Genomic DNA, 54,810 nt, shown 5'->3' on the forward strand with positions numbered 1-54,810 from the left:
GCGGCTCCTGGAACCGGAGGCGGACGCGGTCAGCGTCGGCCCCGAGTCCACCGGCTGGCTGGCCAACGTGTCGTTCCTGGTCGACCGGGAACAGGCCGAGACCTTCCTGGCGGCCGTGGAACGCGCCCGCCGGGACCTGCCGCACCTGGAGGTGCGGATCAACGGCCCGCTGCCGCCGTACAGCTTCGTGGAGCCCGGCCCCGCCGAGCCCGCGGGCACCGCGGCGGGCGGCGGGGCCGACACCGGAGCGGAGTGAGGGAAATGGGCCTGATCTCAGAGGTGCTGCTGCTGCCGTTCGCCCCGGTGCGCGGCAGCGCCTGGGCCGTCAGACAGGTACTCCAGGAGGCCGAGCGGATCTACTACGACCCGGCCACCGTACGGGCCGAACTGTCCCGGCTGGAGGAGCGGTTGGAGGCCGGCGAGATCACGGAGGAGGAGTTCGACGTCCAGGAGGACGCCCTCCTGGACCGGCTTGAGGAAGCTTCGCGCCACAGCGCGGGAACGGGCAACGGGACGACACCATGAATCGAGTGGGACTCGGCCTAGCGGTAGGGGCCGGCTATTTCCTGGGCCGCACCAAGAAACTGAAACTGGCGATCGCCGTGGGGACGGCGGTGGCCGGCAAGCGGATGAACCTCACCCCGCGCGGCATCGCCGACCTGGTCTCCACCCAGCTGCAGAACAACCCGCAGTTCAAGGAGATAGGCGACCAGCTCCGGCAGGACCTGCGCGGAGTGGGCAAGGCGGCCACGGGAGCCATGGTCGAGCGGCAGCTCGACGGTCTCGCCAGCCGGCTGCAGGACCGGACCTCCCAGGTCCGCGACCAGCTCTCGGGGGCCGCCTCCCGGGTGCCGGGCACCGGCGAGGACGACCGGGACGACCGGGACGACCGCGACGGGTACGACGAGGACGCGTCCGACGACGCGGACGACGACCGGGACGACCGGGACGAGCCCGAGCGGGACGCCGCCCCGCGCCGCGCCCGTACGGCGAAGAAGGCGCCGGCGAAGAAGGCCCCGGCCGGCGAGGGCGCGGCAGGGAAGACGGCCGCCAGGAAGACCGCCGCGAAGAAGACCGCCGGCAAGAAGGCGGCGCCCGCCCGCAAGACGGCGGAGAAGACGACGCAGGCGGCCCGGCGGACGGCCCGCGGCGGATCGCCGAAGGGAGGCGGTGAGCGATGAGCGACACCCTGGGTTCGGCGGCCTCCAAGGCGGGTGGCGCGGCCAAGCACAACCCGCTCGCCGACGTGGCCCGCAGCGAGGCCGCCGACCGGCTCAAGGAAGAGGTGCAGCAGTACCTCGCCGCCCAGGCCCAGCGCATGCTGGTCGGCGTCGGCCGCAAGCTCGGCGAGACCACGGTCAAGCTGAACGACATCGCCGACGGCAACAGCCCCGGCTTCGCCAAGCTCGCCCTGGAGGGCGGCCGCAAGATCGCCGAGGGCAAGGGCCCGATGCGCACCGCGGTGGAACTGGGCGCCGGCCGGCTGAAGGACAACGTGGTCGGCGCCTTCAAGAACCTCGGTGGCGGCAAGGGGCGGCGCAAGGGCGGCTCGGGCCAGAAGCCGACCGTCATCATCGAGTACGCCGACGTCGGCGTGCCCTTGCGCACCGCCTACGACCAGTGGACGCAGTACCAGGACTTCAGCACCTTCGCCAAGGGCGTCAAGAGCGCGAACCGCGCCGACGACACCAGCTCCGACTGGCAGCTGAAGGTCTTCTGGTCCAACCGCAGCTGGAAGGCGAAGACCACCGAACAGGTGCCGGACGACCGGATCTCCTGGACCTCGGAGGGCGCCAAGGGCACCACCAAGGGCGTCGTCTCCTTCCACGAGCTGGCGCCGAGCCTGACCCGGGTCATCGTGGTCGTCGAGTACTACCCCAAGGGCCTGTTCGAGAAGACCGGCAACATCTGGCGCGCCCAGGGCCGCCGGCTGCGGCTCGACCTCAAGAACTACGTCCGTTTCATCACCCTCAAGGGCGAGGCGGACGACGGCTGGCGCGGGGAGATCCGCGACGGTGAGGTCGTCCGCAGCCACGAGGACGCGGTCGCGGAGGAAGAGGCCGCGGAGTCGGAGACGGACACGGACGCCGAGCCGGACGGCCGGGAGCAGGAGGACGACCGGCAGGAGGACGACGGGACCGAGGACGCCGACGCGGAGGTCTACGACGAGGAGGAAGCGGAGGAGGACGGCTACGAGGAGGAGCCCCGGGAGGAGTACGACGAGGAGACCGGGGCCGAGGCGGAGGAGGAGCCCGAGGACGAGCCCGAGGACGCGTACGAAGAGGACGTGCCCGAGGACGAGTACGACACCGAGGCCGAGGACGAGGACGAGGTGGCCGAGGGCAAGGGCGACGGGGACGACGCGTACCGTGCGGAGGACGACGAGTACGCCGAGCACGGGGGCCGTCGATGACGACTGCCAGCCGTATGCCCGAACCCTTCGGCCAGGGGCAGGGCGCCAACCTCGCCGACATCCTGGAGCGGGTGCTGGACAAGGGCGTCGTCATCGCCGGCGACATCCGCATCAACCTGCTCGACATCGAGCTGCTCACCATCAAGCTGCGGCTCATCGTCGCCTCCGTCGACAAGCGAAAGAAATGGGCATCGACTGGTGGGAGAGCGACCCCGCGCTCTCCTCGAAACGCCAAGCACAAGGAACTCGCCCGGGAGAACCGGGAGCTGCGCGAGCGGCTGGCAGAGCTGGAATCGGCCCGCACCCCGCTGGAGCGGGGTGCGGGCCGCGCCCGGAGGGAGGACGAGTCGCCATGACCGGACTGCGGTACGTCTACGCCGTCTGCCGTCCCTTCGGCGCGGCCCTGCAGTCGCAGCTCACCGGGGTGGCGGGCGATCCGCCGCGAACACTGCGCCACCGCGGGCTGGTCGCCGTCGTCAGCCATGTCCCCGAGGCCGACTTCACCGAGGAGTCGCTCAAGGAACGCCTGGAGGACCTGGACTGGCTGGCGGCGACCGCCCGCGCCCACCAGCAGGTGATCGACGCGCTCACCGCCGTCACCACGCCGCTGCCGCTCCGGATGGCCACGGTCTTCCGGGACGACAGCGGCGTCCGCGTGATGATGGAGGAACGCGAGGGAGACTTCCTGCGCACCCTCGACCGGCTGGACGGCCGGGTGGAGTGGGGCGTCAAGGTGTACGTGGAGGAGTCCGCGGGGCAGGACGGGCGGGGCGGGCGGGAGCCGGCCGGGAAGCCCGCCTCGGGCCGTGAGTACCTGCTGCGGCGGCGCGCGCGGACCCGCGCGGGCGAGGAACTGTGGCAGCGGGCCGAGGAGTTCGCCGGCCGGCTCCACGGGACGCTGGCCGACCGCGCCGACGACGCCCGGCTGCACGCCCCGCAGAATCCCGCCCTCTCCGGCGCCACCGGACGCAATGTGCTCAACGCCGCCTATCTGGTGCGGCGGGACCTTTCCGAGGAATTCGTGGAACTCGTCGACCGCACCAAGGACGACGTCCCGGGAATTCGCGTCGAACTCACCGGGCCATGGGCCGCCTATTCCTTCGCCGGGGAAAATCCCGAGGAGGGTGCCGCATGACCGTCGTGGAACGCCGGGAGATCGCCCTGGTCGACCTGCTCGACCGGCTGCTGGCCGGCGGGGTCGTCCTCACCGGCGACATCACCCTGCGCATCGCCGACGTGGACCTGGTCCGCATCGACCTGAACGCGTTGATCAGCTCGGTCAACGCCGATGTTCCGTCGCCCTGGGAGGACTGACGTGAGCGAGCGGCACGGCCGGATCGAGTTCGAGCCGGACACCGTCGAGCGCGACCTGGTCAAGCTGGTGCTGACCGTGGTCGAGCTGTTGCGCCAGCTCATGGAGCGCCAGGCGCTGCGCCGCTTCGACCAGGGCGACCTCTCCGAGGACCAGGAGGAGCGCATCGGGCTCACCCTGATGCTGCTCGACGACCGCATGACCGAGCTGCGGGAGCGGTACGGACTGCGGCCCGAGGACCTCAATCTGGACCTCGGGCCGCTGGGACCGCTGCTGCCCCGGGAGTGAGCCTCCCGGGGCAGCAGCCCTTCATCTTCTTCTGTGGCCGCCGGTCACCACCGGTACCAGCGACCCCTGCCGCCTCCGGCCGTCGTCCCGCGGACCAGGAATCCCAGCAGCCACAGGACCAGCACGACCAGGGCGACCCACCAGAGCACCTTCAAGGCGAATCCGGCGCCGAAAAGGATAAGCGCGAGAAGCAGTACGAGCAGAAGCGGAACCATGATGTCGTTACCTCCTGACGTACTGGTGTCCCGGATTTATCGGATCAGGCTTCCTTTCTGCACAGAATTTCTCCGTGCAGTACACCGAACCACCCCTCGGGCCGCTTCCCCCAGTCCCGCCAGGCCGTCGCCGCGGCCGCCAGCTCGTCCTCGCTCGCGTGGCCGCCGCCGGTGGCCAGCTCCGCGTAGGAGGACGCCACCGTGCGGTCCGCCCACAGACCGCTCCACCAGGCCCGCTCCTCGGCGGTGGTGAACGTCCAGGTGCTGGAGGTGGCGCTGATGTCGGTGAAGCCCGCCGCCAGCGCCCACGCCTTCAGCCGGCGCCCCGCGTCCGGCTCACCGCCGCTCGCCCGCGCCACCCGCCGGTACAGCTCCAGCCAGGCGTCCAGGCCGGCCGACGCCGGGTACCAGGTCATGGCGCCGTAGTCGGCGTCCCGCACCGCGACGAACCCGGCGGGCCTGGTGACCCGCTTCATTTCGCGCAGCGCCGCCACCGGGTCGCCGACGTGCTGGAGCACCTGGTGGGCGTGGACCACGCAGAAGGTGTCGTCGGGGAAGTCCAGGGCGTGCACGTCCGCCACCGCGAAGTCGACGTTGGCCAGACCCCGCCCGGCGGCCGTCGCGCGCGCGGTGTCCAGGATCTCCGGGGCGCGGTCGACCCCGGTGACACGGCCGTCCGGGACCAGGGCCGCGAGGTCGGCGGTGATGGTGCCCGGACCGCAGCCGACGTCGAGGACGCGCATGTGCGGCTTCAGCGAACCGAGCAGGTACCCGGCGGAGTTGGCGGCGGTCCGCCAGGTGTGCGAGCGGAGCACGGACTCGTGGTGTCCGTGCGGATAGACGGCGGTCTCCTGCGGCCTCGGCATCATCGATCCCCTCTGCGACGCCCGACGGCGTCCGACCGGCTCACCGTACGCCCGTCGCCCGCATCATGAGACATGAGTCTCTCTATGTGGTATGACGGGCCATCAGTCACCAGGCAGCGGGCGGTACACCGTCAGCGCCTCGGGGAGCTTCTCCACCGTCACATCACCCTCGGTCTCGGTGACCTCGCCGTCGTAGGCGAGCAGCGTGCCCGGCGCGACGCCCTTCAGCCGCAGCCTCGGCACCTGCACCGCCGCGTGCGCGGGGGAGCGGGTCAGCGGTCCGGCGAAGGCCGCCGACAGCAGCCGCAGCGCGGGCCGGCTGCCGCCGTGCACCACCCGGACGTCGAGCCGCCCGTCCGCCAGGTCGAGCCGCCGGCCCGGCGCCAGCCCCATGCGGTGGTAGGTGCCGTTGCCCGCGAACAGCATCCACAGCGGCCGGGTACGGCCCCCCACCTCGGCGCGGAGCGGATGCCGGTCGGCGCGCAGCACCCGCACCGCCGCCAGCAGCCCGGCCGGCCAGCCGCCGATCCGGTGCGACCAGCGCTCCCGCTCCCGCACCAGCTCCGGGTACACCCCCAGGCTGAAGGTGTTGAGGAAGATGCCGCTCAGCCCGCCCGAGGTGAACCGGCCCACGTCCACCCGCACGCCCTCGCCCTGCTCCAGCGCCCGGGACAGCGCCCGGACGTCCTCGACACCCAGGTCGTAGGCGAAGTGGTTGAGGGTGCCGCCGGGCAGCACCGCCAGCGGCAGCCCGTGCCGCAGGGCGACCCCGGCCGCCGCGTTCACCGTGCCGTCGCCGCCGCACACGCCGAGCACCCGGGCGCGGCCGGCGGCCTTCTCCAGCTCGGCGGGGACCTCGGCCGGCTCCGCCTCGATCACCTCGGCCAGCGGCAGCGCGTCGCACAGCGCCCGCACCCGCTCCGAGGTGCCCGAGCCCAGGTTGGCGACCATCACCAGGCCCTCGCCGCCGGACAGCGCGGGCACCTGGGCTACCGGCCGGGCCGGCGGTGTGAGCTGGGCCCGGGTGGGCACCAGACCTCTGACCGCGAACGCCGCCCCCGCGCCGAGTGCCGCCCCGGCCAGCACGTCGCTCGGGAAGTGGACGCCGGTGTAGACCCGGGAGAGGGCGACCGCCGCGGCCACCGGCGCCACGGCCGCGCCCCACGCGGGGGACTCCAGCGCCACGCCGGTGGCGAAGGCGGCGGCCGAGGCGGCGTGCCCGGACGGGAACGAGGTCGTGATCGGCTGCCGTTTCAGCTGCCGCACCAGCGGTACCGGGTCCAGGACCGGCCGGGCGCGGCGCACCGAGCGCTTGCCGACGGTGTTGATGGTGAGCGAGGCCACGCCCAGCGAGGCGATGCCGCGGACGGCGGCCCGCCGGGCCCGGGGCGTGCGGGACGCGGCCACCGCCGCGGCGGCGGCGAACCAGAGCGCCCCGTGGTTGGCGCTGCGGCTGAGCCGGGGCAGCACCCGGTCGCCGCCGGGCCAGTGCCGGGCGGCGACCGCCGCGAACAGCCGGTGGTCGAGATCCAGGAAACCCTTGCGCAGCGGATGCGGTCCGGGCAGCGGGACGGTGAGGTCTACGTCGGGGCTCATGCCTCCCGCCTACCCTTCGGGCGGCCTTTCCTGCCGCCCCGGAAATGCGGTTGCCCGACCGGGGGCTGCACCAGGGACAATCACCCCCATGGGCCACCTCGAAGCAGCGCACCTGGAGTACCACCTGCCCGACGGGAGGACGCTCCTCGGCGACGTCTCCTTCCGGGTGGGGGAGGGCGCCGTCGTCGCCCTCGTCGGCCCCAACGGCGCGGGCAAGACCACTCTGCTGCGGCTGCTCTCCGGCGAGCTGAAGCCGCACGAGGGCACCGTCACCGTCAGCGGCGGACTCGGCGTGATGCGCCAGTTCGTCGGCTCCGTACGGGACGACACGACCGTCCGCGACCTGCTCGTCTCCGTCGCCCCGCCGCGCATCCGGGACGCCGCCCGCGCGGTCGACGCCGCCGAGCACGCCGTCATGACCGTCGACGACGAGGCCGCGCAGATGCGGTACGCGCAGGCCCTCTCCGACTGGGCGGAGGCGCGCGGCTACGAGGCGGAGACGCTGTGGGACATGTGCACCACCGCCGCGCTGGGCGTGCCGTACGAGAAGGCGCAGTGGCGGCGGGCGAGCACCCTCTCCGGCGGCGAGCAGAAACGCCTCGTCCTGGAGGCGCTGCTGCGTGGCACCGACCAGGTGCTCTTGCTGGACGAGCCGGACAACTACCTCGACGTCCCCGGCAAGCGCTGGCTGGAGCAGCGGCTCGCGGAGACCCGCAAGACCGTCCTGTTCGTCTCCCACGACCGGGAGCTGCTGGCCCGCGCCGCCGAGCGGATCGTCTCCCTGGAGCCGGGCCCGGCCGGCGCCGACGCCTGGGTGCACGGCGGCTCCTTCGCCACGTACCACGACGCCCGCCGCGAGCGCTTCGCCCGCTTCGAGGAACTGCGCCGCCGCTGGGACGAGAAGCACGCCCAGCTGAAGAGGCTGGTCGTCAACCTGCGGCAGGCCGCCTCGGTCAGCCACGAGATGGCCTCCCGCTACCACGCCGCGCAGACCCGGCTGCGCAAGTTCGAGGAGGCCGGACCGCCGCCCGAGCCGCCGCGTGAGCAGGACATCACGATGCGCCTCAAGGGCGGCCGTACCGGCGTACGCGCCGTCACCTGCGAAAAGCTGGAACTGACCGGCCTGATGAAACCCTTCGACCTGGAGGTCTTCTACGGCGAACGGGTCGCCGTCCTCGGCTCCAACGGCTCCGGCAAGTCCCACTTCCTGCGCCTGCTGGCCGGCGAGGACGTGCCGCACACCGGGCACGTCAAGCTCGGGGCGCGGGTCGTCGCCGGGCACTTCGCGCAGACCCACGCCCACCCCGAACTGCTCGGCCGGACCCTCCTGGACATCCTCTGGGAGGAGCACGCCCAGGACCGGGGCGCCGCCATGTCCCGGCTGCGCCGCTACGAGCTGACCGGCCAGGCCGAGCAGACCTTCGACCGGCTCTCCGGCGGCCAGCAGGCCCGGTTCCAGATCCTCCTGCTGGAGGTGCGGGGCGTCACCGCCCTGCTCCTGGACGAGCCCACCGACAACCTCGACCTGGAGTCCGCCGAGGCGCTCCAGGAGGGCCTGGAATCCTTCGACGGCACGGTCCTCGCGGTCACCCACGACCGCTGGTTCGCCCGCTCCTTCGACCGCTACCTGGTCTTCGGCAGCGACGGCCGGGTCCGGGAGACACCGGAGCCGGTCTGGGACGAGCGCCGCGTCGAGCGGGCGCGCTGACTCACCTCCAGCGCAGCAGCGCGCCGAGGCCGCCGACCGGCGTGTCCTGGCGGTCCTCCGTGTCCGGCAGCGCCGGCAGCACCGAGATCGCCGGGGCGCCGGTCATCACGGCCGAGCGCAGCAGCGCGTCGTCGGCGCGGGCGGCCCAGGAGTTCTGCTCGCCGAGCGTCTTCAGCTCGGTGCGCCGCACCGCGAGCTGGTCGGCGTCCTCACCGATCCACACCTCGCGGTGGGTGTCCGGCCCGTCCGGGATGACCAGCAGTTCGTCGATACGGTGCTCCCGCGCGGCCTCCACCAGCGCCGGCACGCCCTCCGCCGCGGCGGCCCGGCCCTCGCCGTCCGGGGCGCGGGCGGACAGGAACCGGTCCAGGTCCCGCTGGGCGCGCGCCGTGACGTGCTCCTCGCGCAGCCGCCGCACCTCCTCGTCGAGGAGCCGGCTGCCGGTGCCGTGCGCGGCCTGCACGACCCGGTCCTTCAGCCGGGCCGGCATCCGCTCGTGCACGGCGCGGCACTCGCGGCCGTCCCCGACCAGGATCAGCAGGTCGGCGCCGGTCTCCTCCTGGCACACGGCGAGCGCGTCGGCGATCTCCGCGGCGTTGTGCTCCCAGGTGTTCTCCACCCGGAGCTGGAAGTGCCGCTCGGACCAGTCGGCGGAGCTGGTGCGGTGCACCGGCCACTGCCGGCCGGTCACCCCGCCCGCGTCCGCCTCGCCCAGCGCGGAGCGCAGCTCGAAGTCGGCGCCCTTGCGGTCGATGTACGCCACCACGCACACCGCGTCCTCGCCGGCCAGTTCCAGCAGCGGCGACACCCGCGGCAGCGGCGCCCAGTGCGCGGTGGTGCCGGCCCGCGGGGGGCGGGCCAGCGGGGTGTCCAGGACGACCTGGCCGCCGTGCGCGAACAGCGCCCGTCCGTGCGGGTCGGTGGCGTGCCGCAGGCTCTCCATGCCCTCCCGCACGGCCCGGCGGGTCGCCTCGTCGGCGCCCTGCCGCTCCAGTTCCCGGTCGACCTCGGCGGCCGTCAGCCCACGGGCGTGCGCGGTGTCCTCGGCGTGCCGGGACAGATCGACGTACACGGAGGCCCAGGGGCCCTGGCGTTCGTAGAGGGGGTGCAGAAAGGCGAGATCCATGAGTACCTCCCGGATACCGCTCGGGGGTGGTGGTTCACGGGGCGGGTACCCGGACCGCATGAACGAACACGACACGCGGGACGGCGCCATGACCGGAGTGGACCCGGGCCGCCTGGACGACCAGCAGCTCATGAAGGAGCTGGAGACCATCCACCGCACGCGCCACGACACCCTGCTCCACGGCTCGGACGACGCGCTGCGGGCCCACAACGAGCGGATGGCGCAGCTGGAGGGCGAATGGCTGCGCCGCAACCCGCGCCGCCCGGTCGCCGCGGGCCGCACCCGCGAGGGCGCCCGGGAGCGGGTGGGCGGGGAGGCGGCCACGCCCGGAACACCCGCCACGTGACGGGAGGGGCGGTGCCCGGACCACGCGGTCCGCGCACCGCCCCTCCCGGTTCCGGCCGGTCCTGGCTCAGCCGCCGGCCTTGGCGAACTCCGCCAGGAAGGTCTCGCAGAACGCCTTCAGGTCGTCCGGCTTGCGGCTGGTGACCAGCGTGCTGGGCCCGCCGTCGCAGACCTTGACCTGCTCGTCCACCCAGGTGCCGCCCGCGTTGCGGATGTCCGTGCGCAGGCTCGGCCAGGAGGTCAGCGTCCGGCCGCGCAGGACGTCCGCCTCGACCAGCGTCCACGGGGCGTGGCAGATCGCCGCGACCGGTCGCCCCTGGGTGAAGAAGTCCTTCACGAAGGCGACCGCCCGCTCGTCCATGCGCAGGAAGTCCGGGTTGGCCACGCCGCCGGGCAGCACCAGACCGCCGAAGGAGTCGGCGGAGGTCTCGCCGGTCACCTCGTCCACGGGGAAGGTGTCCGCCTTGTCCAGGTGGTTGAAGGCCTGGATCTCGCCGGACTGCGTCGACACCAGCACCGGCTCGTGCCCGGCGTCCTTCGCCGCCTGCCACGGCTCGGTCAGCTCGACCTGCTCCACGCCCTCGGGCGCGGTCAGAAACGCGATACGCATGCGGGTTCCTCGTCCTTTCGTTCTGTTCTGTGTCACTCTCCGGCCCCGGCCCGCATCAGGTCGCCGAGGCTCACCAGGCCGACCGGCAGGCCCTGCTCCACGACCGGCAGCCGGCTCACCGCCCGCTCCCGCATCAGCGAGAGCGCGTCCGCGGCCGGCAGGTCCGGGGCGACCACCAGCGGGTCGCGGGAGCACACGGCGCCGGCGCCCACCGTGAGCGGGTCGATGCCCTCGGCCACCGCCCGCACCGTGATGTCCCGGTCGGTGAGCACCCCGACCACGCGCTGCCCGTCGGCCACCACGACATCGCCGATGCCCTGGTCCCGCATCAGCCGCGCCGCCTCGGCCAGCGAGGCGTCCGGCCGTACGGCGACCACGCCCGGGGTCATCACGTCCTTCACGTACGTGCCCGTCCGCCCGGTCATGGCGCGGCGGTCACGCCCCGGCGGAGCCGGGCGGCCCGGTGAGGGCCTCGGCCAGCTCCTGGACGGTGGTGTAGTGCGCCTCGTGCGGCAGTCCCTCGACCCGCTCGACCAGGGCGTCGGGCGCGTGGCCGCGCCGCAGCCCCCGGGCCAGTTCCCGGGGACCGGCGGGGAAGGCCCCGCGGGTCAGGTTCCGGGCCAGCTCCAGCCGGAGCGACTCCAGCGAGGACGGCGCGCGGCTCGGCGTCACCGGGCCGTACGCCACCTCCGGGTCGTCCTCGGCGATCGGCTCGGGGTCGTGCCACTCCTCGGTGCGGGTGGGGTGTCCGGACCGCAGCAGGCCCTGCAGTTCGTGCTTCATCTCGTCGTCGCGGTGGGCGCTCAGCCGGTCGCTGCCTCGCTGCATGTCTCCCTCCAGATCCTTCAGGGTGGCCACCGCGTACCCGGCCAGCGCGGGGCGACACGGATTACGTCCGCCGGTTCCGGCCCGTTTCGTCCCGGGCCGCTCCGCTCCGGCCGCGTGCCGCCGGTTTGCTCCCCGGGCAGCGGGAACCCGGCTCCTTGCCCCCCCGCGCCCACCCTCCTCCGGAAGGACGGCAGGACCATGGCGGTGCTGCTCGCTGTGCTCATCCCGGTCCTCATGCTCGGCGTGGTCCTGGCGCTCGGGCGGTACGAGGAACTCCTGCTGCCGGCCGCCGAACCGGCACCCGACGCTCCCGTCGCCCCCGTCGCGCCCGACCTCGTCCCCGTCCCCGTGCCCGGTGAGGAACTTCCCACGGCGGCGTGACGCGGGCGCGCGGGGCCCTCCGCGAGACGACACAGGAGGTGGGCGCCATGTCCCGCACCATCACCGTCGGTCTGGACGGTTCGGCGGAGAGCCGGGCCGCCGCGGACTGGGCGGCCCGCGAGGCGGCCCTGCGCGAGCTGCCGGTCCGTCTGGTGCACGTCTGGGAACCGGTGCCCGAGCCGATGGCGGCGCCCCCGGCCGGCAGCCGGGAGGACCTCGTACGGGAGGCCGCCGAGAGGCTGCGCCTCGCCCACCCCGGCATACCGGTCACCGCCGAGCAGCGCGCCGGCACGGCCGTGGCGGAACTCGTCGGCGCCGCCCGCGACGCCGACCTGCTCGTCCTCGGCTCCCGCGCCCTGAGCGGGCTGCGGGGCTTCCTGGTCGGCTCGGTCGGCCAGGCCGTCATCGCCCGCACCACGGCGCCCGTGGTCGTGGTGCGCGCCGGGGAGCGGGCCGCCGACGAGCACCTCCCGGACCCGGCGGGCACGCCGTCCGCGGCCACCGCGTTCCGGCCGGTCGTGCTGGGCCTGGACACCGGCCGGCCCGGCGGCACGCCGCTCGCCTTCGCCTTCGAGGAGGCCCGGCGCCGGGACGCCGCCCTGCACGTGGTCCACGGTGGCGACCTCGCGCCGTACCACGGGTACGGACTGGACGCCGGGGCCCGCCCCTCCGACGACCTCGCCCGGCGGCGGGCCGCCCGCCTCGGCGAGGTGCTGCGGCCCTGGCGGGAGCGGTACCCCGGGGTGGAGGTCGTCGAGACGTCCCGCACCGGCAGCCCCGCGGACCGCCTGCTGGACGCCGCCCGGGACGCCTCCCTGCTGGTCGTCGGCCGCCGGGTCCGGCACCGCCCGGTCGGCGCGCACATCGGGTCCGTCACCCACGCGGTGCTGCACCACGCGACGGTGCCGGTCGCGGTGGTCGCCCACGACTGACGCCGCGCCGCGACCGCGACAGGCCCCCCGTTAGCGCAGCGGGTCCCCACTGCCGTAGGGGGCGTACAGGTCGAGGAGGCGGACCCGGGCGGTGTGCAGCCGGTGGGCGACCACCCGGCCGGCCCAGAGGGCCACCGCCCGGCCGAACGCGGGGTCCTCGGCGCACAGCGCCCGTACCGCGTCCGCGTCGAACCGCCACGCCCGTACCGGGCTCATCGCCTCGGCGCCCAGCTGCCACCGGTACGGCGCGAACTGCCAGGACCAGCCGACCAGTTCGCCGTGGCCGAGCGACTCGATGACGGCGGCCCGGCGGCCGGGGACGCGCAGGTCCAGCGTCACCGTCCCGGTCCGCACGATCCAGAACCGGTCGGCGGGCCCGCCTTCCTCGAACAGGCGCGTGCCCGCCTCGACGGACACCGTGCGGCCGAGCCGCATCAGCCGTTCGCGGTGCTCGGCCGGGAGTGCGGAGGTCAGGGTGGTGGGGGAGGCCATCTCTCGGTTCCTTCCGTTCCGCTGCGGCGTCCGCGACGGGGGCCGCTGCCGCCCAGTCTGGAACCGAGGGACGTCGCCGGGGACGGGCCGCACGGCCCTGCCCCAGGGCCGACCGGCCCTCGGCGCGGGGGAGGCGGGGATGCGCTACCGTCCCGGCCATGCGCATACGCAAGACGGGGACGGTCCTGGGCGGACTCGCGCTCGGGGCACTGCTGTCGGCCGCCGCCTGGCAGGCCGCCGGGACGCCGCCGGTATCCCTTCTCGCATATGGCTGCGGCGACGCGGAGGACCGGCTCGGCGACGCCCTGGCGGGGGAGCCCGTGCTGGCCACCGCTCCCGACGGTGCCCGCGTCAAGGAGTCGTACCGGAGCTGCGACGACGACGACCTCTTCGTGGTCGCCGGGACGTCCTACGCCTACGACGGCACCCGGGGCACCGCCCTGGCCCACCTCCGCGCGGACGCCGCGGCCCAGGGCTGGCGCGACGGCGCGGGGACCTGCCTCACCAAGCGGGTCGGCGGCACGACCGCGTACCTGACCCTGGAAGGCCCGGACGACGGCACCCTGTGGGTCGAACTCGTCGCGGACCGCGACAACTCCGACTGGTGCTGACCCGGCCTACGCCGGGGCCGTGACCGCCCAGGCCGCCTCGATCATCCGGAACAGCTCGTCCACCGCGGCATCGGGATCGGCCGCCTGCCGGGCCAGCGCATGCGCCTCGACCACGGACCGCGCGATCGCCCGGCAGGCCGTCGCGGACCGCCCCCGGCCGGGACCGGCCGCGAGGGCCGCCGCCAGCGCCTCCGAGTGCCGCAGCCGCATCGACTCCTCATAGCTCCGCAGTGCGGGCGACGCGTCGATCATGCGCCACACCGGGGCGGCGCCGGGGGTCGCGCAGTGCTGGACCAGGGCGTGGACCTCCCGGCGCAGATCGGGCAGGAACGGCTCGTCCGGTGCCCGGCCGGCGACCGCCCCCGCGAGGCGGTGCTCGAAGTCCGCGTCCCGCTCGAAGACCAGGGCCTCCTTCGAGGCGAAGTGGGAGAAGAGCGTGGTGACCGCCACGTCCGCCGCCGCGGCCACCTCACGGATGCCGACCGCGTCGTACCCCTGCTCCAGGAAGAGCCGCAGGGCGGTGTCGGCGATCTTCTGGCGGGTCGCGGCCTTCTTGCGCTCGCGGCGTCCGGTGGGCACGGTCATGCCGCGATGCTATCAATGACGAAACAGGAACCGGTATGAAAAGCTAACGGTTAGTGTTACGTTCTCCGGCATGAGAAAAGTGAGCTTCGCCGAGTTCGGCGGTCCGGACGTGCTGCGCGTCATCGAGGCCGAGGAACCCCGCCCGGGCCCGGGCCGCATCCGCGTCGCCGTGCGGGCGGCGGGCGTGAACCCCGTCGACTGGCGGATCCGCGAGGGCCAGAAGCTCTCGGCCCGTCCGGTCGAGCTGCCCTCGGGCGTGGGGCTTGACGCCGCCGGCGTCGTGGACGAGATCGGGGAGGGCGTCGAAGGGGTCGCGGTCGGCGACCACGTCTTCGGCAAGGGCATCGACACCTACGCCGAGTACGCCGTGCTGACGGCCTGGGCGCCGATGCCCGAGGGACTCACCTTCGAGGAGGCGGCCGGCTACCCCTCCGTCACCGAGACCGCGCTGCGCGTCCTGCGCGAGTGCGAGGTGCGGCCGGGGCAGACCCTGCTGGTCAGCGGCGCGTCCGGGGGAGTGGGGTCGGCGGTGCTTCAGATAGCCCGCGACCGCGGCGTCACGGTGATCGGCACGGCCGGCCCGGCCAACCAGGATTACCTGCGCGGCCTCGGCGCCCTCGCCACCACCTACGGCGAGGGCTGGACCGAGCGGGTGCGCCGCCTCGGCCGCGTCGACGCCGCGCTCGACCTGGCCGGTTCCGGCGTGATCCGCGACCTCGTCGAGCTGACCGGCGACCCGCGGAAGGTGGTCTCCATCGCGGACCTCGGGGCGCCTGGACTGGGGGTCCGCTTCTCCGGCACGGCCGGCAGCGTGCCGGACGCGCTGGCCGAGGCCGCCGCCCTCGTCGCACGCGGGAAACTGCGCATTCCCGTAGAGCGCACCTATCCGCTCACCGGGGCGGCCGCGGCCCACATCGACAGCCGGGCCGGGCACGCCCGGGGGCGCCGGGTCATCGTGCCCTGACCCGCGCTGCCGGCGGCCCCTACTGCCTCTCCCGGCCCGGCAGGAACTCCTGCACCTTCGCCTTGAAGCCCTGCCGGACCATCGCCCCCCGGTCCGCGTCGCCCTTGAGGATCGCGGTGGCGGTGGCCTCGATCTGCTCCCAGCTGGCGTGCGGCGGGACCGGGGGAACCGCCGGGTCGGTGAGGAACTCCACCACCGCCGGACCGTCCGCCGCCAGCGCGGCCCGCCAGGCGCCCTCGACGTCCTCGGGCCGCTCCACCCGGATGCCGGTCAGCCCCAGCGAACGGGCGAAGTCGGCGTAGCGCACGTCCGGGAGCTCCTGCGAGGGCAGGAAGGACGGGGCGCCCTCCATGGCCCGCATCTCCCAGGTGACCTGGTTCAGGTCCCGGTTGTTCCAGACGCCCACCACCAGCCTCGGGTCCTCCCACCGGTCCCGGTACTTCGCGGCGGTGATCAGCTCGGCCAGCCCGTTCATCTGCATCGCCCCGTCCCCGGCCAGCGCGACGACGGGCCGGTCCGGGTGGGCGAACTTCGCGCCGATCGCGTACGGCACCGCGCAGCCCATCGTCGCCAGCGTGCCGGAGAGCGATCCGCGCATGCCCTCGCGCAGGGTCAGGTGCCGCGCGTACCAGTTCGCGGTGGAACCGGAGTCCGAGGTGACGATCGCGTCTGCCGGCAGCAGCGGGTCCAGGGCGGCGGCCACGTACTCCGGGTTGATCGGATCGGCCTCCAGGGCGGCCCGCCGCCCCATCGTCTCCTTCCAGCGCGCGACATTGGCGCACACCGTGTCGTACCACTCCCGGCCGCGCCCGCCCTCGATCAGCGGGATCAGCCGCTCCAGCGTGGCCCGCGCGTCCCCGACCAGGTTCACCTCGTACGGGTACCGCATCCCGATCATGTGCGGGTCGATGTCGATCTGCACGCCGCGCGCCGCGCCGAACTCCGGCAGGAACTGGGAGTACGGGAACGAGGAACCGATGGTCAGCAGGGTGTCGCAGTCCCGCATCAGCTCGTACGAGGGACGCGTCCCCAGCAGGCCGATCGAGCCGGTGACGTACGGCAGTTCGTCGCTGAGGACGTCCTTGCCGAGCAGCGCCTTGGCGACGCCCGCGCCGAGCAGTTCCGCCAGCGTCTCCACCTGGTGCCGGGCCCCGGCCGCGCCCTGCCCGACCAGGATCGCCACCTTGTCACCGGAGTTGAGGACCTCCGCCGCCCGCCGCACCGACTCCTCGGACGGAACGGCCGTCCACGCGCCGCGGTCCAGACTGGACGGCACCATCTTGAAGGCGTGCGTGGGCGGCGAGTAGTCCAGCTCCTGGACGTCGCCGGGGATGATGACGGCCGTGGGGCAGCGCCGCGCGTACGCCGTGCGGATCGCCCGGTCCAGCACGTTCGGCAACTGCTCGGGAACGGTCACCGTCTCCACGAACTCCGAGGCGACGTCCTGGAACAGCGTGTGCAGGTCCACCTCCTGCTGGTACGAGCCGCCCATCGCCGTGCGGTGCGTCTGCCCGACGATCGCCAGCACCGGGACATGGTCCAGCTTGGCGTCGTACAGGCCGTTCAGCAGATGGATCGCGCCCGGCCCCGAGGTCGCCGCGCACACCCCGAGCCGGCCGCTGAACTTGGCGTAGCCGACCGCCTGGAACGCCGACATCTCCTCGTGCCGGGACTGCACGAACCGCGGCCGGTCGTCCGCCCGGCCCCAGGCGGCGAGCAGCCCGTTGATGCCGTCGCCGGGATAGCCGAAGACCTGCTCGACACCCCACTCGCGCAGCCGCTGGAGCACATGGTCGGAGACGGTGGAACCCATGGAAACGGACCTCCAGGACGAATCGGGGGCGGTGCCGGTAGCGGCCCTACGGGTCACCCCGCCGGGCGGCCGGAAACCTGTGGTGTTTGCCGCGTCGCTTCCGGGGCAGGCGCACCCCTGGTGCTTCGGACAGGAGGCACGCCCGTGGGAGCGGCGCGACGCCGCCCCCGGCGGCCCGTCCGGAAGCCGGACGCGCTCCCGCGGTGACCGCCCGACCCCCAGGACCGAGCGTCACCCCGGCGTCCCCTCACGTCCCCCCGGCCCCCGCCGGGCGAGCCGCCGCCGGCGTGCCGGTCCGGTCCCGCCCCCCCCAAGGGAGCAGCGACGCCCCATGCCGACCCCAGTCAGCACCAGGCACCACCCGCACGACGACGCTCCCGACACCGCGGCGGCCTTCCGCGAACTCGCCGCGCTCCCCGCCGGCCCGCGGCGCGACGCCCTCCGCGACCGGATCGTGGAGGCCTGGCTGCCGATGGCCGAACGGCTCGCCGGCCGCTTCCGCAGCCGCGGCGAGAGCTACGAGGACCTGCGCCAGGTGGCGGCCCTCGGCCTGGTCAAGGCCGTCGACCGGTACGACCCGGGGCGCGGCCACGCCTTCGAGAGCTACGCCGTGCCGACCGTCACCGGCGAGATCAAACGGCACTTCCGCGACCACCTGTGGACCCTGCACGTGCCCCGCCGCGTCCAGGACCTGCGCAACCGCGTCCGCCAGGCCGGCCAGGAGCTGTCCCAGACCCTCCCCGGCCGCGCCCCCGGCGTCGCCGAGATCGCCGCCCGCACCGGCCTCGGCGAGGAGGACGTCCGCGAGGGCCAGGCGGCCCTGGAGAGCTTCTCCGCGCTCTCCCTGGACGCCGAACTGCAGGGCGGCGACGACGGCTACTCGCTCGGCGACGCCCTCGGTGGCCCCGACCCCGCGCTGGACACCGTCGTCGACCGCGAGGCCGTCAGGGGCAGTCTCGCCGCCCTGCCCGAACGCGAACGGGCCATCCTCTACATGCGGTTCTTCGACGACATGACACAGAGCGGCATCGCCGAACGGCTCGGCATCTCCCAGATGCACGTCTCCCGGCTGATCAGCCGCTGCTGCCACCGGGTGCGCGAACAGGTGCTGCGGGAACCGTCCGACTGACGCGGACCCGCGCGGGCCGCGCGCGGGCGCGGCGGAACCCGGTCCGTCACCCGCCCGGGCGCCCCGGTCCCGCGAACGGAGCAGGGCCGCGCGCGGGCCGGGGCCGGGCGGGCTGTGATGGTGGGGGCCGGGTCGCGAGGTCCTTCCGCCCGCCCCCCCCGGAGGGCGGCCCGTGAACGGGACCGCGCGCCACGGCCCAGGCCCTGTCGTCGGCCTCCGGGCCGGGCGACAGGACCCGCGGGCGCGAGTGCCGTGCCCCCGCAGCCGTCGCTCGAAGGAGCCCGCCCCATGCCCACCGGCCGCACCGAGGGCCGCGCCGCCCGCCGCCGCGCCGCCCGCGCCCTGATGACCGCCGCCCTGGCCGTCGCCGCCCTGGGCCCCGCCACCGCCCCCGGCGTCGCGGCCCCGGCCGCCCCCGCCGGGGGAACCGTGCCCGGGTTGCCGGAGGAGGGGGACACCGGCCCGGCGGAGGTCCCCGAGATCCCCGACGGCGAACTCCCCGGCGGGGAGGACGTCCCCGAGATCCCCGACGCCGACGAGGACGGCCCCGCCTTGGACGAGGACGGCCCCGCCTTGGACGAGGAAGGACCGGCTCTCGGCGAGGACGAACCCGGCTTCGACGAAGGGGAACCAGCCGAGCCCCTCGAAGGGGAGGCCGGGACCCACGCCGCCCCCGGCGATCACGGGTCCGCCCCCACCGCCGAGGTCAGCCCCGCCGCCGTCCGGCCCGGTGCCCACGTCACCGTCTCCGTCACCTGCCCCGCCACCGGCAGGCCCGCCCCCGCCGCCCTGGACGCGAACTCCCCGGCGTTCGAGAAGAGGACCGTCGCCCTCGCCAGGGTCCCCGGGCACCGGGCGGACCCCGCCTACCGGGGCACCGCCCGCATCACTCCCGCCGGCCACACCGGCGAGCACACGGCCCCGGCCGGGCCCGGCTCCGCCCGGACCGTCGAGGGCACCTGCCCCGCCCCGCACGGCGGCAAGGGCCGCCCGTGGAAGGCGACGTTCACCGTGACGGCGCACGACGGCGCCGCGCCCTGCCGCGAACCCGTACGGCCGGGCGAGCACTGCGCCACCGCCCCGCCCTGCCCCGAACCGGTCCGCCCCGGCAAGCCCTGCGCGAGCCGGCCGCCGTGCCCCGAACCCGTCCCCGAGGGCGGCTCGTGCGAAGACGCCCCGGCCCCGCACGGGGTGCGCGCGGGGACGGGCGGCGCCTTCACCGACTCCGTACCCGCCCTGGTGGCCGGCGGCGTCCTCGTCGCGGGCGCGTTCGCCGCCGCCGCCCACCGGCTGCGCCCCCGCCGGCGGACGCGCCCCGGGGGCGGCTGACCGCCCCGCTGTGATCCGCGCAACCCGCCTCCGGGGCCATGGGCGGGCGGCGCGCTGGGTACTCAGAGCACGACCGGTGTCACCACCGACGCCGGCCGGCACGGCGACGCGCACCCCGCCCCGCGAGGCGACGGGTGCCGGCACCACGGAACTGGCGGAGGTACCGATGCGGCGGACGGTCCCCGAAGACCACGGCCCCGTCCGGTTCGGGCCGCCGCTGCCCGACGACGGCCTGCCCGTACCGGCCGAGCTGTCCGCCGTCCTCGCCGCCGCCGCGGGCCGCACCGGCCAGGACCCGGTCGGCGGCGCCCCCGCCCTGCTCGACGCCGCCCGCGGCTACTGGGAGCGGCGCGGCCTGCCCACCGACCCCGGTGACATCGCCGCCGCCCCCGGCGCCCCGCCCCTGCTGCTGGCGCTGACCGCCGCGCTCGGCGGCGACGTCCTGGTGCCCCGGCCCTGCGCCGCCTGGTGGGCGCCGTACGCCCGGCTGCTCGGCAGGCCCGTCTTCCACGTCGCCACCCCCGCCGAGTGCGGCGGCGTCCCCGACCCGTACGCCCTGCTGGAGACCGTCCGCCGGGTCCGCGCCGAGGGCGGCGAACCGCGGCTGCTCGTCCTGTCCGTCGCCGACGACCCCACCGGCACCGTCGCCCCGCCCGAGGTGCTGCACGAGGCCGTCGAGGCGGCCGTCGCCGAGGGACTGCACGTGGTCGCCGACGAGACCTGGCGCGACACCGTGCACGACCCGCACGACCCGCGCGGCACCGTGCTGATCGGCCCCGCCGAGATGCTCCCCGAGCACGTCACCGTCGTCAGCGACCTGGCCGGCGCGCTGCTCCCGCCCGGCTGGCCCGCCGCCGTCGCCCGCTTCCCCGCCACCACCACCGGCCACCGGCTGCACGCGCGGGTGCTCGACGTGCTCACCGCGCTCGGCGCCCGCCTCGCCGCCCCGGTCACCACCGCCGCCGCGTACGCCCTCGCCGAGCCCGAGCCGGTCGTCGCCCACCGCACGGCCGCCGTCCGGCTGCACGCGCGGGTGGCCGCCGCCGCGCACGCCGCCGTCACCGGCGCGGGCGCCCTCGCCCTGCCGCCGCGCGCCGGCCGCCACCTCTACGCCGACCTCGGCCCGCTGCGCGTCGCCCTCGCCGCCCGGGGCGTCGGCGACGCCCAGGAACTGGAGGACTTCCTCACCGCCCGGCTCGGCATGCCCGCCCCCGGCGGCCACCGCTTCGGCGACGACCTCGCCGCCCTGCGGGTACGGCTGTCCACCGGGCCCCTGCTGGGCTCCGCGGACGAGCGGCGCGCCGCGTGCCCCGCCACCCCGGACCCGCCGGGCCCGCACCGCGCGCTAGACGACCTGACGTCGGTCTTCGACGAACTCCACGACGATCGGCGATGGGAGCCCTCCCGATGACGCAGCAGTCCGAGCCGGCCCCGAGCACCGCCGCCGCCCCCGGCCCCGCGGGCGTCCCCACGCCCCCGCCGCCCGCCCCGCCGCTCGCCGCCCCCCGGCCGCTGGCCGAGCGCCGGGTGTGGCCGCGTACCTTCCACGACCGGCTGACCGCACCGCTGCCCGGCCTGAAGGCCACCGCCCGGTTCGCCCGCGAGGGCGCGGTCAGACCCGGCCGCGAGGGCCTTGCCGACATCCCCCGGCTGCCGGTCGAGCCCGGCCCGCTGCCCCGCGCCGGCGCCGGCGACATCGCCGTCACCTGGGCCGGGCACGCCAGCTGGATCGTGCGGATCGGCGGGCTCACCGTCCTCACCGACCCGGTCTGGTCCCGCCGCATCCTCGGCACGCCCGCCCGGATCACCCCGGTCGGCGTCCCCTGGGACGCGCTGCCGCCCGTGGACGCCGTCGTCATCAGTCACAACCACTACGACCACCTGGACGCGCCGACGCTGCGCCGGCTGCCCCGGGACACCCCGGTGTTCGTGCCGGCCGGGCTCGGCCGCTGGTTCCACCGCCGCAGGTTCACCGTCGTCACCGAGCTGGACTGGTGGGAGGCGGCCGAGCTGAAGGGCGTCCGCTTCGACTGCGTACCGGCCCACCACTGGTCCAAGCGCACCCTCACCGACACCTGCCGCAGCCTGTGGGGCGGCTGGGTGCTGACCGCCCCGGACGGGCGGCGCGTGTACTTCGCCGGCGACACCGGCTACGGCCACTGGTTCACCCGGATCGGCCGCCGCCACCCCGGCATCGACCTCGCCCTGCTGCCGATCGGCGCCTACGACCCCCGCTGGTGGCTCAGCGACGTCCACTGCGACCCGGAGGAGGCCGTCCGGGCCGCCCAGGACCTCGGCGCCCGCCGGATGGCGCCCATGCACTGGGGCACGTTCGTGCTCTCCGCCGAGCCCGTCCTGGAACCCCTCACCCGGGTCCGCGCCGCCTGGGAGAAGGCCGGCCTGCCCCGCGAGGACCTCTGGGACCTCCCGGTCGGCGCCTCCCGCGTCCTGACCGCGCGACCGCCCCGCCGCCCGGCCGCCACGACCGCGCCCCGCCACGCGTGACCCCGGCCGCGCGTGGCCGTTCGATGACGGCCGTACGCCCGTGACCTGCCGCGGGTGACCGGGGCGCGCGGCGTACGCCCGCGCGCCCCGGTGCGCGGGACTCCCCGCTCTCCGTCAGACGTCCGCGCCCCACCCGCGCGTGCCCTCCTGACCCCGGCCGGCCGCGCGGCCCGCGCCACCCGGCGCGGCCCGCCGCGCGGCGGCTACGCCTTCTCCGGTCCCCGCACCCGCTTCCACACGCTCGGGGCCGCGCTGACCACCACCGTCAGCACGACCGCCGCGACCACGCCCTCCCACGGCTCCTTGAACAGGGAGCCGCCCAGGATGCCGATCAGCTGGTACGTCACCGTCCAGGCCAGGCAGGCCGGCAGATTGCCGCGCACGAAACGCCGGGTCGGCCACTTGGCCAGCAGGCACGCCAGCATCACCGGTATCCGGCCCGCCGGGACCAGCCGGGACAGCACCAGCACCGCGACCCCGTGCTCGGCGAGCTTCTCCTGCGCCTGCGCCAGCCGGTCCTCGGGCGCCCGGGAGCGGATCGCCTCCAGCCAGCGCGACCCGTTCTTCGACCGCATCCCGCGCCGCCCCAGCCAGTACAGCGCCACATCCCCGCAGAACGCCGCCAGCGACGCCGTCAGGAACACCATCCCCAGCGAGATCGTCGCCTGGTGAAAGGCCACCACCGCCGCCGAACTGACCAGCACCCCCGTCGGCACCACCGGAACCAGCGCCCCGATCAGCACCAGCAGGAACAACGACGGATAGCCGAGCGCCTGCTGGGTGGCCTCCGTCGGGACGACCGTCACGGCCGATCCGAGCCACGTCACCGGGCGGCCTCCAGAAGCACGCTCTCACCGTGCGTGAGCCGGTGCACCGCCACGCCCGGCGCGCGCAGTGCGGCCCGGCGCACGAACTCGTCGCCCGGCGCGTGGAACTCATGGGGGCGCACGGCGTCCATCCCGATCGGCCAGTACGTTCCGTAGTGCACCGGCACCGCGCTGCGCGGCGCCAGCCGGGCCAGTGCCTGGGCCGCCCGGTCCGCGTCGAGGTGCTCCTCGCCCAGGTGCGGCCCCCAGCCGCCCACCGGCAGCAGCGCCGTGTCGACCGGCCCGACCTCCCGCGCCATGTCGTCGAAGAGCCCGGTGTCCCCGGCGAAATACGTGCGCGCCGCGCCCTCGATGACGTAACCGAGGGCGGGGGAGCGGTGCGGCCCCAGCGGCAGCCGCCTCCCGTCGTGCCGGGCCGGCACCGCCCGGATGCGCAGGTCGCCGACGACCGCCTCGTCACCGGGCACCACCTCGGTCACCGCCAGATGGGAGAGCCGGCGCAGCCCCGGCACCGTCCGCGGCGCGCCCCGGGGCACGAGCAGGCGCGTGCCCGGCGCGAGCCGCGCCAGGGACGGCACGTGCAGGTGATCGGCGTGCAGATGGGAGACGAGCGTCACGTCCGCGCGCCACGCGGCGGGCGGGGGGAGCGCGCCGCGGCGCCTGCGCAGATGCGCGAGCCGGCGCGTGAACAACGGGTCGGTGAGCACACGTATGCCCGAGTCCTGGACCGTGCAGGTGGCATGACCCCACCAGGTGACCTCCACCGGCACCTCTTTGCCTCCTTCGCGCGACTCCCCGCAGCCTACGTGCAGCGGTAGGGTCGGCGGCGAAAACCGGAGGTGAGGGGGACGCCATGGGACCGGTGAGAGTCACGGCGATCGCGAGCCTGACGCCGCTGGAGGAGTTGGACGCCGACCCCTTCCTGGTGGACTCGCGCAGCCAGCACGCCATGTGCGCCCGCTGGGCCGCCGAGCACGGGTACGTCGTCGCCAGGGAACTGCTCGTCAGCCGCCTGCGCCCGGACCACGACGTCCTCTGGGACGGCGTCCGGCCCGGCCGCGACCTGTTCGTCGCGCCCAGCCGACGGGTGCTGGAGAGCGCGCTCGCCTCGGTCGAGGAGTTCGCCGTCCAGTGCGCGCGGCGCGGGGTCCGGGTGGAGACCGTGGGGCGCGCGGAACCGTCGTACGACGCGGCGATGAAGGCGTGCGTGCACCGCAGGCTGTCGATGCCGACGGCCGGGTACGACGGCCGCTGAGCCGGCCCCGTCCGGCCCGGTCCTGCCCTGCGCGGGCGTTGTGACACGCTGGGGGCGGTCCGTGTCCGAGGCGGGCCGGAACGTGAGGTGTGCGGAGCGTGAACGCGTGAACGGAGGGCGCTGGCGGCGGATCGCCAGTCAGATCGGCCGGAGTGTGACGGTGTGGGCCGTCTCCACGGTGACCATGCTGGTCCTCGCCGGCCTGCTGCCGGACTTCCAGCTCCAGTCCGCCGACGGCGACAGTGCCACCCGGATCGCCGTGACCGCCGCGTTCGGCGCCGGCGCCTTCGGCCTGCTGTCGGCGCTGGTGTGGCCGCTGCTGGTCCGGCTGCTGCTGCTGGTGCCGGCCCTCGTCCTCGGCCTGCTGGTCTTCTTCCTCAACGGCGCGCTGCTGCTCGTCGCGCTCCGCGTCAACCCCTCCGCGCACGGCGCCGCGTCCCCCGAGACCGCCGTCGTCGTGGCCGCCGTGATGTCGGCCGTCGCCTCCGCCACCGGCGGCGCGCTCGCCGTCCGCGACGACGACGCCTACCGCCGCCGCCTCTACCGCCTCGCCGACCGCCGCCGCGGCCGGACCGGCCCGCCCTGCCCGGCCGGCCCCGGCACCGTCTTCATCCAGCTCGACGGCGTCGGCCACGACGTCCTGCGGGCCGCCGCCGGCAAGGGCGCCATGCCCACCGTCGCCCGCTGGCTCGGCGACGGCACCGCCCCCGGCACCCACCGGCTCACCCCCTGGCGCACCGACTGGTCCAGCCAGACCGGCGCCAGCCAGCTCGGCATCCTGCACGGCAGCAACCACGACATCCCCGCCTTCCGCTGGTACGAGAAGGACACCCGCGAGGTCATGGTCTGCAACCGCCCCTCCAGCGCCGCCGAACTCCAGCGCCGCGCCGTCGCGCGCACCGGCGACGGCGGCCTGCTCACCCTGGACGGCGCCAGCCGCGGCAACCTCTTCAGCGGCGGCGCCGACGAACAGGCCCTCGTGCTCTCCATCGCGGTGCGCCGCCGCAGCCGGGAGACCCGCTCCCGGGCCGGGTACTTCGCCTACTTCTCCGACCCCGCCAACGCGGTCCGCACCGCCCTGTCGTTCGGCGCCGAGGTGGCCCGCGAGATCGGCCAGTCGCTGCGCGCCCGCCTCCACAAGGTCCGCCCCCGCGTCTCGCGCGGCGGCCTGTACCCCTTCGTCCGGGCCTTCGCGACCGTCGTCGAACGGGACGTCGTGGTCGCCGCCGTCATCGGTGACATGCTGGCCGGCCGCACCGCCGTCTACGCCGACCTGGTCGCCTACGACGAGGTCGCGCACCACTCCGGCCCGCACAGCCGGGACGCCGAGAAGGTCCTCGCCCGCCTCGACCGCTCCCTCGCGCTGATCGAGAAGGCGGCCGAGCACGCGCCCCGCCCGTACCGGATCGTCGTCCTGTCCGACCACGGCCAGAGCCCCGGCGAGACCTTCCACGCCCGCTACGGCCTCACCCTCGCCGACCTGGTCCGGGCCGGCTGCGGACTGCCCGTGCCGCGCCGCGCGCAGCGCACCCACAGCGGCGCCGAGGCCCGCAACACCGTGCGCGCCGCGATGGGCCGCCCGGTCGAGGAGGGCGGCGAACAGCACCGCCCCTCGCGCCGCCGCTCCGAACCCCTCGTCCTCGCCTCCGGCAACCTGGGTCTGGTCTCCTTCCCGGACGTCGGGCACCGCATGAGCCGGGAAGAGATCGACGCCCGCCATCCCGCGCTGCTCGCCACCCTCGCCAACCACCCCGGCATCGGCTTCCTGCTGGTCCGCAGCGAGGCGCAGGCCGACGCCGAGCACGACGGGGTGGTGCTCGGCGCGCGCGGCGCGGAGATACCGCTGGACCGGCTCGACGAGGACCCCGGCCCGCTCGCCGCCTTCGGGCCCGGCGCCGCCGACGCCGTGCGCCGCACCCACTCCTTCCCGCACACCGCCGACATCATGGTCAACTCCGCCCTCGACCCGGCCGACGGCGAGGTGCTCGCCTTCGAGGAGCAGATCGGCTCGCACGGCGGACTCGGCGGCGCCCAGTCCACGGCGTTCCTGCTCTCCCCGACCGCGCTGACCGCGCCGGTCGCCGAGGGCGCCGAACTGGCCGGCGCCGAGCACGTCCACCGCGTGCTGCGCCGCTGGCTGCGCGAGTCCGACGGCCCGCAGATCCCGCTGGACGATTCACCGCCGCAGGCTCACGAGGACGCACCATTTACGGTGCCGGACGGGGTCGTACAGGACAAAAGTGCCTGATTTGGAGCGCCGCCCGGGGGTGTCCGACCATGGGCGGCGGCCCGGCGATCCCGGGCGGCATTTCCCAGAGAGGCGCACCACCCCATGCACGTCACCGGGACCGTAACCCCGCCGGCCCCGCAGCGGACCCCCGACCGGCACACCCGCCGCTTCGGACTCCCCGTCGCCACCGCCCTGGTCATGGGCAACATCATCGGCGGCGGCATCTTCCTGCTCCCGGCCTCCGTCGCCCCCTTCGGCACGGTCAGCCTGCTCGCCTTCGGCGTCCTCACCGTCGGCGCGATCGCCCTCGCCCTGGTCTTCGGCCGGCTCGCCGCCCGCGACCCCCGCACCGGAGGCCCGTACGTCTACGCCCGCGAGGCGTTCGGTGACTTCGCCGGGTTCCTCGCCGCCTGGGCGTACTGGATCACCACCTGGGTCTCCAACGCGGCCCTCGCCGTCGCCGCCGTCGGCTACCTCGACGTCCTGATCCCGGTCGACGGCCACCGCTGGACCGCGTGCCTGGCCGCGCTCGTCCTCCAGTGGCTGCCGGCCCTGTCCAACCTCGCCGGCACCCGGTACGTCGGAGCCGTCCAGCTCGTCTCCACGGTGCTGAAGCTCGCGCCGCTGCTGCTCGTCGCGGTCGGCGGGCTGTTCTTCTTCGACGCGGACAACCTCGGCCCGTTCGACGCGAGCGGCGGCGGCGCGATCGGCGCGGTCTCCGCCTCCGCCGCCCTGCTGCTCTTCTCCTACCTGGGCGTGGAGTCCGCCGCGGTCAGCGCCGGCGAGGTCAGGGACCCGCGGCGGACCGTGGGCCGGGCCACCGTGATCGGCACCGCGGGCGCCGCCCTCGTCTACCTGCTGGGCACCCTGTCCGTCTTCGGCACGGTCGCCCACGACCGGCTCGTCGGCTCCACCGCGCCGTTCTCCGACGCCGTGAACGCCATGTTCGGCGGTTCCTGGGGCGGCTGGGCGGTCGCGCTGGCCGCGCTGGTCTCGATGACCGGCTGCCTCAACGGCTGGACGCTGCTCAGCGCGCAGACCCCGTACGCCGCCGCCCGGGACGGCCTCTTCCCGGCCGCCTTCGCCCGCAAGCGGCGCGGGGTGCCCACGGTCGGCGTCGGCGTCACCGTGGTCCTCGCCTCCCTGCTCACCGTCTACAACTACGCCTCCGGTTCCGGCCGGGTCTTCGAGGTCCTCGTCCTCGTCACCACCTTCACCGCCACCGTGCCCTACCTGCTGGCCACCGCCGCCCAGCTGTTCCACCTGGTCTCCGGCCGCCGCGACCGGGTGAACGGCGCCCGGCTGGCCCGGGACTCCGTGGTGGCGTCGGTGGCCGCGGCCTTCTCCCTGTGGCTGGTCGCGGGCGCCGGGTACCAGGCGGTCTACCAGGGCGTGCTGTTCCTGTTCGCGGGCGTCCTGGTGTACGCGGTCCTGGCGGGCCGCCGCGGCCGTGTCCGGAGTCCGGCGGGGAGTCCGGCGGACGGTGGGCCCCCGTTCGCCGTGGAGCGGCCCGGAGTGTGATCGGATAGGGACGGAACCATCCGAACCGCGAAAGGACTTGACGTGGCCACCACGCGCTCCGCACACACCGTCTGGGAAGGCAACCTGTTCGAGGGCAACGGCGTCGTCACCTTCGACTCGTCCGGCATCGGCGAGCAGCCGGTGTCCTGGCCGTCCCGCGCCGAGCAGGCGAACGGGAAGACCAGCCCCGAGGAGTTGATCGCCGCCGCCCACTCGTCCTGCTTCTCCATGGCGCTGTCCAACGGCCTGACCGGCGCCGGCACCCCGCCCACCAGGCTGGTGACCTCCGCCGACGTCACCTTCCAGCCGGGTGAGGGCATCACCGGCATCCACCTCACCGTGGAGGGCACCGTCGACGGCCTCGACGACGACGCGTTCGTGGCCGCCGCCGAGGACGCCAAGAAGAACTGCCCGGTCAGCCAGGCCCTGGCCGGCACGACCATCACGCTGTCGGCGAAGCTCGCCTGAACCGCCGCCGCGCGCCCCTTCCGCCGCGACCCGGCGGAAGGGGGACGCGGATCACGCGCCGTCGCCGTCCCGCTCCAGCAGGTGCAGGGCGCGCAGGGACGCCTCCAGGGCGAAGCGGCGGTCGGGGTCGGCGAGGCGGTCGCCCAGCAGCGAGTCCAGGTTGCGCAGCCGGTAGCGGACGGTCTGGGCGTGCACCCCCAGCAGCTCACCGACCTGCTCGGCGGGCGCCCGGGTCGAGACGTGCACCCGCAGGGTCTCCACCAGCCGGTCGCGGCGGCTGGCGGGCAGCCGGTCGACGGGGGCCAGCTCCCGGGCCGCGAGGTGGGACACCAGCGCCGGGTCCGACAGGAGCCACAGGGTCACCAGGTGGTCCTCGCACCGGACCACCGGCGCCTCGGGCACGACTCCCTCGTCGATGAGCTGGGCCACCCGCCTGGCCCAGCGGACGGAGTCCGCCGCCTGGGCGAGCGGCACGGTCAGCCCCACCACGGCCCGCGCCCCGGGCAGCGCCGCGTCGAGCATCGCCCGCCGCTCCGGGGTGAGCGCGCCGGGCACCAGCAGGTGCGGCTGCGGGCCGTCCAGGTCCGCGAGGACGTCGTCGGCCAGCCCCGCCTCCAGGTGCTCCGGCACCGGTGAACGCAGGGCGATCATCGTGATCTCGGCGGGCAGCGGCCAGGCGGCGGCCTCGCAGAGCCCGGTCAGCGCCTGCGGCAGCGGGGGAGCCGCGAGGATGAGGTGCAGCAGCCGTCTTCGCTGCGCCGGCACCTCGGAGAAGGCCCGTGACTGCACCTCGGCATAGCCCTCGCGGGAGATCCGCTCCAGCTCCTCGACGTAGGCGAAGAGGGCGTCGGCGAAGGCGAGGATCAGGGAAGGGGAGAGCCGGTACTGCTGGCCCACGGCCTTGGCGCGGCGCAGCGCGACACGGGCGCCGAGCCGGTACGCCCCTTGCAGGGTGTCCAGGTCGCGGCCCTCGTAGGCCTCCACGCGGCCGAACCTGCGCAGGAGTTCGTCGCGGAGCGCCGCGTTCTTGCCCGGTTCGGCGACCCGGTCCACGAAGGCGTAGAGGGCCTGCTCGACACCCTGCCGGATGGCGTCGGCGTTCGGGCCGTTGAGCAGGCGGCCGTACACCGGGTAGGCCCGGGTGACCTCGATGCCGATCTCCTTCATGAGACCGGGCAGTTCCGGCCGCATGAAGGCGGCGAACTCCTTGGGAAGGGGTTCGAGCGGTTCACCGACGTCCGGCGGCCGCGCGGTTGAAGGCATGAGTGCCGTCCCTTGCTCTCCGGTGCCCACGGTGCGCCGGCCGTGTGCCGCCCCACGCGCGGGTACGGGGGGAGGCACACGGCCCCACTTGAGGTGCTGCGTGCTGGGCTGCTGAAGCTAAATCATGTTCGGTGGGACGTACACAGTCTGTGCACATTTCGGTGCGGCGGGACGGGACAGGGGCGCCGGGACGGCTGAGAATCGCCGTTGCGCGGCCATTAATTGACGGCGGAGTGCCAGTTCTGCGCGAGGCGCTTGCCCGCGTCGGGGGCGACCGTGCCGGGCGCGTTCAGACCGGCGAGGGCGGTCTGGGTGTTGTTGAGCGTCAGGCTGTTCTTCCCGGCGGCGGAGGGCAGTCCGGTCTTGAGGTTGACCGCCGCGTCGATGATGCCCAGCAGCCCCAGTCCGCAGCCGCTGGCGCCGGGCACCGCGAAGGTGCTGTCGTTCTGCGTCGACCCGGTGAGGTTGATACGGCTCATCTCGCCGTCGTCGGCCCGGGTGCCGTCACCGTCGAAGAACGTCATCCCGAACTCGGGGAACGTCAGGTTCTGCGGCCGCAGCACGATGGGCTTGGACTGGGTGCCGATGTAGCAGTTGCTGCCGAGCAGCGGGTTCTCCAGGTGGATGCGGACCGGGATGGCGACGATCGGCTCGCCGGTGACGATGCCCGCGGTCTGGTTGAAGGCGTAGGGCGCGCCGGCGGACTCCACCGTCGCCGTGATCTTGTTGAGGGTGCTGTTGCCGAGCTGTTCGCACAGGGCGGTGACGGCGGGCACGTTGCTCGGGCACATCAGGCCCAGGAGGCCGCCGGGGACGGTCGCGGAGTCGGCGATCAGGGCGCCGCCGGCCGGGGCGACGACGGTGCTGGTCCCGTCGGAGTTCTGCACGACCCCGATCTGGAGGTTGGTCCGGCCCGTGGTGACGGTGGTGTTGCCGAGCTTGATGGAGCCGCTCGCCGAGCTGGAGACCACGCACTGCGGGGTCCGGGCCAGGCCGTCGGCGGCCAGCATTGCCGGCGCGTCCACGGGACAGCGGGTGAAGGGCGCCCACTCGCCGTTCGGGACGGCCGCCGCGGCGGTCGCGGTGCCCATCGTGGCGAAGGCGCCGAGCGCGGTGCCGAGCGCGGTGGCGGTGGTGGCGAGTCTGGTGCCGAGGGAGAACCGCATCATGTGGCCTTCCGGGAGAGGGAGGGGAGAGGGGGGTTTCAGCGTTCGGCTACGGGGATCTTCTTGGGCTGGGCGTCCTCGGTGCACTCGTCCGGGTTGAGCACCTCGGCCGAGACGAAGCAGGCCTGGCCCTGGATCTGCTTGACGTAGTTGCCGGGACCGGAGACGGAGGCGGTGAGCAGCCGGTCGAGGTTCTCTCCGTCGGCCGTGCCGCAGCCCGTGAAGGCGGGGATGGTGACCTCGCCGGTCAGCGGACCGCCGGAGAGCAGCAGATAGCCGGTGGCGGGCTCGCCGATGTTCTGTTCGCCCCGGCCGTGCAGGATCAGGTGGTCACCGGGGTACTTCTCCGGCTCCGGCTCCGGTGAGGCCAGGGAGGTCCTGGTCCGGCACTCGGTGCCCACGTCCAGCGGGGTGCCGTTGACCTCCAGGGCCGTCACCCGGAGGGTGATCGGGGCCCGGACGTAGGTGTCGGTGCTGGTGAACGCGAAGTCGGTGAAGCCGTTGGAGTCGATGGTCATCGGACCGGTCTGCTCCAGCACCATGGTGGCCTTCGTCGGGGTGAAGTCGAAGGACAGGAAGGTGGCCTGGAACGGCGGGGTCCGCTTGCGCTGCTGGTACCAGAGGTCGGCGGTGGAGTGCTGGGTGATGGTGGCGCCGCTGAAGTCGGGCAGGAACTCGAACTGCGGCTCGCCCTGGGTGATGAGGGTGCAGAACGGCGGGATCAGCGCGGCCCCGTCGAGCTTGTTCACGTTGGCGTAGCCGGTGATGTAGGCGTTCAGCGACATCGGTCCGGCCGGGTACTTGGCGTCGTACTTGCAGGTCGGCGCCGCCCGTTCGGCGGTGCCGCCGCCCGGCAGGGGCTCGGCCACCTTCGGGGCGCGCTCGCCCTGCCGCTCCGGGTCGCCGCCGCCCGGCTGCCCCGGTGTGCCGGAGGCGGACGGTTCCCCGGAGGGTGACCCGCTCGGGGACTCCGTACCGCCGGACCCGTCCGTGCCGAGGGGTACGGCCGCCAGCCGGCCGCCGTCCGGCGCCTCGTCGGCGAGCCGGCAGGGGACGGTCAGCGAGGCGGGATCGGTGGCGCCGCCGTCCGCGGTGGACGGCGCCAGGTCGACGGTGAGGCTCCCGGCGGTGAAGGTCAGGTCGTGCGTGCCCCGGCCGGTCACCGTGGGGACGTCCCCCGTCGCGGCCAGTGTCAGCGGCCCGGACGGCGGCAGGGGCACGGGCTCGGTGTCACCCCGCCAGACGGCCTCGGCTGCGGCCTCGCCCTGGGCGACCCCGACGGCGAGCCGGGTGGCCGCCCGGACCCCGGCGGCGCCCAGCGCGGTGAGGTCGGTGACGGCCTGCTCCGGCAGTTCGACGGTGGTGGTGACGTCCGCGGGCCGGACCGGCTCACCGGCCACCGCCCGGTCCGGGAGGGTCGCGGAGATCCGTACCGTGGCCGGCTGCTCCCCGGACGGCAGCGCGCACACGTACGGCAGGGCGGCGTCGACCGCCCGCGTACCGGCCGCGCCGGCCGCGCCGGCCGTCAGGGGCACGGTCGCGGCCAGCACGACGAACGCGGCGACGGCCGCGCGCCGCGCGGGACGCGGGGCGGTACGGGGGAGTGTCATCTGTCGCTCCGCTCGGGTCGGTCGGGTCGGGACGGCCGGCGGTGGCCGTCGCGTACGGGGGGCGGCCCGGAAGGCGCCCGGCCGGAACGACCGGCCGGGCGCTCAGGAGCCGTTCTCCCCTTACGGGTTGGAGCCGACGATGGTCGGGATGGTGGAGGTGCCCGCGACCTTGACCGCGTAGTTGCCCTTGAAGGTGGGCTTGGTGGAGGTCGTGACCACGGTGCCGCAGCCGGAGGCCGAGGTGACGGACAGGTCGCCGGTGACGCTGTTGACCGCCAGGACGCCGGTGGAGTTGGTGTAGGTGCCGGTGGCCTTGCCCTCGACGGTGAACGCACAGGCGCCGGCGGTCACCTTCGCCTTGACGTTGCCGACGTAGCCCTTGGTGACGCCGGTCGAGGCGGTGTAGTCCTGCGCGACGACGGTCCAGGGGGTGGTCGCCACGGTCGTGACGTTGCCCAGGACGCTGGTGCACGGGGAGGCGCTCGTACCGAAGTTGATGGCGTTGATGGACGCCACCGTCGCGGGGTTGCCGGTCGCGCTGGCCAGCGTGCCGGAGGCGGAGGACGTGGTGCAGGTGAGCGGGATGTTGGCCGTCAGCACGATGTTCCCGACGTTCGTGGCCGTGAAGCTGGCCGGCGACGGGGTGACGGTCCAGACGGTGGAGGGGACGGCCGAGGCGGGGGCGACGGCCATGGCGAAGGCGGCGGCACCCGCGCCGGCGACGACGGCGATTCTTGTCAGAGGCTTCTTCATGACTCCGGGACTCTCCTTGTGGATTGACCGGCAGAGGGGGGAGCGCGCCCGCTCCGATGAGCGGGGAAACGGGCGGTCCGCGGCTCGGAAATCCTCGACCGCGCCCTTGACGTTACTTGCGGGAAACTTAGCCGAACAATGTAGCCGACCATGATTCTTTGGGAAAGCCGAAGAATCTGTGCCCCAAGTGAGCGGTCCCCGGGGCGGCTTAGTCATCCCTTGCTAAGGACGGCGCCCTGGCCGGGGCCGGCGCCGGGGCCGTCCGATTCTGCCGGATGCCGGGCCGGGCCGTCCCCCAGCGGCCCTCATCACTCACCTGATGACAAGGAGGGGCCCGGAATTTGTCGCCCCGCTGACAAAGAGCCGATGGCCGAACCGAAACCTACGGAAAAGTCGGAACCGACTCTTGCTCGCTCAGGTTACTCGGCCGTAGCGTGCCGGATACGGCGCTGATCTCCTGGTGGGTACCCCCCGACCGGGGAGTCGCGATGGATGACTTCCGGCCTTGCCCTCCTTCAGGGGCGGACATCCGTCGGCAGGGCCGCGCGGAGCCGTCCCCCCGGCCGCCGCGCGACCCTGCCCCGCACCCCGCAGACAAAGTCCGCGACCGGGTTTGTCTGCGCGGTGACAAAGAAGGAGGAGGCCGACCGAAGCCGGCGTCCCACCTGTTGTCAGTGAACCGTGCACCGGCTTAACGTGCGCTCCGCGGCGCACACCGGCCTCACCCTCTTTGGAGGTGATATGGGAATCGAAGTGGTGGTCGAGGGTCTCACCAAGTCCTTCGGGAAGCAGCGGATCTGGCAGGACGTGAGCCTCACCCTGCCGGCCGGAGAAGTCAGCGTCATGCTCGGTCCGTCCGGCACCGGAAAGACCGTATTTCTGAAGTCGCTGATCGGGCTTCTCAAACCCGAGCGCGGCCGTGTCCTCGTCGACGGAGTGGACATGGTGAACAGTCCGGAGCGCGATATCTACGAGACCCGGAAAAAGTTCGGGCTCATGTTCCAGGACGGCGCCCTTTTCGGTTCCATGTCCCTCTTCGACAACATCGCCTTTCCGCTGCGCGAGCACACCCGGAAGAAGGAGTCCGAGATCCGCCGCATCGTCATGGAGCGGATCGAGGTCGTGGGGCTCCTGGGTGCCGAGGGCAAACTGCCCGGGGAGATCAGCGGCGGCATGCGCAAACGGGCCGGACTGGCCCGCGCGCTCGTCCTCGACCCGCAGATCATCCTCTGCGACGAACCCGACTCCGGGCTCGACCCCGTCCGCACCGCCTTCCTCTCCCAGCTGCTGATCGACCTGAACGCGCAGATCGACGCGACGATGCTGATCGTCACCCACAACCTCGACATCGCCGCCACGGTGCCCGACAACATGGGCATGCTCTACCGGCGGGAACTGGTCACCTTCGGACCCCGCGAGGTGCTGCTGACCAGCGAGGAAGCGGTCGTGGCGCAGTTCCTGGCCGGGCGCCGCGAGGGCCCCATCGGCATGTCCGAGGAGAAGGACGCCGCGACCCTGGCCGCCGAGGCCGCCGCCCCGCGCCCGCAGGCGGACGGCCCCCGCGCGATCGTCCCGCAACTGGAACCGTCCCCCGGGCTGCCGCCGCGCCGCGCCGTCGCCCGCCGCCGCGAACGCGTCCTGGGCATGCTCGACCGGCTGCCGCCCGCCGCCCGCACCGCCATCCAGCGCACCTACGCCACCGGCGGCGCCCCGGGCGTACCCGGGGCGCCCGGGACCGCGGGCACCGCCGCCGCGACCCTCCCGCTGCCGGCCACCGGGAGCGGCACATGATCACCGGCGCCCTGCGGCAGACCGGACAGCTCTTCGCGCTCGCCGCCGAGGTGGCCCGCGCGATCTTCCGACGGCCTTTCCAGTTCCGTGAGTTCATCGAGCAGTTCTGGTTCATCGCGAGTGTCACGATCCTGCCCGCCGCCCTGGTCTCCATCCCGTTCGGCGCGGTGATCGCCCTCCAGGTCGGCTCGCTCACCCAGCAGCTCGGCGCCCAGTCCTTCACCGGCGGCGCCAGTGTGCTCGCCGTCGTCCAGCAGGCCAGCCCGCTGATCGTCGCCCTGCTGATCGCCGGCGCGGCCGGCTCCGCGATCTGCGCCGACCTCGGCTCGCGCACCATCCGCGAGGAACTGGACGCCATGGAGATCATGGGCGTCTCGGCCGTGCAGCGCCTGGTGGTCCCCCGGGTGCTGGCCACCATGGGTGTGGCGGTCCTCCTCAACGGACTGGTCTCCGCCGTCGGCATCCTCGGCGGCTACGTCTTCAACGTCTTCCTCCAGGACGGCACCCCAGGCGCCTACCTCTCCAGCTTCTCCGCCCTCGCCCAGCTCCCCGACCTGTACATCAGCGAACTCAAGGCGCTGATCTTCGGGTTCATCGCGGGCATCGTCGCCGCCTACCGCGGCCTCAACCCGCGCGGCGGCCCCAAGGGCGTCGGCGACGCCGTCAACCAGTCCGTCGTCATCACCTTCCTGCTCCTCTTCTTCGTCAACATGGTGATGACGGGCGTCTACCTCCAGATCGTTCCACCGAAGGGAGGCTGAACCCCGGTGGCCTCCCCGCTCGTCTGGCTCGACCGCTCCGGCGACCAACTCCTGTTCTACGTGCGCTCGCTGCTCTGGATACCGCGCACCCTGCGCCGCTACCTCAGGGAGGTGCAGCGGCTGCTCGCCGAGGTCGCCTTCGGCACCGGCGGCCTGGGGGTGATCGGCGGCACCATCGGCGTGATGATCGCGATGACCCTGTTCACCGGGACCGTCGTCGGACTCCAGGGGTACGCCGCCCTGGACCAGATCGGCACCGCCGCCTTCACCGGGTTCGTCTCCGCGTACTTCAACACCCGGGAGATCGCGCCCCTGGTCGCCGGACTCGCCCTCTCCGCGACCGTCGGCGCCGGCTTCACCGCCCAGCTCGGCGCGATGCGCATCAACGAGGAGGTCGACGCCCTCGAAGGCATGGGGGTGCGCTCCCTGCCCTACCTCGTCACCACCCGCATCATCGCCGGCGTCGTCGCCATCATCCCCCTCTACGCGGTCGGCCTGCTCTCCTCCTACCTGGCCTCCCGCTACGTCACGGTCCTGTTCAACGGCCAGTCCCGGGGCACCTACGACCACTACTTCAACCTGTTCCTGTCGCCGACGGACGTGCTGCTCTCCGTCCTGAAGGTGCTCATCTTCAGCGTGATGGTCATCGTCGCCCACTGCTACTACGGCTACCGCGCCTCCGGCGGCCCGGCCGGGGTCGGGGTCGCCGTCGGCCGGTCGGTGCGCAACGCCATCGTGCTGATCAGCGTCACCGACTTCTTCCTGTCGCTGGCCCTGTGGGGCGCCACCACGACCGTGAAGGTGGCGGGCTGAGATGAGCGCTCCGCGAGGCGCCACGGTGCGCCGCCGGTTCGCCGGCGTGGTCTTCCTGGTCGTCCCCGTCCTGCTGGTGTGGCTGGCCGTCGCCGTCTACGACAAGCAGTTCACCGACTCCGACCCGGTGACCGTGGAGACCGGCAGCGTCGGCAACGAGATGCACCTCGGCGCCGAGGTGAAGCTGCGCGGCGTCGTCGTCGGCGAGGTCCGCGCCATCGACGCCACCGCCGACGGCGCCCGGCTCACCCTCGCCCTGAAGCCCGGCGCCCGCGAGAGCATCCCGGCCGACGTGACCGCGCAGATGCTGCCGACCACCCTGTTCGGCGAGCGGTTCGTGGCGCTCGTACCGCCCGCCTCGCCCGCCGCCGAACCGCTGGCCGCCGGAGCGGTCATCCCACAGGACCGCTCCGCCAACGCCGTCGAACTTCAGCAGGTCCTCGACAACGTGCTGCCGATGCTCACCGCCGTCCAGCCGCAGAAGCTCTCCGCCACCCTCTCCGCCGTCTCCCGGGCCCTGGAGGGCCGCGGCGACCGGCTCGGCGACACCCTCGCCCTCCTCGACGACCACCTGCGGCAGTTCAACCCCCACCTCCCCACCCTGAACCGGGACCTGAAGGAGCTGGTGAAGGTCAGCCAGGTCTACGCCGACGCCGCGCCCGACATCCTCACCGCCCTCACCGACTTCACCACCACCAGCTCCACCCTGGCGGAGAAGGAGAGCGAGCTGGCCGGCACCCTCGGCGCCACCACCAGGACCGCCGAGGACGTGACCGCCTTCCTGCGGCAGAACAAGGACAACATCATCCGCCTCTCCGCCGCCTCCCGCCCCACCCTGGACCTGCTCGCCGAGTACTCCCCGGCCTTCCCCTGCACCCTGCGCACCCTCGCCGACTTCGTCCCTGCCATGGACAAGGCCCTCGGCAAGGGCACCGACCGCCCCGGCCTGCGCGTCGACATCACCACCGTGCCCTCCCGCGGCGCCTACCGCCCCGGCACCGACACCCCCTCCTACGACGCCGGCGGCGGCCCCCGCTGCTACCCCGTGCCGTACCTCGGCGTCGCCGCGGAACCGGCCGTACAGGTCCCCGCGACGGCCGGGCAGGACCTCGGGCCGGCCAACTCCCCGCAGGAGAACGACCTCGTCAACGAACTGCTCGCCCCGGCCGCCGGCCAGGACCCCGCAGATTTGCCGGAGTGGAGCAGCCTGCTCGTCGGACCGGCGCTGCGCGGCACGGAGGTGACCCTGCGATGAGCTCCCGGCACGCCACCCCCTCCACCCGGCGCCGCCCGCTGACCGGGCCGGTGCTGAAGTCCCTCGCCTTCCTGCTGGTGACCGCCGTGGCCACCACGGTCCTCGGGGTGAGCGTCGCGGGCACCGGCGTCGGCGACGACCACCGCGTCTCGTACAAGGCGCTCTTCAGCGACGTCACCGGACTCACCGACGGCGACAGCGTGCGCGTCTCCGGCGTCGAGGTCGGCGAGGTCACCGACGTCCGCGTCGTCGGCCGGCGCACCGCCCAGGTCACCTTCACCGTCCGCGACGACCGCTCCCTGCCCCGCTCGACCACCGCCGCCGTGAAGTACCTCAACATGGTCGGCCAGCGCTACATCGCCCTGGACCGGGGCAGCGGCGACCTCACCGGTTCCCTGGACAGCGGGGACACCATCCCGCTCGACCGCACCGCCCCCGCCCTCGACCTGACCCTCCTCTTCAACGGCTTCAAGCCGCTGTTCGAGGGACTGTCCCCGAAGGACGTCAACGAACTCGCCGGCTCCATCGTGCAGGTCCTCCAGGGCGAGGGCGGCACCGTCGACAGCCTCCTCACGCACATCGGCTCCCTCAGCTCCACCGTGGCCGCCAAGGACCGGGTGATCGGGGAGGTGGTGAAGAACCTCACCACGGTCCTGACCACCCTCAACGACCGCGAGGCCGACTTCGACACCCTCGTCGACACCCTCCAGCGACTGGTCAGCGGCTTCAACGACGACCGCGAGCCGCTGGGCAGGGCCGTCGCCGCCATGGGCGACCTCACCACCGCGACCGCCGGCCTCCTCCAGGACGGGCGGGCACCGCTGAAGCAGGACATCCACGAACTCGGCCGGCTCTCCGGCAACCTCGGCGACGCCACCGGCCGGATCGAGGACTTCCTCGACCGGACCCCCGCCAAGCTGACCGCCCTCGGCCGGCTCTCCTCCTACGGCTCCTGGTTCAACCTCTACCTCTGCGAGGCCCGCGTGGACGGCGTCACCACCTCCACCGGGGCCGAGCCGCCCACCGGCATCGCGGTCACCGAAGCGAGGTGCGGCGCATGACCCTGCTGCTGCGGCCCGACCGGCACGACGCCCCGGTCCCCGTCCCGCCCCGCTCCCGCCGGCCGCGCCTGAAGCCGGTCAAGGAGCGCAACCCGGTCACCGTGGCCCTCGTCGGCCTGGCCCTGCTCGCCCTGCTCACCGTCCTCGCGTACAACGCCGACCGGTTCTCCCTGGCCGGCGGCACCACCTACAGCGCCGACTTCACCGAGTCCGCGGGGCTCGACGAGGGCGACGAGGTGCGCGTGGCCGGCGTCAAGGTCGGCGAGGTCACCGGCGTCGCCCTCGACGGCGACCGCGTCAAGGTCAGCTTCGAGGTCGAGGACGCCTGGATCGGCGACCGCACCACCGCGGCCATCGCCATCAAGACCCTGCTCGGCGACAAGTACCTCGCCCTCGACCCGCTCGGCACCGCGGAGCAGGACCCCGGCGACCGCATCCCGCGGACCCGCACCACCTCCCCGTACGACGTCACCCAGGCGTTCCAGGACCTCAGCTCCACCGTCGACGCCATCGACACCCGGAAACTCGCCGAGAGCTTCGAGACGATCTCCGAGACCTTCGAGAACTCGCCGCCGCACGTCCGCAAGGCCGCCACCGGACTCTCCGACCTGTCCCGGTCCGTCTCCAAGCGCGACCGCGAGCTGGCCGAACTCCTCGACGGCAGCGCCCGGCTGACACAGACGCTGAAGGACAAGCAGTCCAGTTTCGAGACCCTCATCGAGGACGCCGGGCCGCTGCTCGGCGAACTCCAGGACCGGCGTGACGCCGTCACCGCGCTGCTGAAGGGCAGCCGCGCCCTCGGCACCCAGCTCACCGGCCTGGTCGAGGACAACGAGCGGCAGCTCGGCCCGACCCTGGAGGCGCTCGGCCGCGTCACCACCGTCCTGACGGAGAACAGCGCCCAGCTGGAGCGGACCCTCGCCCTGGTCGGCCCGTACTACCGCCTCCTCGGCAACACCGTGGGCAACGGCCGCTGGTTCGACAGCTACCTGTGCGGCGTCGTGCCCCGCGACTACCTGCCCCCCACGTCCCGGCCCGAGAAGTCCTGCATGCCGCCCAAGCAGTCGAGAACGGCCCAGGGGAGTGGTGAGTGATGACCGGACGCCGGAAACTCCTCGCCGTGGCGGTCGCGCTGGCCGTGGTCGCCGCCGGCCTGGCCACCGCACGTGCCCTGGACTCCTCCGGGACCCGCCTGACCGCCTACTTCGACCGCGCCGTCGGCGTCTACGCCGGCTCCGACCTGCGCATCCTCGGCGTCCGGGTCGGCGAGGTGGAGTCGGTGCGCCCGCAGGGCACCCGGGTGCGGGTCGAGCTGGCGCTCGACGAGGGCGTCCGCGTCCCGGAGTCGGCGCGCGCCCTGGTCGTCGCGCCCAGCGTCGTCGCCGACCGCTACGTCCAGCTCACCCCGGCCTACCGCTCCGGACCGGCCCTCGCCGACGGCGCCGTCCTGCCCGCCTCCCGCAACCGCACCCCGGTCGAGATCGACCAGCTCTACGCCTCGCTCACCGACCTCAGCGAGGCCCTGGGCCCCGACGGCGCCAACTCCGCCGGCGCCCTGTCGAAGCTGCTGGAGACCGGCGCCGCCAACCTCGACGGCAACGGTGAGGCCATCGGCGGGACCATCGAGGAGTTCGGCAAGGCCGCCAAGACCCTCGACGGCTCGAGCGACGATCTGTTCGCCACCCTCAGCCGCCTCCAGTCCTTCACCACCATGCTGAAGGAGAAGGACACCGACGTACGCACCGCGCAGGAACGCCTGGACACGGTCGTCGGCTACTTCGCCGACAACAGGGACGACCTCGCGGGCGCCCTGGACGAACTGGGCACCGCCCTCGCCCAGGTGAAGACGTTCATCGAGGACAACCGGGGCGAACTGAAGGAGAACGTCGACAAGCTGGTGCCGCTCACCCGCACCCTGGTCGACCAGCGCGCCTCCCTCGCGGAGGCCCTGGACGTCGCCCCGCTGGCGGCGGACAACCTCGTCGGCGCCTACGACACCGACACCGGCCGGCTCGACGGCCGCGCCAACCTCAACGAGATCAGCATGGGCGGCCCGCTGCTGCCCCTGCCGGCCACCGGGGGCGCCGCCACGTCCGGGGAGACAGGGGAGGGGGAGCGGTGAAGCGCCGCCACACCACGGTACGGCGCGGAGTGCTGACCACCGGGGCCGCCGCCGGCGCCGGGATCGGCGGCCTCCTCGCCCTCGGCCTGGGCTTCGCCCTCGCCCTCGGCGCGTTCTCCGCGACCGCCCCGCGCTTCGACGGCATCGAGGACCTGCCGCTGCCCGGCGGCGCCGACCTCGGCTCCCACCCGTACACCGTCACCGCCGAACTGGACGACGTGCTCAGCCTGGTGCCGCAGGCCGCGGTCAAGGTCAACGACGTCGCCGTCGGCCGCGTCACCCGCATCCGGCTGGACGGCGACGACTGGACGGCCCGCGTCACCATGGAGATCAACGGCGACGTCGACCTGCCCGCCGACGCCGGCGCCCGCCTCGAACAGTCCAGCCTGCTCGGCGAGAAGTACGTGCAGCTCGTCGCGCCCGCCGAACCGGACGGCGCCGCCCGGCTCGGCGACGGCGATGTCATCCCGGTCGCCCGCACCGGCCGCAACACCGAGGTCGAGGAGGTGTTCGGCGCCCTCTCCCTGCTGCTCAACGGCGGCGGCGTCGCCCAGCTCAGGACCATCACGCAGGAACTGAACAAGGCCCTCGGCGGACGCGAGCCCGAGGTCCGCTCCATGCTCCGCCGGGTCGAGGAACTCGTGGCGAACCTCGACGCCCACCGCGGTGACATCACCGACGCCCTGGACGGCGTCAACCGGCTCGCCGCGACCCTCGCCGGCCGCGACGACGACATCCGCACCGTCCTCACCGGCCTGTCGCCCGGCCTGAAGACCCTCCACGAACAGCGCGGCTCCCTGCTGACCATGCTGCGCTCCCTGGACACGCTGTCCGGGGTCGCCGTCTCCACCATCGAAGCGAGCAAGGACGACATGGTCGCCGACCTCAAGGCCCTCGCGCCCACCCTGAAGGCCCTCGCCGACGCGGGCACCGACCTGCCCGACTCGCTCCAGGTGCTGCTCACCTACCCGTTCACGGACGAGGTCCTCAAGGGGGTCAAGGGCGACTACCTCAACGTGTACCTGAGCATGACCGCCGAGCCCGGGACGCAGGTGATCCCGCCGCTGGTGCCGGGCGGCACCGCGTCCCCCTCGCCCACCCCGACCGCCACGCCGCAGCGCGGCCGGGACGCCGCGCCGAAGCAGTCGTCGCCGCTGCCGCTGCCCTCCGTACGGACCCCGACCGGGAACGCCGGGGACGCCGGGGACGGAGGGGACCGGGAATGATCACGCTCGCGATACGTCTGAAGAACCTCGCCTTCCTCCTCATCGCCGTCCTCGTCCTCGGCTTCCTCGGCATCCGCTACGCCGACCTCGGCCGCTATGCCGGCATTGCCGACCACTACACCGTCGACGTCGAACTGCCGCGCACCGGCGGCCTGTTCACCCACTCCGACGTCACCTACCGCGGCGTGTCGGTGGGCCGGGTCGGCGATATCGACCTCACCGCCGACGGGGTGGTCGCCCACCTGCGCATCAAGAAGTCCGCGCCGGACATCCCCGCCGACACCCGGGCCGTGGTCGCCGGGCTCTCCGCGGTCGGCGAGCAGTACATCGACCTGCGGCCGCAGAGCGACACGGGCCCCTACCTGGCGGACGGCGCCCGGATCGAACTGCGCGACACCGAGGTGCCCGCGCCCGTCACCGACGTCCTCACCAGTGTGAACGACCTCACCCGGTCCGTGCCGCTGGAGGAGCTGCGCACGGTCGTCGACGAGTTCGGCAAGACCTTCGAGGGACACGGCGACGACCTCCAGGCCCTGCTGGACAACGGCAGCGCCTTCATCGAGGCCGCCGACCGCAACCTGCCGGCCACCACCCGCCTGCTCACCGACGGCGAGACGGTGCTGCGCACCCAGGCGGAGGAGGCCGAGGCCATCCGGGGTTTCGCCGACGGCGCCACGGAACTCGCCGCCGCCCTCAAGGGCTCCGACGCCGACCTGCGCCGCCTGCTCACCGTGACACCGGACGCCGCGAACCAGGTCAGCGGGCTGCTGCGGGACCTCGATCCCAGCCTGGGCGTGGTCCTCGCCAACCTGCTCACCACCTCCGAGGTGGCCCTCACCCGGCAGCGCGGCATCGAGGAACTCCTCGTGAAGTACCCGGCGGCCGTCTCCGCCGGCGCCACCGCCGTCGACGGAGGAACGATGAACCTCGGCCTGGCCGTCACCTTCTTCAAGCCGCTGCCCTGCACCGCCGGGTACGGCGGCACGCGCTACCGCACCGGCCTGGACCTCGGCACCGCGCCCGCCCTCAACACCGACGCCGCCTGCACGGCTCCGGCCTCCAGCGGCGTCAACGTACGCGGCTCGGCCAACGCCCCCCGGGGCGGCGCGGTCCCCGCTCCGGCCAAGCCCGGCTCCCTGCCCTCGGGCAGCACCCGAGTCCCGGCGGCCGAGGGGCGCTCCGCCGAGCCGGCCCTGCCGGGCGCGCTGGCCCTGCCCGGCACGGGCGGCACCGGCCCCGAGGGCATGGCGGACCTGCTCGGCGCGGGCGGGGAGGCCGGCCGATGAGGAGGGGACGCGTACTGGCCGGGGCGGGACTGGCGCTGGCGCTGGCGTTCTGCGGCACCGGCGCGTGGACGTACGCGCAGGCACGCGGTGACGACTCGCTGGCGTACGGCCGCGCACGCGACGCGGCGCTGGCCGACGGCCGCGACCGGCTCGCCGTCCTCACCACCCTCGACGCCTCGTCCCTGGAACGGGCGCGGGCCGGCATCCAGGACTGGCGGGACGCCTCGACCGGCCCGCTCCGGACGGAACTGGGCGCCACCCGCCCCGCGAAAGGCGCGTCCGCGCGGGGCACGGTCACGGAGGCGGCGCTCACCGCCCTGGACACCCGCGCGGGCACCGCGAAGCTCGTCGCGGCGGTACGCGTCGAGGTCACGCCCGCCGGCGCGAAGACGGCGACCACGGACCGCAAGCGCCTGGAGGCCGTCCTGACCCGCACGGACGAGGGCGAGTGGAAGGTCAAGGCCCTGAACGCGGTGCCGCTCGCGCGGACGGCGGCGGAGGAGGACGGAACCCGATGACCCGCCTGCTGCCCCTGCGCCGGGCCGCCTCCGCCGCCCCCGCCGACTCCACGCCCGCGGACGCCGACCCGGCCACCCGGCCCACCCCGGACACGGCTCCCGCGCCCACCCCGGACACGGCCCCCGCGCCCGCTGCGGGTACGGCTCCCGCGTCCGCTGCGGCCCCCGCCCCGGACACGGCTCCCGCGCCCGCTGCGGACACGGCTCCCGCGCCCGCCCCGGACACGGCTCCCGCGCCCGCTGCGGACACGGCTCCCGCGCCCGCTGCGGACACGGCTCCCGCGCCCGCTGCGGGTACGGCTCCCGCGTCCGTTGCGGCCCCCGCCCCGGACACGGCCCCCGCGCACGCTGCGGACACCGCCGCGGAGACGGACACCCGCCCCGGGCGCGAGACGGAGGCCGCCCCCGTCGTGGACGCGGAGGCCGAGCCGGACACCGCCGTACGGCCGGCCGGCCCGCTGTGGCGGCGCCTGCTCCCCGCCCTGACCGCCGCCGTCCTCGTCCTCGCCGGCTGCGGCTTCTTCTACGGCGCCCACCAGCTGAGGTCCACCCCGTCCGCCGAGAACCACGCGCTGACCGACGCCGAGGCGACCAGCCGCGTCGCCGGTGACGTCGGCAACGCCCTCGCCCGCGTCTTCTCGTACACGCCGGACGGCCTGGCGGCCGGCGAGCGGTCCGCGCGCTCCGTCCTCGCCGGCCGCGCGGCCCGCCAGTACGCGGAGCTGATGGACCGGGTCCGCGCGGACCTCAAGAAGCAGCGCGTCACCCTGAGCACCCAGGCGGTACGCACCGGAGTCATCGAACTCGACGGCGACAGCGCCCGGTTGCTGGTCTTCCTGGACCAGATGTCCGACCGGGACGGGGGCGGCTCCACCGCCGCGGCGGCCCAGCTCACGGTCACCGCGCGGTGGGAGCGGGACCAGTGGCGGATCGTCGACATCAGGACCCGCTGAGCAGCGGGTGCGGAAGAGGGGAACATCCATGGAACGCGGGACCAGAACGGCGGCGGCCGGGCTCCGGACACTGCCGGTCACCGCCCTCGCGCTCGCCCTCGCCCTGATCGCGGGCGGCTTCGCCGGGTGGGCGGGCTGGGACTGGTACGACGCGGCCCACGACGACACCGTCGCCTACGCCGAGCAGCGCGACGACGCCCTCGCCGCCGGCGAACAGGCCGTCCAGAACCTCAACACCCTGGACCACCGCAGCCTCGACCGCGGCCTCGACCTCTGGGAGTCCTCGACCACCGGCGACCTGCACGACCAACTGGTCGCCGGGCGGGAGGAGTTCGCCGGCCAGGTGAAGACCGCCAAGACGGTCACCACGGCCAAGGTGCTCTCCGGCGCCCTCACCGAACTCGACGACCGGGCCGGCCGCGCCCGGGTGCTGGTCGCCCTGCGGGTGACGGTGAAGGCACCCGGTGACCAGAGCACCGACAAGGACAGCCGCATGCTCGGCGAACTGACCCGCACCGGCGGCCACTGGAAGCTCAGCGCCCTGGGGCAGGCCCCGGTCGGCGGCACGTCGGCCGGCTGACCCGGCCGCAGGAGAGGACGACACACCATGCCGACGACCCGCCACACCCTCAACACCCTCCGCCGCCGCCAGGCCCGAGAGGCCCTCCGTACCGACGCCGTGGCACCGGCCCCCGCGGACGCCCCCGAGGAGCGCGGGGAACCGCGCGACCAGCCACCCCCCACCCGCCCCCGACCGGCCACCGGCCCCCGACCGGCCACCGGCCCCCGACCGACCACCCCCACCCGCCCCGCCACCTCCACCGAACCGGCGTCCCACCCCCGGAAAAGCCACCGCCCCCTCGCCGCCCTCTGCCTCCTCACCCTCCTCCTCGGCGGCTTCGCCGGCTGGGCGCACGCCCGCGCCGAGAGCCTCCGCGACACCCCCGCCGCCCGCAACACCGCCCTCTCCGACACCGCCCGCACCAGCGAGATCAAGGGCGCCACGACCAAGGCCGTCGCCGCGCTCTTCTCGTACGACCACGCCGACCCCGCCGCCTTCGACAAGGCCGCGAAGGAGTGGCTGACCGGACGCGCCGTCGCCCAGCACCGCGACCTGTTCGGCACCGTCCGCACCCAGGCCGACCGGCAGAAGGCCGTGATCACCACCACCGTCACCGACAGCGCCGTGGAACGCGTCGACGGCGACCGGGCCCGCGTCCTGGTCTACGCCGACCAGAGCAGCGTCAGCACCGCCGGTGACAAGAAGGCCGACGACGACGGCACCTACGCGGGCGCGATGCTCGCCGTGGACCTCCAGCGACGCGACGGCCGCTGGCTGGTCTCGGGCATCGACACCTTCGGCCGCTGACCACCGAGGCACCCCCCCCACCGACCCGTGCCCCGCGACCCACGAACCGAGAGCAGGGAGTGACAGACCATGCCCCGACGCCGCGCCCGACGTCTGCCCGCCCGGACCCGGCAGGGGCTGCGGGCCACCGCCATCGCCGTCACCGCGGTCGCGGCGCTCACCGCCTCCCAGGCCCCCGGCCCCGCGGCGCCGAAGGAGAACGGCAGCCCGGCCGCCGACGACCGCCCCGCCCCGGCCGCCGACCTCCCCTACGCCGAACTCGCCCCGCCCGACGACGACTCGTACCACACCGAACTCCCGCCCCTGGTCACCCCGGGCGCCGCACCCCGCGTCGCGCCGGCCGCGCGGGTCCGTGCCGAGTCCGGCATCCCGGCGACCGTGCTGCGCGCCTACCGCGCCGCGGAACGGTCCGTCGCCCGGACCGACCCGGGCTGCCGGCTGCCCTGGCATCTGCTCGCCGCGATCGGCAAGGTGGAGTCCGGACAGGCCCGCGGCGGCGCGGTCGACCGGCACGGCACCACGCTGGGCCGCATCACGGGCCCGGCGCTCGACGGCCGTGGCTTCGCCCTGATCCTGGACAGCGATGACGGCGTCCACGACGGGGACCCGGTGTACGACCGGGCGGTGGGCCCGATGCAGTTCCTGCCGTCGACGTGGGCCCGCTGGGGCGCGGACGGCAACGGCGACGGCCGGGAGGACCCCGACAACATCTTCGACGCCGCCCTGGCGGCCGGGCACTACCTGTGCGCCGGCGACCGGAACCTGAGCGTCGCGGCCGACCTCGACCGGGCCGTCCTCAGCTACAACAACTCGCGCGCCTACCTCGCCCTCGTCCGGCACTGGCTGGACTTCTACCGCCGGGGCGTGCACACCGTGCCCGACGGGAAGGGCGTCGTCCCCGTCAGTCCGGGCGCCGGCGCCGACACGCCGGCGACCGAGCCGGTCGGCGGCGGTGACGACGACGGGAAGGGCGGCCGGGGCGGCACCGGCGGCGGCACGGACGGCGTCATCGTCGGCCCCGACCCCGGGACCTCCGCCCCGGCCCCCTCCGGCTCACCCACCCCGACGAAGTCGCCCTCGCCCTCCCCGGAGCCGTCCGCGACGCAGCCCTCCCCGACGACGACACCGGACCCCTCCCCGACCGGCTCCGCGACCCCCGGCCCCTCACCCACACCGACCCCCACCGACACACCCCCGCCGGCCACCGACCCGACACCCTCCCCGGAGTGCCCCTCGGACCCGGCCACGTCCTCCCCGGACCCCGGCCCCACACCCACCGCCACGCCCGTCCCCTGTCAGTAAGCCCGTTCTGGAGCAGAGAGGTAGCTGTGGTCGCCTACCACACCGTCATGGCCGGCACGGACGGCTCGACGTCATCACTCGCGGCGGTCGAATCAGCGGCCCGGCTCGCCGCCGCCTGCGGAGCCGGACTCGTGATCGTCTGCGCGTACCTGCCGATGCGCGGGCGCGAACTCGCCGTCGCCCAGGACCAGCTGGGGCCCGAGGCCTACCAGGTGGTGGGCTCGGCACCGGCCGAGGACACCCTGCGCACCGCCGGTGACCGGGCCCGCGCGCAGGGAGCGGCGGACGTGCGGACGGTCGCGGTGCAGGACGAGCCGGTCCCCGGCCTGCTGCGGGCCGCCCGCGAGTGCGGGGCCGATCTCCTGGTGGTCGGCAACCGGGGTCTGCGCTCGCTCGCCGGACGCATCCTCGGCTCGGTACCCGCGGACATGGCCAGGAAGGCGGAGATCGACGTGCTGATCGTGCACACCACATGAGCACGGCGGACGGCGACCTGCGCCGGGCCGTCGAGGAGGTCCTGCTCCAGGGCCCCGGGAGATGGACCAGGCAGGAGACCGCCGAACGGTCCGGCGTCGGCCCCGAACGCGCCACCGAGATCTGGCGCGCCCTCGGCTTCCCGGTGGCCGACGACGACGCGCGGGTCTTCACCGACGCCGACGTCGACGCGCTGCGCGCCGGGGAGCGGCTCATCGCCGCCGGGCTCATCACCGAGGAGAGCGAGACGATGATGGCCCGCGCCCTCGGCCACCACCTGTCCCGGCTCGCCGAGTGGCAGGTGCACACCCTCTGGTCCTGGCTCCTGCGCGACCTGGACCTCCCGCTGAGCGAGAAGGACCTGGCGCAGCACGCCGCCGCGCTGCTGCCGGAGATGGAACTGCTCCAGCGGCACGTGTGGCGCAGGCACCTCGCGGCCTGCGCCGGGCGCGTGCTCACCGAGGCGGCACAGGGCGCCCCGGCCGGCCGCGACCAGCCGGTACGGCCCGGCGAGGGCGCCGACGTCCGCGAACGCGCGGTGGGCTTCACCGACATGGTCGGTTACACCCGGCTGACCCGGGGACTGGACAGCACCCGACTCGCCCGCGTGCTGGACCGGTTCGAGAGCCTGACCGGCGACGTGATCGCCGACGGCGGCGGACGGGTCGTCAAGACCATCGGCGACGAGGTGCTCTACGTCTGCGAGTCCGCCGCCGCGGCCGCCGGCATCGCCCTGGAACTCACCTCCCGAGCCGTGGCGGACACGGAACTGCCCCAGGTGCGGACCGGACTGGCGTACGGCCCGGTCCTCGGCCGTCTCGGCGACGTCTACGGGGCGGCGGTGAACATCGCCGCCCGCCTCACCGCGGTCGCCCGCCCCGGCACCGTGCTCACCGACACGGCGTTCGCCGGCGAACTGGCCGGCCGGACGGCCTACGACCTCAAGCCGCTGCGCCCGGTGTCGGTACGCGGGTACAGCAGGCTCCGTCCGGTACTGCTCCGCCCGGCGCACGCGCACGGCGAGGCGAGCTGAGCCGCGCCGAGGGAACCGGTACGCCGGGCCTGCTTGCGGCGGCGGCTCGCCTGGTGCTCCTTGTCGGGGTCGTCCACGCGCTGCACGGCCCGCCGGCCGGAGTGCCCGGACGACCCCGCCATTGCCGACGGCGCACTGAAAGCCGAGAACGCCGCCCGCCCTCGTGAGGGCGGGCGCCTTCCGCGCGGCGCCCGCCGGTCGTTGTCCTTGTCCGGACCATGCGTATGCGGCACGAGCGTCCCGTCGCCATGGCCGCCCCGGCCCCCGGTGCGGGCGGTGGTCGGGCCACCGGCCCAGGAGCGGACCGCCCGGTCCGCTTCAGTCGGTCAACTCCGCTCTGTCACAAGGTGCTTGGTCACGACGGGCGGCGCACGGCGGCCCGAGCCGGGGATTCGCCGCGTTCTGCCGCCGGCGCATCCCTGGCCGGACGAGGACGATCACACCGTGGGATCAGCTCGCGGTGCAGTTGATCCTCGCCGCGTCGGCCGCCATGCGGGCGCCGCTGGTCGCCTCCTTGCCCCGGTCGTGCAGCTTGAGCGTCAGGATGCCCTCGGTGACGCGCACGCTCGGCGCGGCCACCCACATGCCCTGGTGGGAGGGCTGGTCGATGGTGAAGTTGGCGAGCAGGTTGGTGGCCCCGTTCGTGGCGTTGTGCAGGGTGTAGTACGCGGGCGTGCCGCCGACGTGGGTCCGCTTGCTGTCGTTCGGGATGTGCACGCTGACCTTGCAGGTGCCCCGGACGACGTCCCCGGTGCGGAAGATCCAGTAGGCGCTGTTGCCCGCGTCGGAACGGCTGCCCGAGATCGGCAGGGAGCGGAACACGCCGGTGCAGCCGTCGCTGTAGCCGCCGGGGTGGGTGGTCCAGCCGTCGTCGCCCTCCGACGACGAGCCGGACTCCCGGTAGGTGACGTCGCCCGAGCAGTGCGGGCCGCCGACCGCGGAGTAGGTGGCGGGTCCGGCGGCCTTCTGCGTGGCCCGCGCGGTGGCCGTGGCGGGAGTGCCGGACCCGCGGCCGGAGGAGGTCCTGGCGCCGCCGTCACCGGTCGGGCCGGAGGTGGCGCCCCGGTCCGTCCCGGCCGTCGGACCGGACCCGGCGGTGTCGTCGGTCGCTTCCTCGCCGTCGGTCACGGCGGCACCCTCGGCGCCCTTCGGACCGGTTCCGCCGTCCGGGTCGCCGGGCCCGGTGCCGTCCTCGCCGCGCCCGGTGGCGTCCTCGCCGTTCCGGGCGGCGGGGCGATGGGAAGCTCCGGGTGTCTCCGCCGCCGCGCTCGGTACGTAACCGCCGGCCCCGGCCGCCCGGTCCGCGTACCCGGCGGCTCCGGGCCTGCGCTCGGGGGAGTCGTCGCCGGGCAGCAGCGAGGCGATGACGAAGGGCGTGCCGATCAGCAGAGCCCCGGCCATCAGCGCGGCGGCGGCCATCGGCCGGGACACCCGGGCCGGTCCGGCGGAGTCGTCGTCCTCACCGGTGCCGCCGGGACCGCCCGGGGTGTCGCCGGCCGCGGTGGCGGCCCGCGCTCCTCGCGCGGTGGCCCCGGTCCCGGCGGCCGGCCCGGCGAAGAGCAGACCGCGCAGCCCCCGGGACCGGGGCGCGTGCGCGGTGCCGGGCTCGCCGGACGCCGTGGCCGTGGTCGCCGCGGCGCCCTCGCGGGAGGTGCCGTGCCCGGTGGACGCGGTCGCGGGGCCCACGGGAGCCGTCACGGGTTCGGTGACGGGGCGAGACAGGGGCGCGGGGGCGGCCGCAACGGCCGTGGTCGCGGCCTTCGTCGCGGCGGCCGTCCCGGTGTCCGTGTCGTGGTCCACGGCCACGGCCGCACCCTGCTCGCCGGTGCCTCGCGCTTCCGTGCCGGTGGCGCTCGCGGGGGCCCCGCCGCCCGGGTCGCCGCCGATGGCCGGACGGGAGGAGAAGCGGCCATCGCCCGAGGTGAGGTCGGGGCGGGGCGAGGACGGCCGGGCGGCACCGGTGACGTCACCCGCGCCGATCAGACCGCCGGCCGGTCTGTTCGGCTCCGGTTCGGGCACGGCGCCCGGACCTCCGGTGGCGCCGGCGCCGTCCGGGGTCGGGTCCGGCGTGGCGCGGCGGCGGGCCGCCGGGTCGGCTCCCGTGGCGCCGTGTGGGTCCTGGATCGCCATCTCTCTTCCGTTCTTCCGTTCTCGGGGGTCGGTGGGTAGGGGCCGTTGGGTCAGGGTGTGGTGTGTCCCGACAACTGCTCGTAGAAGGCGTCGGCGGTCGTCGGACCGCCGGCGGGGGACGCGGGCGCCGGTTCCGCGAACCGCCGCCACCGCGCGACGCGGGTCCTGTTGTCGTCCAGGGGGGACCCGCGCAACGCCGCCAGCGCCTCCGCCGCGGAACGGGCTCCCGGCACGAGGGTGGTCGCCGCGTACTGCGCGAAGCCGGCCAGGTCCTGCCAGGTGGCCGCGGTGCCGAACCAGCGCAGGTCCTCGGGCAGGTACCCGAGGCCGGCCAGGCGCTCGACGGCCTCGGGGGCATGGGGGAGCACCGGGTCGGGCAGCGGTGCCTCGGGGACGCCGAGACCCGTCGGGACCTGCGCCGGGCCCTCGTCGGCCGGCCCGTCTTCCCGGGCCGTGCGGAGGACGTCCCCCTCCCGTCCGAGCCCGCCGGAGCGCTCCAGGCGCCATCGGCGGACCTGGATGACGGCCTCCTCCCGGGAGGCGAACGGCGGCAGGGACGGGTCGAGCCACTGGACGAAGTCCCGCGTCTCGCCGGGGCGCGCACCGAGGGAGTGCAGCACGTCCACCGCGTGGAAGGTGGTGCTCAGCCTGTCGGCGACCCGCTCCGGGGACAGGCCGCTGCGCCACGGGGAGGTGTCAAGCTCGGCGAAGCCCGCGAGCTGTGCGACGTCGTCGGCACCGAGCCGCGCGCGGACCAGGTCGAGGAAGAACGGGTCGGTGCCCAGCCTCCCGGCGAGGGCGCGCTGCGCCCCGGGCAGGGCGTCCGCGGTCAGCCGGCCCCGCATCATGTCCTTCGCCGTGCCGTCCCCGGCGTCGATCAGATCGGACACGGTCCGGCCCTGCCCGTCGAGATGGTGCACGACGCTCCACCACTCGCTCTTGGGCAGGTCCAGGTCGCGCATGCGCCGCAGCAGTCCGAGCGGGCGGTCCGGGACGCCCATCTCGTGCGCGTCGACGCTCGCGAGGTCCAGTGCCTCGGCCGTGGACAGGTCCGGGGTCCCGCCGCCGTGCGCGAAGGCGGCGTCGGCGGCGAGCCGGGCGACGTCCGCCTGGGTCGCGTCGGCGTCCAGCCGCCCGAGGTCGGCCAGTTCCAGCCCCAGGTACTGCAGCCCCTGGACGAACTCCACCGCGTCGGCGAGGGCGTCCCTCGGGCCGGGCGGCAGGGTGTATTCGAGCATGGTGCGGGTGCGGTCCGGGTGGAGTCCGAGCCGGTCGAGCAGGGCCCAGGCCCGGAGGGTGTCCCGCGGGTTCCAGGAGCCGCCGGTGAGTGATCGGACCAGCTGCGGCGGGTCGAGGAAGCGCTCCTCCAGCGTGAGGATCAGGTCGGACCCGGGGCGGTGCCACTGGGTGATGCCGAACAGGACCGTCAGGTACCGGTCGGCCGGCACCTGGAACCCGGCGAGCAGTGCGCGCAGTGCCTCTGGGGACGTCCCGCTTCCCGTCCCTTCCAGCCGCCACTCGAACAGCAGGTCCGGTACCGCACCGAGGACTTCGCCCTGTCCGTGGGCCTGGACGCGTCGGTGCTCCAGCCAGCTCAGGAAGTGCGCGGTGGCCTGGGGATGGTGGCCGAGGGAGTGCAGCAGGGCGGCACCGTAGGAGGGGCCCAGCACGTCGGCCACGGCGTCGGGCCCGGCCGTGCGCCACTCCTCCATGGCCCCGGTCATCGAGGCGAGCGTGTGCAGCGGGCCGAGGTCCTCGCCGCCGCCGAGGAGGGTGTGGACCCGGTCGAGGAAGCGCGGGTGGACGTGGAGGGCGCGGGCGATGTCCCGCAGCCCCTCCGGCAGGTCGGAGGAGTCGGCCGGCCCCCGCGACCAGTCGGCCGGCAGGGCGGCCGCACCGGGCGCGTCGCTGTCGAGCAGGGCGGCCATGTCCTGGCCACGGGACCACAGGTGGCCGGCGAGGCTCCACCAGTGCTGGACCGGGACGTCGAGTTCGGTGGTGCGCCGGACCAGGTCCGCCGTACGGCCCGGGACACCGAGCCGCTCGGCCAGCGTGTCCAGCTCCGCCACGGCGTGGAGCAGGGGCTTCGCTCCGGCCGGTGCGGCCAGGACACTCGTCGCGGCCTCCGGCGGCAGCCCGAGGTGGTCCGCCAGCCCGGCGAACCGGACCGGGTGCACCCCCGCCTCGTGCACCCGGCGGATCAGCCGGTCGTCCCAGCCGTCGGGCCGGGCCGCCCCCGGCAGCCCGTGGCCGTCGAGCAGCCGGGCCAGACCGGGTTCGTCGAGGAGGTCCTGCACCCCTTCGGTGAGCACCCCCGGCCGCCACGGTGCCTCGTCGCCGGCGGACAGTGACCTGAACCGGTCCAGCACGCGGCTCAGTTCGCCGGCGGAGGCGAGCCGGGGCGTCAGCTCCTCGGTCGGCCAGCCGGCGTCGTCCATCAGGTAGGAGTCGGCGAGCTGTGTGAGCCAGGCCGGATCGGAATCGGTGTTCCGGCTGGGGCGGAGCGCGACGCGGTAGTGCACGGTGGCGTCACCCGCGGTCCGTATCCGTTCCGGGGGCGGCTGCTGCTCCAGCCGGGAGTTGAGCCACGCCTCCAGGTCCCCCGCTGCCACCGGGGTCCGGTCGGACCCGTTCAGGGTGGACGGGACGTCCACGACCCGGGTGACGGTGACGTGCTCCCCGGTCGCGGAGACGTTCCGGCTCACCGTGAACGGCTCCCGGGGGGCGGAGGCGGTGGCGAGTTCGGTGGTCAGCGCGTTGGCGTCCTGCTGCCAGGACGGCCGGACCCAGCGGTGGTCCCCGCCGGCGACGAGACCGTGCATCCGCACTCCCATGGCGCTCCCGCTCCACAGGTAGCTGCCCGGGGCCTCCAGCGGCAGCACGGCACCGGTCAGCAGGGCGTCCCGGTGCGCCGAGCCGACCGCGGCGCGCAGGGACCGGAACATGAGGTCGGGGAAGAGCGCGTGCGGCGACGTGAGCGCGTCGCCGTCGGGCGCCAGCAGCACCACCGTGTCGGCGGGGGACAGCCGGTCCACCCGGGTCCGGTCCAGGCCGTCGGCCGGTTCGCGCCGGGAGACGTGGTAGGAGACCTCCGCGAAGTCCAGGGGGTGCGCCTCGGGCCGGTAGACGTCCAGGAAGGCCGACCGGAAGGGCCCCGCGTCCGCGTACGCGGTGTGGTGGGCGGCGTTCTCGTCGTTGTCGCGGCCTTGGTTGAAGCTGTAGTGGTTGCGTATGTGCCCGCCGACCCGGGCGGCGTGGTCACCGTGCAGCAGGAAGTCCTGCGCCACCGGCATCAGCCGGGGGCCCGGCTCGGCCGGCCGGCGCACCAGCGCCGGGTCCAGCAGGGTGGACGGCAGCAGGTCGGCCTGGCGGTCGGACGCGGCGAAATCGGTGACGCGGCCGTCCACGGTGGCGTGCCCGTGCACGCGGACGCCCTGGTACACCCCCTCGAACCGGCCCCCGGCGCCGATCCGTCCGAGTCGGCGCTCCTCCAGGTACACCTGCTGGGCGGCGTACCACTGCTCCTCGAAGGTCCAGTGCCCGGGAAACATCGTGATGTTCCGGTTCCCGAGTTC

Annotated in this window: 53 protein-coding genes and 3 pseudogenes (1 of these 56 only partly in view); 38 read left to right on the forward strand and 18 right to left on the reverse strand. The window is 74.6% G+C overall.

Going from position 1 to position 54,810, the window contains the following annotated elements:
* The 8 genes and pseudogenes from Sdagh_RS22405 to Sdagh_RS22440 all read left to right on the forward strand — a co-directional run.
* Positions 1–256: GvpL/GvpF family gas vesicle protein (locus tag Sdagh_RS22405; RefSeq protein ID WP_226534801.1), on the forward strand; the 256-nt coding region annotated here is incomplete at its 5' end.
* A gap of 5 nt (positions 257–261) precedes the next feature.
* Positions 262–525, forward strand: a complete 264-nt coding sequence (locus Sdagh_RS22410; protein ID WP_189418163.1) for a gas vesicle protein GvpG — start codon at positions 262–264, stop codon at positions 523–525.
* A complete protein-coding gene (locus Sdagh_RS22415; protein WP_190077180.1) occupies positions 522–1,181 on the forward strand; it encodes a DNA primase in 660 nt (219 codons plus the stop codon). Before Sdagh_RS22410 ends, Sdagh_RS22415 begins: the two co-directional genes overlap by 4 nt.
* Positions 1,178–2,413, forward strand: coding sequence for an SRPBCC family protein (locus Sdagh_RS22420; protein ID WP_190010547.1), 1,236 nt, complete (start codon positions 1,178–1,180; stop codon positions 2,411–2,413). The genes Sdagh_RS22415 and Sdagh_RS22420 overlap by 4 nt, the downstream gene beginning before the upstream one ends.
* Positions 2,410–2,769: pseudogene (locus Sdagh_RS22425) on the forward strand (gas vesicle protein). The gene Sdagh_RS22420 and the pseudogene Sdagh_RS22425 overlap by 4 nt, the downstream one beginning before the upstream one ends.
* Positions 2,766–3,548 (forward strand): GvpL/GvpF family gas vesicle protein, encoded by a 783-nt coding sequence (locus Sdagh_RS22430; protein WP_189418172.1) that lies wholly within the window; start codon positions 2,766–2,768, stop codon positions 3,546–3,548. The pseudogene Sdagh_RS22425 and the gene Sdagh_RS22430 overlap by 4 nt, the downstream one beginning before the upstream one ends.
* Positions 3,545–3,727: a gas vesicle protein gene (locus Sdagh_RS22435; protein WP_189418174.1), complete on the forward strand. Its 183-nt coding sequence runs from the start codon at positions 3,545–3,547 to the stop codon at positions 3,725–3,727. Before Sdagh_RS22430 ends, Sdagh_RS22435 begins: the two co-directional genes overlap by 4 nt.
* Positions 3,702–4,013, forward strand: a complete 312-nt coding sequence (locus tag Sdagh_RS22440) for a gas vesicle protein K (protein ID WP_189418176.1) — start codon at positions 3,702–3,704, stop codon at positions 4,011–4,013. The genes Sdagh_RS22435 and Sdagh_RS22440 overlap by 26 nt, the downstream gene beginning before the upstream one ends.
* 44 nt (positions 4,014–4,057) lie before the next feature.
* On the opposite strand, the gene Sdagh_RS22445 is transcribed toward Sdagh_RS22440, so the two are convergent.
* The 3 genes from Sdagh_RS22445 to Sdagh_RS22455 all read right to left on the reverse strand — a co-directional run bounded on the left by Sdagh_RS22445 (position 4,058) and on the right by Sdagh_RS22455 (position 6,690).
* Complete coding sequence (locus tag Sdagh_RS22445) at positions 4,058–4,228, reverse strand: hydrophobic protein (protein WP_189418178.1); 171 nt, start codon at positions 4,226–4,228, stop codon at positions 4,058–4,060.
* A gap of 44 nt (positions 4,229–4,272) precedes the next feature.
* Entirely contained in the window at positions 4,273–5,094 is an 822-nt protein-coding gene (locus tag Sdagh_RS22450) for a methyltransferase domain-containing protein (protein WP_189418550.1), read from the reverse strand.
* Between the two features lie 102 nt (positions 5,095–5,196).
* On the reverse strand, positions 5,197–6,690 hold the full coding sequence (locus Sdagh_RS22455) for a bifunctional phosphatase PAP2/diacylglycerol kinase family protein (RefSeq protein ID WP_189418181.1): 1,494 nt from the start codon (positions 6,688–6,690) through the stop codon (positions 5,197–5,199).
* Positions 6,691–6,778: 88 nt separating this feature from the next.
* Here Sdagh_RS22455 and Sdagh_RS22460 point away from each other — a divergent pair, with 88 nt between their 5' ends.
* The gene (locus Sdagh_RS22460; protein ID WP_190010542.1) at positions 6,779–8,398 is read left to right on the forward strand and encodes an ABC-F family ATP-binding cassette domain-containing protein; all 1,620 of its coding nucleotides are present in this window, start codon (positions 6,779–6,781) and stop codon (positions 8,396–8,398) included.
* A 1-nt stretch (position 8,399) separates the two neighbouring features.
* On the opposite strand, the gene Sdagh_RS22465 is transcribed toward Sdagh_RS22460, so the two are convergent.
* The gene (locus tag Sdagh_RS22465) at positions 8,400–9,524 is read right to left on the reverse strand and encodes a baeRF2 domain-containing protein (protein ID WP_189418185.1); all 1,125 of its coding nucleotides are present in this window, start codon (positions 9,522–9,524) and stop codon (positions 8,400–8,402) included.
* A gap of 58 nt (positions 9,525–9,582) precedes the next feature.
* On the opposite strand from Sdagh_RS22465, the gene Sdagh_RS22470 reads away from it, so the two are divergent.
* Positions 9,583–9,870, forward strand: coding sequence for a DUF6158 family protein (locus Sdagh_RS22470; RefSeq protein WP_189418187.1), 288 nt, complete (start codon positions 9,583–9,585; stop codon positions 9,868–9,870).
* Positions 9,871–9,936: 66 nt separating this feature from the next.
* Here Sdagh_RS22470 and Sdagh_RS22475 read toward each other — a convergent pair whose 3' ends face one another.
* Genes Sdagh_RS22475 through Sdagh_RS22485 form a run of 3 tightly spaced genes read right to left on the reverse strand, consistent with a single transcriptional unit; the run spans position 9,937 to position 11,307 of the window.
* The gene (locus Sdagh_RS22475) at positions 9,937–10,479 is read right to left on the reverse strand and encodes a type 1 glutamine amidotransferase domain-containing protein (protein WP_189418189.1); all 543 of its coding nucleotides are present in this window, start codon (positions 10,477–10,479) and stop codon (positions 9,937–9,939) included.
* A 32-nt stretch (positions 10,480–10,511) separates the two neighbouring features.
* The gene (locus tag Sdagh_RS22480) at positions 10,512–10,904 is read right to left on the reverse strand and encodes a CBS domain-containing protein (RefSeq protein WP_190077179.1); all 393 of its coding nucleotides are present in this window, start codon (positions 10,902–10,904) and stop codon (positions 10,512–10,514) included.
* 10 nt (positions 10,905–10,914) lie between these two features.
* Positions 10,915–11,307: a DUF2795 domain-containing protein gene (locus Sdagh_RS22485; protein ID WP_189418194.1), complete on the reverse strand. Its 393-nt coding sequence runs from the start codon at positions 11,305–11,307 to the stop codon at positions 10,915–10,917.
* Positions 11,308–11,505: 198 nt separating this feature from the next.
* Between Sdagh_RS22485 and Sdagh_RS22490 the strand changes: the two genes are divergently transcribed.
* Both Sdagh_RS22490 and Sdagh_RS22495 read left to right on the forward strand, forming a co-directional pair.
* Positions 11,506–11,688, forward strand: coding sequence for a hypothetical protein (locus Sdagh_RS22490; RefSeq protein ID WP_189418199.1), 183 nt, complete (start codon positions 11,506–11,508; stop codon positions 11,686–11,688).
* 47 nt (positions 11,689–11,735) lie between these two features.
* Positions 11,736–12,620: a universal stress protein gene (locus Sdagh_RS22495; RefSeq protein ID WP_190077178.1), complete on the forward strand. Its 885-nt coding sequence runs from the start codon at positions 11,736–11,738 to the stop codon at positions 12,618–12,620.
* 30 nt (positions 12,621–12,650) lie between these two features.
* Here Sdagh_RS22495 and Sdagh_RS22500 read toward each other — a convergent pair whose 3' ends face one another.
* Positions 12,651–13,112, reverse strand: coding sequence for a cyclic nucleotide-binding domain-containing protein (locus tag Sdagh_RS22500; RefSeq protein ID WP_190077177.1), 462 nt, complete (start codon positions 13,110–13,112; stop codon positions 12,651–12,653).
* A gap of 158 nt (positions 13,113–13,270) precedes the next feature.
* On the opposite strand from Sdagh_RS22500, the gene Sdagh_RS22505 reads away from it, so the two are divergent.
* Positions 13,271–13,723 carry a hypothetical protein gene (locus Sdagh_RS22505; protein ID WP_226535579.1) on the forward strand — a complete coding sequence of 151 codons (453 nt, stop codon included), beginning with the start codon at positions 13,271–13,273 and terminating at the stop codon, positions 13,721–13,723.
* Between the two features lie 6 nt (positions 13,724–13,729).
* On the opposite strand, the gene Sdagh_RS22510 is transcribed toward Sdagh_RS22505, so the two are convergent.
* Positions 13,730–14,308, reverse strand: a complete 579-nt coding sequence (locus Sdagh_RS22510) for a TetR/AcrR family transcriptional regulator (protein WP_190077176.1) — start codon at positions 14,306–14,308, stop codon at positions 13,730–13,732.
* 70 nt (positions 14,309–14,378) lie between these two features.
* On the opposite strand from Sdagh_RS22510, the gene Sdagh_RS22515 reads away from it, so the two are divergent.
* The gene (locus tag Sdagh_RS22515) at positions 14,379–15,272 is read left to right on the forward strand and encodes an NADP-dependent oxidoreductase (RefSeq protein ID WP_189418208.1); all 894 of its coding nucleotides are present in this window, start codon (positions 14,379–14,381) and stop codon (positions 15,270–15,272) included.
* A gap of 19 nt (positions 15,273–15,291) precedes the next feature.
* On the opposite strand, the gene Sdagh_RS22520 is transcribed toward Sdagh_RS22515, so the two are convergent.
* Positions 15,292–17,085: a thiamine pyrophosphate-requiring protein gene (locus tag Sdagh_RS22520; RefSeq protein WP_189418211.1), complete on the reverse strand. Its 1,794-nt coding sequence runs from the start codon at positions 17,083–17,085 to the stop codon at positions 15,292–15,294.
* Between the two features lie 331 nt (positions 17,086–17,416).
* On the opposite strand from Sdagh_RS22520, the gene Sdagh_RS22525 reads away from it, so the two are divergent.
* The 4 genes from Sdagh_RS22525 (at position 17,417) to Sdagh_RS22540 (ending at position 22,048) form a co-directional block, all read left to right on the forward strand.
* Positions 17,417–18,214: an RNA polymerase sigma factor SigF gene (locus Sdagh_RS22525; RefSeq protein WP_190077175.1), complete on the forward strand. Its 798-nt coding sequence runs from the start codon at positions 17,417–17,419 to the stop codon at positions 18,212–18,214.
* A gap of 288 nt (positions 18,215–18,502) precedes the next feature.
* Complete coding sequence (locus Sdagh_RS22530) at positions 18,503–19,543, forward strand: hypothetical protein (protein WP_190077174.1); 1,041 nt, start codon at positions 18,503–18,505, stop codon at positions 19,541–19,543.
* Between the two features lie 166 nt (positions 19,544–19,709).
* Entirely contained in the window at positions 19,710–20,954 is a 1,245-nt protein-coding gene (locus tag Sdagh_RS22535; protein ID WP_190077200.1) for an aminotransferase class I/II-fold pyridoxal phosphate-dependent enzyme, read from the forward strand.
* Complete coding sequence (locus Sdagh_RS22540) at positions 20,951–22,048, forward strand: MBL fold metallo-hydrolase (RefSeq protein ID WP_190077173.1); 1,098 nt, start codon at positions 20,951–20,953, stop codon at positions 22,046–22,048. Before Sdagh_RS22535 ends, Sdagh_RS22540 begins: the two co-directional genes overlap by 4 nt.
* A 203-nt stretch (positions 22,049–22,251) precedes the next feature.
* On the opposite strand, the gene Sdagh_RS22545 is transcribed toward Sdagh_RS22540, so the two are convergent.
* The gene (locus tag Sdagh_RS22545; RefSeq protein ID WP_190010532.1) at positions 22,252–22,875 is read right to left on the reverse strand and encodes a DedA family protein; all 624 of its coding nucleotides are present in this window, start codon (positions 22,873–22,875) and stop codon (positions 22,252–22,254) included.
* Positions 22,872–23,645 (reverse strand): MBL fold metallo-hydrolase, encoded by a 774-nt coding sequence (locus Sdagh_RS22550; RefSeq protein ID WP_189418224.1) that lies wholly within the window; start codon positions 23,643–23,645, stop codon positions 22,872–22,874. Before Sdagh_RS22550 ends, Sdagh_RS22545 begins: the two co-directional genes overlap by 4 nt.
* An 83-nt stretch (positions 23,646–23,728) precedes the next feature.
* Here Sdagh_RS22550 and Sdagh_RS22555 point away from each other — a divergent pair, with 83 nt between their 5' ends.
* The 4 genes from Sdagh_RS22555 (at position 23,729) to Sdagh_RS22570 (ending at position 28,349) form a co-directional block, all read left to right on the forward strand.
* Positions 23,729–24,130 carry a hypothetical protein gene (locus Sdagh_RS22555; RefSeq protein ID WP_189418225.1) on the forward strand — a complete coding sequence of 134 codons (402 nt, stop codon included), beginning with the start codon at positions 23,729–23,731 and terminating at the stop codon, positions 24,128–24,130.
* A gap of 106 nt (positions 24,131–24,236) precedes the next feature.
* Entirely contained in the window at positions 24,237–26,378 is a 2,142-nt protein-coding gene (locus tag Sdagh_RS22560) for an alkaline phosphatase family protein (protein ID WP_264201197.1), read from the forward strand.
* An 84-nt stretch (positions 26,379–26,462) separates the two neighbouring features.
* Positions 26,463–27,881: an amino acid permease gene (locus Sdagh_RS22565; RefSeq protein ID WP_190077172.1), complete on the forward strand. Its 1,419-nt coding sequence runs from the start codon at positions 26,463–26,465 to the stop codon at positions 27,879–27,881.
* 42 nt (positions 27,882–27,923) lie between these two features.
* Positions 27,924–28,349, forward strand: coding sequence for an OsmC family protein (locus tag Sdagh_RS22570; protein WP_189418227.1), 426 nt, complete (start codon positions 27,924–27,926; stop codon positions 28,347–28,349).
* A gap of 51 nt (positions 28,350–28,400) precedes the next feature.
* Here Sdagh_RS22570 and Sdagh_RS22575 read toward each other — a convergent pair whose 3' ends face one another.
* From Sdagh_RS22575 to Sdagh_RS22590, 4 genes are all read right to left on the reverse strand, one after another.
* Complete coding sequence (locus Sdagh_RS22575; RefSeq protein ID WP_190077171.1) at positions 28,401–29,612, reverse strand: PucR family transcriptional regulator; 1,212 nt, start codon at positions 29,610–29,612, stop codon at positions 28,401–28,403.
* 218 nt (positions 29,613–29,830) lie between these two features.
* Positions 29,831–30,781 carry a hypothetical protein gene (locus tag Sdagh_RS22580; RefSeq protein WP_189418229.1) on the reverse strand — a complete coding sequence of 317 codons (951 nt, stop codon included), beginning with the start codon at positions 30,779–30,781 and terminating at the stop codon, positions 29,831–29,833.
* A gap of 35 nt (positions 30,782–30,816) precedes the next feature.
* Entirely contained in the window at positions 30,817–32,388 is a 1,572-nt protein-coding gene (locus Sdagh_RS22585) for a DUF6801 domain-containing protein (RefSeq protein WP_190077170.1), read from the reverse strand.
* Positions 32,389–32,508: 120 nt separating this feature from the next.
* Entirely contained in the window at positions 32,509–33,141 is a 633-nt protein-coding gene (locus Sdagh_RS22590) for a hypothetical protein (protein WP_189418232.1), read from the reverse strand.
* A gap of 741 nt (positions 33,142–33,882) precedes the next feature.
* Here Sdagh_RS22590 and Sdagh_RS22595 point away from each other — a divergent pair.
* The 16 genes and pseudogenes from Sdagh_RS22595 to Sdagh_RS22670 all read left to right on the forward strand — a co-directional run bounded on the left by Sdagh_RS22595 (position 33,883) and on the right by Sdagh_RS22670 (position 49,105).
* The gene (locus tag Sdagh_RS22595) at positions 33,883–34,932 is read left to right on the forward strand and encodes an ABC transporter ATP-binding protein (RefSeq protein ID WP_190077169.1); all 1,050 of its coding nucleotides are present in this window, start codon (positions 33,883–33,885) and stop codon (positions 34,930–34,932) included.
* A gap of 8 nt (positions 34,933–34,940) precedes the next feature.
* Positions 34,941–35,693: pseudogene (locus Sdagh_RS22600) on the forward strand (MlaE family ABC transporter permease); the annotation flags it as partial.
* Between the two features lie 6 nt (positions 35,694–35,699).
* Positions 35,700–36,506, forward strand: coding sequence for an MlaE family ABC transporter permease (locus tag Sdagh_RS22605; protein ID WP_190010528.1), 807 nt, complete (start codon positions 35,700–35,702; stop codon positions 36,504–36,506).
* Between the two features lies 1 nt (position 36,507).
* Entirely contained in the window at positions 36,508–37,761 is a 1,254-nt protein-coding gene (locus tag Sdagh_RS22610; protein ID WP_189418242.1) for an MCE family protein, read from the forward strand.
* Complete coding sequence (locus Sdagh_RS22615; RefSeq protein ID WP_189418244.1) at positions 37,758–38,822, forward strand: MCE family protein; 1,065 nt, start codon at positions 37,758–37,760, stop codon at positions 38,820–38,822. The genes Sdagh_RS22610 and Sdagh_RS22615 overlap by 4 nt, the downstream gene beginning before the upstream one ends.
* The gene (locus Sdagh_RS22620; protein WP_189418247.1) at positions 38,819–39,916 is read left to right on the forward strand and encodes an MCE family protein; all 1,098 of its coding nucleotides are present in this window, start codon (positions 38,819–38,821) and stop codon (positions 39,914–39,916) included. Before Sdagh_RS22615 ends, Sdagh_RS22620 begins: the two co-directional genes overlap by 4 nt.
* The gene (locus Sdagh_RS22625) at positions 39,916–40,944 is read left to right on the forward strand and encodes an MCE family protein (protein ID WP_190077168.1); all 1,029 of its coding nucleotides are present in this window, start codon (positions 39,916–39,918) and stop codon (positions 40,942–40,944) included. The genes Sdagh_RS22620 and Sdagh_RS22625 overlap by 1 nt, the downstream gene beginning before the upstream one ends.
* 32 nt (positions 40,945–40,976) lie before the next feature.
* Positions 40,977–42,170 (forward strand): MCE family protein, encoded by a 1,194-nt coding sequence (locus Sdagh_RS22630; protein WP_370594977.1) that lies wholly within the window; start codon positions 40,977–40,979, stop codon positions 42,168–42,170.
* Positions 42,167–43,456 (forward strand): MCE family protein, encoded by a 1,290-nt coding sequence (locus tag Sdagh_RS22635; protein WP_189418252.1) that lies wholly within the window; start codon positions 42,167–42,169, stop codon positions 43,454–43,456. Before Sdagh_RS22630 ends, Sdagh_RS22635 begins: the two co-directional genes overlap by 4 nt.
* Complete coding sequence (locus Sdagh_RS22640; RefSeq protein WP_190077167.1) at positions 43,453–43,974, forward strand: hypothetical protein; 522 nt, start codon at positions 43,453–43,455, stop codon at positions 43,972–43,974. Before Sdagh_RS22635 ends, Sdagh_RS22640 begins: the two co-directional genes overlap by 4 nt.
* 281 nt (positions 43,975–44,255) lie before the next feature.
* A pseudogene (locus Sdagh_RS22645) lies at positions 44,256–44,927 on the forward strand (hypothetical protein); the annotation flags it as partial.
* A 28-nt stretch (positions 44,928–44,955) separates the two neighbouring features.
* A complete protein-coding gene (locus Sdagh_RS22650) occupies positions 44,956–45,507 on the forward strand; it encodes an Rv1363c family protein (protein WP_189418258.1) in 552 nt (183 codons plus the stop codon).
* A gap of 27 nt (positions 45,508–45,534) precedes the next feature.
* The gene (locus Sdagh_RS22655; protein WP_190077166.1) at positions 45,535–46,296 is read left to right on the forward strand and encodes a hypothetical protein; all 762 of its coding nucleotides are present in this window, start codon (positions 45,535–45,537) and stop codon (positions 46,294–46,296) included.
* A gap of 69 nt (positions 46,297–46,365) precedes the next feature.
* Complete coding sequence (locus Sdagh_RS22660; RefSeq protein WP_190077165.1) at positions 46,366–47,598, forward strand: lytic transglycosylase domain-containing protein; 1,233 nt, start codon at positions 46,366–46,368, stop codon at positions 47,596–47,598.
* 26 nt (positions 47,599–47,624) lie between these two features.
* Complete coding sequence (locus tag Sdagh_RS22665; protein WP_189418264.1) at positions 47,625–48,074, forward strand: universal stress protein; 450 nt, start codon at positions 47,625–47,627, stop codon at positions 48,072–48,074.
* Positions 48,071–49,105 (forward strand): adenylate/guanylate cyclase domain-containing protein, encoded by a 1,035-nt coding sequence (locus Sdagh_RS22670; protein WP_190010520.1) that lies wholly within the window; start codon positions 48,071–48,073, stop codon positions 49,103–49,105. Before Sdagh_RS22665 ends, Sdagh_RS22670 begins: the two co-directional genes overlap by 4 nt.
* Before the next feature lie 450 nt (positions 49,106–49,555).
* On the opposite strand, the gene Sdagh_RS22675 is transcribed toward Sdagh_RS22670, so the two are convergent.
* Both Sdagh_RS22675 and Sdagh_RS22680 read right to left on the reverse strand, forming a co-directional pair.
* Positions 49,556–51,235 carry a hypothetical protein gene (locus Sdagh_RS22675; protein WP_190077164.1) on the reverse strand — a complete coding sequence of 560 codons (1,680 nt, stop codon included), beginning with the start codon at positions 51,233–51,235 and terminating at the stop codon, positions 49,556–49,558.
* A gap of 50 nt (positions 51,236–51,285) precedes the next feature.
* Positions 51,286–54,810 carry the final stretch of a WXG100-like domain-containing protein gene (locus tag Sdagh_RS22680; RefSeq protein WP_226535582.1) on the reverse strand. The gene runs 10,074 nt beyond the window's last position, so the window shows 3,525 of its 13,599 coding nt (coding positions 10,075–13,599); the start codon falls outside the window, past its right edge; it ends in the stop codon at positions 51,286–51,288.

The sequence above is a fragment of the Streptomyces daghestanicus genome (assembly GCF_020521275.1).
Taxonomy (GTDB): Bacteria; Actinomycetota; Actinomycetes; order Streptomycetales; family Streptomycetaceae; genus Streptomyces; species Streptomyces griseoviridis.

Excerpts from the sequence above, each read along its gene's own strand:
- Sdagh_RS22620 (WP_189418247.1), top strand. The coding sequence starts at position 38,819 with ATGACCCTGCTGCTGCGGCCCGACCGGCACGACGCCCCGGTCCCCGTC.
- Sdagh_RS22515 (WP_189418208.1), top strand. The coding sequence starts at position 14,379 with ATGAGAAAAGTGAGCTTCGCCGAGTTCGGCGGTCCGGACGTGCTGCGC.
- Sdagh_RS22415 (WP_190077180.1), top strand. The coding sequence starts at position 522 with ATGAATCGAGTGGGACTCGGCCTAGCGGTAGGGGCCGGCTATTTCCTG.
- Sdagh_RS22595 (WP_190077169.1), top strand. The coding sequence starts at position 33,883 with ATGGGAATCGAAGTGGTGGTCGAGGGTCTCACCAAGTCCTTCGGGAAG.
- Sdagh_RS22640 (WP_190077167.1), top strand. The coding sequence starts at position 43,453 with ATGAGGAGGGGACGCGTACTGGCCGGGGCGGGACTGGCGCTGGCGCTG.
- Sdagh_RS22580 (WP_189418229.1), bottom strand. The coding sequence starts at position 30,781 with ATGATGCGGTTCTCCCTCGGCACCAGACTCGCCACCACCGCCACCGCG.
- Sdagh_RS22675 (WP_190077164.1), bottom strand. The coding sequence starts at position 51,235 with ATGGCGATCCAGGACCCACACGGCGCCACGGGAGCCGACCCGGCGGCC.
- Sdagh_RS22530 (WP_190077174.1), top strand. The coding sequence starts at position 18,503 with ATGCCCACCGGCCGCACCGAGGGCCGCGCCGCCCGCCGCCGCGCCGCC.
- Sdagh_RS22650 (WP_189418258.1), top strand. The coding sequence starts at position 44,956 with ATGGAACGCGGGACCAGAACGGCGGCGGCCGGGCTCCGGACACTGCCG.
- Sdagh_RS22455 (WP_189418181.1), bottom strand. The coding sequence starts at position 6,690 with ATGAGCCCCGACGTAGACCTCACCGTCCCGCTGCCCGGACCGCATCCG.
- Sdagh_RS22430 (WP_189418172.1), top strand. The coding sequence starts at position 2,766 with ATGACCGGACTGCGGTACGTCTACGCCGTCTGCCGTCCCTTCGGCGCG.
- Sdagh_RS22450 (WP_189418550.1), bottom strand. The coding sequence starts at position 5,094 with ATGCCGAGGCCGCAGGAGACCGCCGTCTATCCGCACGGACACCACGAG.
- Sdagh_RS22635 (WP_189418252.1), top strand. The coding sequence starts at position 42,167 with ATGATCACGCTCGCGATACGTCTGAAGAACCTCGCCTTCCTCCTCATC.
- Sdagh_RS22495 (WP_190077178.1), top strand. The coding sequence starts at position 11,736 with ATGTCCCGCACCATCACCGTCGGTCTGGACGGTTCGGCGGAGAGCCGG.
- Sdagh_RS22525 (WP_190077175.1), top strand. The coding sequence starts at position 17,417 with ATGCCGACCCCAGTCAGCACCAGGCACCACCCGCACGACGACGCTCCC.
- Sdagh_RS22510 (WP_190077176.1), bottom strand. The coding sequence starts at position 14,308 with ATGACCGTGCCCACCGGACGCCGCGAGCGCAAGAAGGCCGCGACCCGC.
- Sdagh_RS22585 (WP_190077170.1), bottom strand. The coding sequence starts at position 32,388 with ATGACACTCCCCCGTACCGCCCCGCGTCCCGCGCGGCGCGCGGCCGTC.
- Sdagh_RS22440 (WP_189418176.1), top strand. The coding sequence starts at position 3,702 with ATGTTCCGTCGCCCTGGGAGGACTGACGTGAGCGAGCGGCACGGCCGG.
- Sdagh_RS22435 (WP_189418174.1), top strand. The coding sequence starts at position 3,545 with ATGACCGTCGTGGAACGCCGGGAGATCGCCCTGGTCGACCTGCTCGAC.
- Sdagh_RS22485 (WP_189418194.1), bottom strand. The coding sequence starts at position 11,307 with ATGCAGCGAGGCAGCGACCGGCTGAGCGCCCACCGCGACGACGAGATG.
- Sdagh_RS22655 (WP_190077166.1), top strand. The coding sequence starts at position 45,535 with ATGCCGACGACCCGCCACACCCTCAACACCCTCCGCCGCCGCCAGGCC.
- Sdagh_RS22460 (WP_190010542.1), top strand. The coding sequence starts at position 6,779 with ATGGGCCACCTCGAAGCAGCGCACCTGGAGTACCACCTGCCCGACGGG.
- Sdagh_RS22575 (WP_190077171.1), bottom strand. The coding sequence starts at position 29,612 with ATGCCTTCAACCGCGCGGCCGCCGGACGTCGGTGAACCGCTCGAACCC.
- Sdagh_RS22660 (WP_190077165.1), top strand. The coding sequence starts at position 46,366 with ATGCCCCGACGCCGCGCCCGACGTCTGCCCGCCCGGACCCGGCAGGGG.
- Sdagh_RS22555 (WP_189418225.1), top strand. The coding sequence starts at position 23,729 with ATGGGACCGGTGAGAGTCACGGCGATCGCGAGCCTGACGCCGCTGGAG.
- Sdagh_RS22615 (WP_189418244.1), top strand. The coding sequence starts at position 37,758 with ATGAGCTCCCGGCACGCCACCCCCTCCACCCGGCGCCGCCCGCTGACC.
- Sdagh_RS22535 (WP_190077200.1), top strand. The coding sequence starts at position 19,710 with ATGCGGCGGACGGTCCCCGAAGACCACGGCCCCGTCCGGTTCGGGCCG.
- Sdagh_RS22520 (WP_189418211.1), bottom strand. The coding sequence starts at position 17,085 with ATGGGTTCCACCGTCTCCGACCATGTGCTCCAGCGGCTGCGCGAGTGG.
- Sdagh_RS22480 (WP_190077179.1), bottom strand. The coding sequence starts at position 10,904 with ATGACCGGGCGGACGGGCACGTACGTGAAGGACGTGATGACCCCGGGC.
- Sdagh_RS22420 (WP_190010547.1), top strand. The coding sequence starts at position 1,178 with ATGAGCGACACCCTGGGTTCGGCGGCCTCCAAGGCGGGTGGCGCGGCC.
- Sdagh_RS22475 (WP_189418189.1), bottom strand. The coding sequence starts at position 10,479 with ATGCGTATCGCGTTTCTGACCGCGCCCGAGGGCGTGGAGCAGGTCGAG.
- Sdagh_RS22540 (WP_190077173.1), top strand. The coding sequence starts at position 20,951 with ATGACGCAGCAGTCCGAGCCGGCCCCGAGCACCGCCGCCGCCCCCGGC.
- Sdagh_RS22565 (WP_190077172.1), top strand. The coding sequence starts at position 26,463 with ATGCACGTCACCGGGACCGTAACCCCGCCGGCCCCGCAGCGGACCCCC.
- Sdagh_RS22670 (WP_190010520.1), top strand. The coding sequence starts at position 48,071 with ATGAGCACGGCGGACGGCGACCTGCGCCGGGCCGTCGAGGAGGTCCTG.
- Sdagh_RS22410 (WP_189418163.1), top strand. The coding sequence starts at position 262 with ATGGGCCTGATCTCAGAGGTGCTGCTGCTGCCGTTCGCCCCGGTGCGC.
- Sdagh_RS22610 (WP_189418242.1), top strand. The coding sequence starts at position 36,508 with ATGAGCGCTCCGCGAGGCGCCACGGTGCGCCGCCGGTTCGCCGGCGTG.
- Sdagh_RS22625 (WP_190077168.1), top strand. The coding sequence starts at position 39,916 with ATGACCGGACGCCGGAAACTCCTCGCCGTGGCGGTCGCGCTGGCCGTG.
- Sdagh_RS22590 (WP_189418232.1), bottom strand. The coding sequence starts at position 33,141 with ATGAAGAAGCCTCTGACAAGAATCGCCGTCGTCGCCGGCGCGGGTGCC.
- Sdagh_RS22465 (WP_189418185.1), bottom strand. The coding sequence starts at position 9,524 with ATGGATCTCGCCTTTCTGCACCCCCTCTACGAACGCCAGGGCCCCTGG.
- Sdagh_RS22500 (WP_190077177.1), bottom strand. The coding sequence starts at position 13,112 with ATGGCCTCCCCCACCACCCTGACCTCCGCACTCCCGGCCGAGCACCGC.
- Sdagh_RS22470 (WP_189418187.1), top strand. The coding sequence starts at position 9,583 with ATGAACGAACACGACACGCGGGACGGCGCCATGACCGGAGTGGACCCG.
- Sdagh_RS22445 (WP_189418178.1), bottom strand. The coding sequence starts at position 4,228 with ATGGTTCCGCTTCTGCTCGTACTGCTTCTCGCGCTTATCCTTTTCGGC.
- Sdagh_RS22505 (WP_226535579.1), top strand. The coding sequence starts at position 13,271 with ATGCGCATACGCAAGACGGGGACGGTCCTGGGCGGACTCGCGCTCGGG.
- Sdagh_RS22490 (WP_189418199.1), top strand. The coding sequence starts at position 11,506 with ATGGCGGTGCTGCTCGCTGTGCTCATCCCGGTCCTCATGCTCGGCGTG.